60 protein-coding genes and 1 pseudogene (1 of these 61 running past the window's edge) are annotated in these 52,700 nt (G+C 69.4%); 40 read left to right on the plus strand and 21 right to left on the minus strand.

Features of this window, described 5'->3' with window-relative positions; genetic code table 11:
- The first annotated feature begins 254 nt into the window (after window positions 1-254).
- Window positions 255-1,559 carry an NAD(P)/FAD-dependent oxidoreductase gene (locus P1J78_RS09000; RefSeq protein ID WP_275567011.1) on the plus strand — a complete coding sequence of 435 codons (1,305 nt, stop codon included), beginning with the start codon at window positions 255-257 and terminating at the stop codon, window positions 1,557-1,559.
- A gap of 78 nt (window positions 1,560-1,637) precedes the next feature.
- On the opposite strand, the gene P1J78_RS09005 is transcribed toward P1J78_RS09000, so the two are convergent.
- Entirely contained in the window at window positions 1,638-2,006 is a 369-nt protein-coding gene (locus P1J78_RS09005) for a hypothetical protein (protein WP_275567012.1), read from the minus strand.
- Window positions 2,007-2,289: 283 nt separating this feature from the next.
- Window positions 2,290-2,991 (minus strand): RlmE family RNA methyltransferase, encoded by a 702-nt coding sequence (locus tag P1J78_RS09010; RefSeq protein ID WP_275567013.1) that lies wholly within the window; start codon window positions 2,989-2,991, stop codon window positions 2,290-2,292.
- 124 nt (window positions 2,992-3,115) lie between these two features.
- Here P1J78_RS09010 and P1J78_RS09015 point away from each other — a divergent pair, with 124 nt between their 5' ends.
- Together P1J78_RS09015 and P1J78_RS09020 are read left to right on the plus strand one after the other, a co-directional pair.
- Entirely contained in the window at window positions 3,116-3,346 is a 231-nt protein-coding gene (locus P1J78_RS09015) for a type II toxin-antitoxin system Phd/YefM family antitoxin (RefSeq protein ID WP_275567014.1), read from the plus strand.
- Window positions 3,343-3,732 carry a type II toxin-antitoxin system VapC family toxin gene (locus tag P1J78_RS09020; RefSeq protein WP_275567015.1) on the plus strand — a complete coding sequence of 130 codons (390 nt, stop codon included), beginning with the start codon at window positions 3,343-3,345 and terminating at the stop codon, window positions 3,730-3,732. The genes P1J78_RS09015 and P1J78_RS09020 overlap by 4 nt, the downstream gene beginning before the upstream one ends.
- Window positions 3,733-3,752: 20 nt before the next feature.
- Here P1J78_RS09020 and P1J78_RS09025 read toward each other — a convergent pair whose 3' ends face one another.
- Complete coding sequence (locus P1J78_RS09025) at window positions 3,753-4,871, minus strand: Ppx/GppA phosphatase family protein (RefSeq protein ID WP_275567016.1); 1,119 nt, start codon at window positions 4,869-4,871, stop codon at window positions 3,753-3,755.
- Between the two features lie 243 nt (window positions 4,872-5,114).
- On the opposite strand from P1J78_RS09025, the gene P1J78_RS09030 reads away from it, so the two are divergent.
- Genes P1J78_RS09030 through P1J78_RS09050 form a run of 5 tightly spaced genes read left to right on the plus strand, consistent with a single transcriptional unit; the run spans window position 5,115 to window position 8,284 of the window.
- The gene (locus P1J78_RS09030) at window positions 5,115-5,414 is read left to right on the plus strand and encodes a virulence factor (RefSeq protein ID WP_275567017.1); all 300 of its coding nucleotides are present in this window, start codon (window positions 5,115-5,117) and stop codon (window positions 5,412-5,414) included.
- Window positions 5,415-5,440: 26 nt separating this feature from the next.
- Window positions 5,441-6,367: a methylenetetrahydrofolate reductase gene (locus tag P1J78_RS09035; RefSeq protein WP_275567018.1), complete on the plus strand. Its 927-nt coding sequence runs from the start codon at window positions 5,441-5,443 to the stop codon at window positions 6,365-6,367.
- Window positions 6,367-7,029 carry an HAD family hydrolase gene (locus P1J78_RS09040; protein WP_275567019.1) on the plus strand — a complete coding sequence of 221 codons (663 nt, stop codon included), beginning with the start codon at window positions 6,367-6,369 and terminating at the stop codon, window positions 7,027-7,029. Before P1J78_RS09035 ends, P1J78_RS09040 begins: the two co-directional genes overlap by 1 nt.
- Window positions 7,026-8,015 (plus strand): methyltetrahydrofolate cobalamin methyltransferase, encoded by a 990-nt coding sequence (locus P1J78_RS09045; protein ID WP_275567020.1) that lies wholly within the window; start codon window positions 7,026-7,028, stop codon window positions 8,013-8,015. Before P1J78_RS09040 ends, P1J78_RS09045 begins: the two co-directional genes overlap by 4 nt.
- Before the next feature lie 35 nt (window positions 8,016-8,050).
- Window positions 8,051-8,284 carry an N-(5'-phosphoribosyl)anthranilate isomerase gene (locus P1J78_RS09050; protein ID WP_275567021.1) on the plus strand — a complete coding sequence of 78 codons (234 nt, stop codon included), beginning with the start codon at window positions 8,051-8,053 and terminating at the stop codon, window positions 8,282-8,284.
- Between the two features lie 87 nt (window positions 8,285-8,371).
- Here P1J78_RS09050 and P1J78_RS09055 read toward each other — a convergent pair whose 3' ends face one another.
- From P1J78_RS09055 to P1J78_RS09065, 3 genes are read right to left on the minus strand one after another with little or no spacing between them, the layout of a single operon-like run.
- A complete protein-coding gene (locus tag P1J78_RS09055) occupies window positions 8,372-8,833 on the minus strand; it encodes a DNA polymerase III subunit chi (RefSeq protein ID WP_275567022.1) in 462 nt (153 codons plus the stop codon).
- The gene (locus tag P1J78_RS09060) at window positions 8,833-9,228 is read right to left on the minus strand and encodes a VOC family protein (protein WP_275567023.1); all 396 of its coding nucleotides are present in this window, start codon (window positions 9,226-9,228) and stop codon (window positions 8,833-8,835) included. The genes P1J78_RS09055 and P1J78_RS09060 overlap by 1 nt, the downstream gene beginning before the upstream one ends.
- Window positions 9,229-9,231: 3 nt before the next feature.
- Window positions 9,232-10,692: a leucyl aminopeptidase gene (locus P1J78_RS09065; RefSeq protein ID WP_275567024.1), complete on the minus strand. Its 1,461-nt coding sequence runs from the start codon at window positions 10,690-10,692 to the stop codon at window positions 9,232-9,234.
- Window positions 10,693-10,817: 125 nt separating this feature from the next.
- On the opposite strand from P1J78_RS09065, the gene lptF reads away from it, so the two are divergent.
- The 6 genes from lptF (at window position 10,818) to rsmA (ending at window position 18,487) form a co-directional block, all read left to right on the plus strand.
- Complete coding sequence (gene lptF / locus P1J78_RS09070) at window positions 10,818-11,954, plus strand: LPS export ABC transporter permease LptF (RefSeq protein WP_275567025.1); 1,137 nt, start codon at window positions 10,818-10,820, stop codon at window positions 11,952-11,954.
- On the plus strand, window positions 11,951-13,048 hold the full coding sequence (gene lptG / locus P1J78_RS09075) for an LPS export ABC transporter permease LptG (protein ID WP_275567026.1): 1,098 nt from the start codon (window positions 11,951-11,953) through the stop codon (window positions 13,046-13,048). The genes lptF and lptG overlap by 4 nt, the downstream gene beginning before the upstream one ends.
- A gap of 1 nt (window position 13,049) precedes the next feature.
- On the plus strand, window positions 13,050-15,242 hold the full coding sequence (locus P1J78_RS09080; RefSeq protein WP_275567027.1) for an LPS-assembly protein LptD: 2,193 nt from the start codon (window positions 13,050-13,052) through the stop codon (window positions 15,240-15,242).
- Window positions 15,243-15,298: 56 nt separating this feature from the next.
- Window positions 15,299-16,552, plus strand: a complete 1,254-nt coding sequence (locus P1J78_RS09085; protein WP_275567028.1) for a peptidylprolyl isomerase — start codon at window positions 15,299-15,301, stop codon at window positions 16,550-16,552.
- Window positions 16,549-17,529: a 4-hydroxythreonine-4-phosphate dehydrogenase PdxA gene (gene pdxA, locus P1J78_RS09090; RefSeq protein ID WP_275567029.1), complete on the plus strand. Its 981-nt coding sequence runs from the start codon at window positions 16,549-16,551 to the stop codon at window positions 17,527-17,529. The genes P1J78_RS09085 and pdxA overlap by 4 nt, the downstream gene beginning before the upstream one ends.
- Before the next feature lie 118 nt (window positions 17,530-17,647).
- A complete protein-coding gene (gene rsmA, locus P1J78_RS09095; protein ID WP_275567030.1) occupies window positions 17,648-18,487 on the plus strand; it encodes a 16S rRNA (adenine(1518)-N(6)/adenine(1519)-N(6))-dimethyltransferase RsmA in 840 nt (279 codons plus the stop codon).
- On the opposite strand, the gene P1J78_RS09100 is transcribed toward rsmA, so the two are convergent.
- From P1J78_RS09100 to prfA, 3 genes are all read right to left on the minus strand, one after another.
- Window positions 18,488-19,141 carry a DUF4167 domain-containing protein gene (locus P1J78_RS09100; RefSeq protein ID WP_275567031.1) on the minus strand — a complete coding sequence of 218 codons (654 nt, stop codon included), beginning with the start codon at window positions 19,139-19,141 and terminating at the stop codon, window positions 18,488-18,490.
- 238 nt (window positions 19,142-19,379) lie between these two features.
- The gene (prmC, locus tag P1J78_RS09105) at window positions 19,380-20,210 is read right to left on the minus strand and encodes a peptide chain release factor N(5)-glutamine methyltransferase (RefSeq protein ID WP_275567091.1); all 831 of its coding nucleotides are present in this window, start codon (window positions 20,208-20,210) and stop codon (window positions 19,380-19,382) included.
- Between the two features lie 11 nt (window positions 20,211-20,221).
- Window positions 20,222-21,271: a peptide chain release factor 1 gene (gene prfA, locus P1J78_RS09110; protein WP_275567032.1), complete on the minus strand. Its 1,050-nt coding sequence runs from the start codon at window positions 21,269-21,271 to the stop codon at window positions 20,222-20,224.
- Window positions 21,272-21,344: 73 nt separating this feature from the next.
- On the opposite strand from prfA, the gene P1J78_RS09115 reads away from it, so the two are divergent.
- A complete protein-coding gene (locus P1J78_RS09115) occupies window positions 21,345-21,644 on the plus strand; it encodes a hypothetical protein (protein WP_275567033.1) in 300 nt (99 codons plus the stop codon).
- Here P1J78_RS09115 and P1J78_RS09120 read toward each other — a convergent pair.
- The 3 genes from P1J78_RS09120 to P1J78_RS09130 all read right to left on the minus strand — a co-directional run bounded on the left by P1J78_RS09120 (window position 21,603) and on the right by P1J78_RS09130 (window position 24,676).
- On the minus strand, window positions 21,603-22,049 hold the full coding sequence (locus tag P1J78_RS09120; RefSeq protein WP_275567034.1) for a DUF1499 domain-containing protein: 447 nt from the start codon (window positions 22,047-22,049) through the stop codon (window positions 21,603-21,605). The genes P1J78_RS09115 and P1J78_RS09120 overlap by 42 nt on opposite strands.
- A gap of 500 nt (window positions 22,050-22,549) precedes the next feature.
- Window positions 22,550-23,509: an agmatinase gene (speB, locus tag P1J78_RS09125; RefSeq protein ID WP_275567035.1), complete on the minus strand. Its 960-nt coding sequence runs from the start codon at window positions 23,507-23,509 to the stop codon at window positions 22,550-22,552.
- 3 nt (window positions 23,510-23,512) lie between these two features.
- The gene (locus P1J78_RS09130) at window positions 23,513-24,676 is read right to left on the minus strand and encodes a M20 aminoacylase family protein (RefSeq protein ID WP_275567036.1); all 1,164 of its coding nucleotides are present in this window, start codon (window positions 24,674-24,676) and stop codon (window positions 23,513-23,515) included.
- 68 nt (window positions 24,677-24,744) lie between these two features.
- Here P1J78_RS09130 and mazG point away from each other — a divergent pair, with 68 nt between their 5' ends.
- The 4 genes from mazG (at window position 24,745) to P1J78_RS09150 (ending at window position 28,220) form a co-directional block, all read left to right on the plus strand.
- The gene (mazG, locus tag P1J78_RS09135; RefSeq protein WP_275567037.1) at window positions 24,745-25,551 is read left to right on the plus strand and encodes a nucleoside triphosphate pyrophosphohydrolase; all 807 of its coding nucleotides are present in this window, start codon (window positions 24,745-24,747) and stop codon (window positions 25,549-25,551) included.
- Window positions 25,552-25,758: 207 nt separating this feature from the next.
- Entirely contained in the window at window positions 25,759-26,757 is a 999-nt protein-coding gene (locus P1J78_RS09140) for a Fe(3+) ABC transporter substrate-binding protein (RefSeq protein ID WP_275567038.1), read from the plus strand.
- Between the two features lie 63 nt (window positions 26,758-26,820).
- A complete protein-coding gene (locus P1J78_RS09145; RefSeq protein ID WP_275567039.1) occupies window positions 26,821-27,762 on the plus strand; it encodes a nucleoside hydrolase in 942 nt (313 codons plus the stop codon).
- Between the two features lie 8 nt (window positions 27,763-27,770).
- Window positions 27,771-28,220 carry a GNAT family N-acetyltransferase gene (locus P1J78_RS09150; protein ID WP_374213217.1) on the plus strand — a complete coding sequence of 150 codons (450 nt, stop codon included), beginning with the start codon at window positions 27,771-27,773 and terminating at the stop codon, window positions 28,218-28,220.
- 5 nt (window positions 28,221-28,225) lie between these two features.
- On the opposite strand, the gene P1J78_RS09155 is transcribed toward P1J78_RS09150, so the two are convergent.
- On the minus strand, window positions 28,226-28,762 hold the full coding sequence (locus tag P1J78_RS09155) for a CBS domain-containing protein (RefSeq protein ID WP_275567041.1): 537 nt from the start codon (window positions 28,760-28,762) through the stop codon (window positions 28,226-28,228).
- Window positions 28,763-28,878: 116 nt separating this feature from the next.
- Between P1J78_RS09155 and P1J78_RS09160 the strand changes: the two genes are divergently transcribed.
- A complete protein-coding gene (locus P1J78_RS09160; RefSeq protein WP_275567042.1) occupies window positions 28,879-30,312 on the plus strand; it encodes a protein adenylyltransferase SelO in 1,434 nt (477 codons plus the stop codon).
- Window positions 30,257-30,910 (plus strand): annotated as a pseudogene (locus P1J78_RS09165) (endonuclease/exonuclease/phosphatase family protein); the annotation flags it as partial. The gene P1J78_RS09160 and the pseudogene P1J78_RS09165, both read left to right, overlap by 56 nt.
- 56 nt (window positions 30,911-30,966) lie before the next feature.
- Here the strand turns inward: P1J78_RS09165 and P1J78_RS09170 are convergent.
- Window positions 30,967-31,878, minus strand: a complete 912-nt coding sequence (locus P1J78_RS09170) for a DMT family transporter (RefSeq protein ID WP_275567043.1) — start codon at window positions 31,876-31,878, stop codon at window positions 30,967-30,969.
- Window positions 31,879-31,963: 85 nt separating this feature from the next.
- On the opposite strand from P1J78_RS09170, the gene P1J78_RS09175 reads away from it, so the two are divergent.
- Complete coding sequence (locus tag P1J78_RS09175; RefSeq protein ID WP_275567044.1) at window positions 31,964-33,217, plus strand: cation:proton antiporter; 1,254 nt, start codon at window positions 31,964-31,966, stop codon at window positions 33,215-33,217.
- A gap of 169 nt (window positions 33,218-33,386) precedes the next feature.
- On the opposite strand, the gene P1J78_RS09180 is transcribed toward P1J78_RS09175, so the two are convergent.
- Window positions 33,387-33,509 (minus strand): hypothetical protein, encoded by a 123-nt coding sequence (locus P1J78_RS09180; RefSeq protein WP_275567045.1) that lies wholly within the window; start codon window positions 33,507-33,509, stop codon window positions 33,387-33,389.
- Between the two features lie 158 nt (window positions 33,510-33,667).
- On the opposite strand from P1J78_RS09180, the gene P1J78_RS09185 reads away from it, so the two are divergent.
- Together P1J78_RS09185 and P1J78_RS09190 are read left to right on the plus strand one after the other, a co-directional pair.
- Window positions 33,668-34,084 (plus strand): Fur family transcriptional regulator, encoded by a 417-nt coding sequence (locus P1J78_RS09185; protein ID WP_275567046.1) that lies wholly within the window; start codon window positions 33,668-33,670, stop codon window positions 34,082-34,084.
- The gene (locus P1J78_RS09190; RefSeq protein ID WP_275567047.1) at window positions 34,081-35,016 is read left to right on the plus strand and encodes a DMT family transporter; all 936 of its coding nucleotides are present in this window, start codon (window positions 34,081-34,083) and stop codon (window positions 35,014-35,016) included. Before P1J78_RS09185 ends, P1J78_RS09190 begins: the two co-directional genes overlap by 4 nt.
- Here P1J78_RS09190 and P1J78_RS09195 read toward each other — a convergent pair.
- Window positions 34,991-35,239 carry a c-type cytochrome gene (locus tag P1J78_RS09195; protein WP_275567048.1) on the minus strand — a complete coding sequence of 83 codons (249 nt, stop codon included), beginning with the start codon at window positions 35,237-35,239 and terminating at the stop codon, window positions 34,991-34,993. The genes P1J78_RS09190 and P1J78_RS09195 overlap by 26 nt on opposite strands.
- Before the next feature lie 166 nt (window positions 35,240-35,405).
- On the opposite strand from P1J78_RS09195, the gene eno reads away from it, so the two are divergent.
- Both eno and P1J78_RS09205 read left to right on the plus strand, forming a co-directional pair.
- A complete protein-coding gene (gene eno / locus P1J78_RS09200) occupies window positions 35,406-36,683 on the plus strand; it encodes a phosphopyruvate hydratase (RefSeq protein ID WP_275567049.1) in 1,278 nt (425 codons plus the stop codon).
- A gap of 22 nt (window positions 36,684-36,705) precedes the next feature.
- Window positions 36,706-37,038 (plus strand): YrdB family protein, encoded by a 333-nt coding sequence (locus tag P1J78_RS09205; RefSeq protein WP_275567050.1) that lies wholly within the window; start codon window positions 36,706-36,708, stop codon window positions 37,036-37,038.
- A 5-nt stretch (window positions 37,039-37,043) separates the two neighbouring features.
- Here the strand turns inward: P1J78_RS09205 and P1J78_RS09210 are convergent, their stop codons facing one another.
- Entirely contained in the window at window positions 37,044-37,562 is a 519-nt protein-coding gene (locus P1J78_RS09210) for a PRC-barrel domain-containing protein (RefSeq protein ID WP_275567051.1), read from the minus strand.
- A 113-nt stretch (window positions 37,563-37,675) separates the two neighbouring features.
- Between P1J78_RS09210 and P1J78_RS09215 the strand changes: the two genes are divergently transcribed.
- The 4 genes from P1J78_RS09215 to P1J78_RS09230 all read left to right on the plus strand — a co-directional run bounded on the left by P1J78_RS09215 (window position 37,676) and on the right by P1J78_RS09230 (window position 40,368).
- Window positions 37,676-37,972 carry an antibiotic biosynthesis monooxygenase family protein gene (locus P1J78_RS09215; RefSeq protein WP_275567052.1) on the plus strand — a complete coding sequence of 99 codons (297 nt, stop codon included), beginning with the start codon at window positions 37,676-37,678 and terminating at the stop codon, window positions 37,970-37,972.
- A 63-nt stretch (window positions 37,973-38,035) separates the two neighbouring features.
- On the plus strand, window positions 38,036-38,656 hold the full coding sequence (locus tag P1J78_RS09220; protein WP_275567053.1) for a DUF2238 domain-containing protein: 621 nt from the start codon (window positions 38,036-38,038) through the stop codon (window positions 38,654-38,656).
- Complete coding sequence (locus P1J78_RS09225) at window positions 38,653-39,081, plus strand: cupin domain-containing protein (protein WP_275567054.1); 429 nt, start codon at window positions 38,653-38,655, stop codon at window positions 39,079-39,081. Before P1J78_RS09220 ends, P1J78_RS09225 begins: the two co-directional genes overlap by 4 nt.
- A 138-nt stretch (window positions 39,082-39,219) precedes the next feature.
- The gene (locus P1J78_RS09230) at window positions 39,220-40,368 is read left to right on the plus strand and encodes a GGDEF domain-containing protein (protein WP_275567055.1); all 1,149 of its coding nucleotides are present in this window, start codon (window positions 39,220-39,222) and stop codon (window positions 40,366-40,368) included.
- On the opposite strand, the gene P1J78_RS09235 is transcribed toward P1J78_RS09230, so the two are convergent.
- The 3 genes from P1J78_RS09235 to P1J78_RS09245 form a co-directional block, all read right to left on the minus strand.
- Complete coding sequence (locus tag P1J78_RS09235) at window positions 40,365-41,294, minus strand: class I fructose-bisphosphate aldolase (RefSeq protein ID WP_275567056.1); 930 nt, start codon at window positions 41,292-41,294, stop codon at window positions 40,365-40,367. The genes P1J78_RS09230 and P1J78_RS09235 overlap by 4 nt on opposite strands.
- 138 nt (window positions 41,295-41,432) lie before the next feature.
- Window positions 41,433-43,007, minus strand: a complete 1,575-nt coding sequence (locus P1J78_RS09240; protein ID WP_275567057.1) for a hypothetical protein — start codon at window positions 43,005-43,007, stop codon at window positions 41,433-41,435.
- Between the two features lie 58 nt (window positions 43,008-43,065).
- A complete protein-coding gene (locus tag P1J78_RS09245; RefSeq protein WP_275567058.1) occupies window positions 43,066-44,256 on the minus strand; it encodes a phosphoglycerate kinase in 1,191 nt (396 codons plus the stop codon).
- A gap of 134 nt (window positions 44,257-44,390) precedes the next feature.
- Between P1J78_RS09245 and P1J78_RS09250 the strand changes: the two genes are divergently transcribed.
- The 3 genes from P1J78_RS09250 to P1J78_RS09260 all read left to right on the plus strand — a co-directional run bounded on the left by P1J78_RS09250 (window position 44,391) and on the right by P1J78_RS09260 (window position 46,658).
- Window positions 44,391-44,897, plus strand: a complete 507-nt coding sequence (locus tag P1J78_RS09250; protein WP_275567059.1) for a peptidylprolyl isomerase — start codon at window positions 44,391-44,393, stop codon at window positions 44,895-44,897.
- Window positions 44,898-44,925: 28 nt separating this feature from the next.
- On the plus strand, window positions 44,926-45,477 hold the full coding sequence (locus P1J78_RS09255) for a peptidylprolyl isomerase (RefSeq protein ID WP_275567060.1): 552 nt from the start codon (window positions 44,926-44,928) through the stop codon (window positions 45,475-45,477).
- A 209-nt stretch (window positions 45,478-45,686) separates the two neighbouring features.
- The gene (locus tag P1J78_RS09260; RefSeq protein WP_275567061.1) at window positions 45,687-46,658 is read left to right on the plus strand and encodes a DUF3179 domain-containing protein; all 972 of its coding nucleotides are present in this window, start codon (window positions 45,687-45,689) and stop codon (window positions 46,656-46,658) included.
- A 209-nt stretch (window positions 46,659-46,867) separates the two neighbouring features.
- Here the strand turns inward: P1J78_RS09260 and P1J78_RS09265 are convergent, their stop codons facing one another.
- Complete coding sequence (locus tag P1J78_RS09265) at window positions 46,868-48,472, minus strand: acyl-CoA dehydrogenase family protein (RefSeq protein ID WP_275567062.1); 1,605 nt, start codon at window positions 48,470-48,472, stop codon at window positions 46,868-46,870.
- A gap of 115 nt (window positions 48,473-48,587) precedes the next feature.
- On the opposite strand from P1J78_RS09265, the gene P1J78_RS09270 reads away from it, so the two are divergent.
- From P1J78_RS09270 to P1J78_RS09300, 7 genes are all read left to right on the plus strand, one after another.
- Window positions 48,588-48,890, plus strand: a complete 303-nt coding sequence (locus tag P1J78_RS09270) for a septum formation initiator family protein (protein ID WP_275567063.1) — start codon at window positions 48,588-48,590, stop codon at window positions 48,888-48,890.
- A gap of 200 nt (window positions 48,891-49,090) precedes the next feature.
- Entirely contained in the window at window positions 49,091-50,107 is a 1,017-nt protein-coding gene (gene pdhA, locus P1J78_RS09275; protein WP_275567064.1) for a pyruvate dehydrogenase (acetyl-transferring) E1 component subunit alpha, read from the plus strand.
- Window positions 50,107-50,493, plus strand: coding sequence for a VOC family protein (locus tag P1J78_RS09280; protein WP_275567065.1), 387 nt, complete (start codon window positions 50,107-50,109; stop codon window positions 50,491-50,493). Before pdhA ends, P1J78_RS09280 begins: the two co-directional genes overlap by 1 nt.
- Window position 50,494: 1 nt before the next feature.
- Window positions 50,495-51,901, plus strand: coding sequence for a pyruvate dehydrogenase complex E1 component subunit beta (locus tag P1J78_RS09285; protein ID WP_275567066.1), 1,407 nt, complete (start codon window positions 50,495-50,497; stop codon window positions 51,899-51,901).
- Window positions 51,902-51,911: 10 nt separating this feature from the next.
- Window positions 51,912-52,166 (plus strand): hypothetical protein, encoded by a 255-nt coding sequence (locus P1J78_RS09290; RefSeq protein ID WP_275567067.1) that lies wholly within the window; start codon window positions 51,912-51,914, stop codon window positions 52,164-52,166.
- Window positions 52,163-52,423 carry a hypothetical protein gene (locus P1J78_RS09295; RefSeq protein WP_275567068.1) on the plus strand — a complete coding sequence of 87 codons (261 nt, stop codon included), beginning with the start codon at window positions 52,163-52,165 and terminating at the stop codon, window positions 52,421-52,423. The genes P1J78_RS09290 and P1J78_RS09295 overlap by 4 nt, the downstream gene beginning before the upstream one ends.
- Window positions 52,424-52,427: 4 nt before the next feature.
- Window positions 52,428-52,700, plus strand: the 5' portion of a protein-coding gene (locus P1J78_RS09300) for a pyruvate dehydrogenase complex dihydrolipoamide acetyltransferase (RefSeq protein WP_275567069.1). 1,095 nt of this gene lie beyond the right edge of the window; 273 of the gene's 1,368 nt are visible here — the first part of the coding sequence; the start codon lies at window positions 52,428-52,430; the stop codon falls past the right edge of the window.

The raw sequence follows: 52,700 nt of genomic DNA on the forward strand, positions 1-52,700 counted from the left end.
ATCGCTGCGCGATCCGACCCGCCGGGGGCTCCGCCCCGCCGTCCTTGTCGCTCGGATCAATGGCGCGGCAATGACGGCCCCCGGAGTATTTCCGCCAGGATGAAGCCTGGAATCGCCAGAGATCATACCGCGCAGCACCGCCCCGAAGCCCCCCGGACACCCCGAACGGACGCGCGGGCAGTTACCGCTATCATGAACGAAACCAACATCTTGACACCCCGTCCAACCTTGGACACTCCCTCCGGAGGCCCCACATGACCCACCCCGACGCGATCGTCATCGGCACCGGCGTGATCGGCGCCGCCACCGCCTTCGAGCTGGCCAAGGCCGGCTACAAGACCCTCTCGCTCGACCGCAACGCCCAGCCCGGCCACGGCTCCACCGCCGGCTCCTGCGCCATCATCCGGATGCACTATTCCACCCTCGACGGCACCGCCTTCGCCTGGGAGGGCTATCATTACTGGCGCGACTGGGCCGACTATCTCGGGCTTCCCCCGGGCACCGATCTCGCCCCCTTCAAGGAATGCGGCTGCCTGGTCATGAAGACCCCGGCCAACGACCACCTCGCGAAGCACCTGAGATTCGCCCGCGAGCTGTCCATCCCCCACGAGGAATGGACGCCGCAGGACATCACCGCCCGCCTGCCGGTCTATTCCCTCGACAGCTTCGCGCCCCCGAAACGCCCCGACCAGGAGGGCTTCGGCGAGCCCAATGGCGGCCATCTCGCGGGCGGCGTCTACTGGCCCCATGCCGGCTATGTCACCGACCCCGCCCTGTCCGCCAAGAACCTCATCGACGCCGCCAAGCTGCACGGCGCCGAGACCCGCCTCGGCGTCGAGGTCACCGAGATCCTCGCCGAAAACGGCCGCACCAAGGGCGTCCGGCTCGCCACCGGCGAGGAGATTCACGCCCCCGTCGTCATCAACGTCGCCGGCCCCGGCTCGGCCCGGATCAACGAGATGGCCGGCGTGACCGACGACATGACCATCGCCACGCGGCCCCTGCGGCAGGAGGTCGTCCATATCCCCGCCCCGCCGGGCTTCGACTTCGAGAGGAACGGCACCATCGTCTCCGACAGCGACATCGCCTGCTACTGCCGGCCCGAGCACGGCAACCATATCCTGGTGGGCTCGGAGGATCCGGACTGCGACCCGCACGACTGGGCCGCGTCGGACACCGACTATAACCGCGAATTCACCGACCAGTGGACGACCCAGGCGCTGCGCTACGCCCAGCGGGTGCCCAGCCTCGGCATCCCCGGCCGCGCCCGCGGCGTCGTGGACCTCTACGACGCCGCCACCGACTGGATCCCGATCTACGACAAATCCGCCCTGCCCGGCTTCTACATGGCCTGCGGCACCTCCGGGAACCAGTACAAGAACGCGCCCATCGCCGGCAAGCTCATGGCCGCCCTGGTCGACTATTGCGAGGCCGGCGCCGACCACGACGCCGATCCGCTTCAGTTCGAGCTGCCCTATATCGGCCGCACCGTCGATGCGGGCTTCTATTCGCGCAAGCGGCCGATCAACGAAGACTCCTCCTTCTCCGTCCTCGGCTGACCCCGAAACGCAAACCGCCCGGCCATTGGACCGGGCGGCACGCGGCACCCCGGGCCCGGGGCGCGATCGGGAAAGCCGTCATGGCAAGAGCTGTATGCCCTCGACATCGCCCAACCCGCAGCGCGCGCAGCAGTTGGAGCAGTTGTAGCTGTCGTTCGGCCCGACGCCCCAATAGGTCCGCGACGACCCACGCACCCAGGCCCCGTAACAGATCAGCTCGTTGTAATTGCACGACAGGTTGAACTGCGCGTTCCCCTCGTTGGGGTCGATCACGTAGACCTGCCCGTTGCCCGGCCATACATGGCCGCGATCCTGGCTGTAGAATTCCAGGCTGACGGTCCGGTTGTAATCATTGTCGATGGTCCACAGCAGCGTCGCCGCCGACGCCGCGGCCGGCAGGAGTGTCGCAAGCAGCAGTCCGGCCAGCAATGTCTTGAGATTATTCACGTCGTATCTCCTTTACCTCTCTCTCTGCCCCAAGAGCACCGCCGCATTTGCGGCTGCAGCATGACCGGCCCTTCGGGGGCGTCCGGTGCGTGGGCGATCGCCCGGCAGCGCCGCGCGACCGCGCGCCCACCCCTACATTTCCGCAGCGCCCGATTCAGGTCAACAAATAACGACCTATAAACTCTCACAAATCGCCCCGAATCCGCACCGACCCGGCCCGGTCCGCGCCTCCACATTCGCTCTGGTTGTTTCAGGCCGGGGCCCGCGGCCCGGGCGGCAGGGGTCAGCCGCGAAACCCGGTCGCCACCACGAATTTCTCCGAACTGTCCGACCGGCTCGCCGGCGGCTTCACGTTCGCTACCGTGTCGAAGCGCTGCTTCAGAAGCGTCTGCAGGCTGCCCTCGGCGCCGCCCGCCAGCACCTTGGCGACGAAGGTGCCGCCCTCTTCCAGCACGTCGAAGGCCAACTCCGCCGCTGCCTCGCAGAGCGCGACGATCCGCAAATGGTCGGTCTGCTTGTGCCCCGAGGCCGAGGCCGCCATGTCCGACATCACCACGTCGGCCTTGCCGCCCAGCCAGGCCTTGACCCGGTCGTCGGCGCCCTCCTCCATGAAGTCGAGCTGATGGATCTCGGCCCCCGGCACCGGCTCCACCGCCTGCAGGTCGACGCCCAGCACCCGGCCGACGGCCTTGCCGGACTTCTCCCCCAGCGCGTTCACCCGGGTCACGGCGACCTGGCACCAGCCGCCGGGCGCGCAGCCCAGGTCCACGACCCGCGCGCCGGGGACGAGAAAGCGGTACTTGTCGTCCAGCTCTAGGATCTTGAAGGCGGCGCGGCCGCGATAGCCCTCGTCCTTCGCCCGCTTGACATACGGGTCGTTCAGCTGCCGCTCCAGCCAGCGGGTGGAGGACGCCTTGCGCCCCCGCGCCGTCTTCACCTTCACCCGCAAGTCGCGCTGCCCGCGCCCGCTCGTCTTCTTCGCCATGGTCGTGCGTCCCAGATGCTGTCTTCCAATAAGCGCCCCGCGCGCCGCTTTTCAACCGCGGCGGCGGGATTGAAGCTCGCGGCAAAAATGACTAAGCTATGGCTAAGTCAGAAAGGCCGATCCGATGCAGGCATCCGTCCACGAAGCGAAGACCAATCTCTCCAAGCTCATCGAGGCGATGGAGCGCGGCGAGCGCGTCGTCATCACGCGCCACGGGCGGCCCGCGGCGGAACTGGTGCCGGCCCGCGCCCGCCGGGTGCGGCTGGGCAGCCTTCAGGGCAAGGTCGCGCCGCCGCCCGACGACTTTCTCGCGCCGCTGGACGAGGAGGCGCTGCGCGACTGGGGCGCGGCGTGAGCGGCCTCCTGCTCGACACCAACGCCTTCGCGATGGCGCTGACCGGCGATGCGCGGCTGCCGGAGGCGGCGCGCGTGCGGATCGAGACGGCCGACCGCGCCGCGCTCAGCGTCATCACCTTCTACGAGATCGGGCAGAAGGTGCGGCTCGGCAAATGGCCGGCGATGGCGCCGCACGCCCCGGGCCTGATCGACCTGGCGCGCGAGGACGGGTTCGACCTGATCCCGCTGACGCCCGCGGCGGCGCTGGAGGCGTCGCTCATGGACTGGGACCACCGCGACCCGTTCGACCGCATGATCGCGACGGTCGCGCGGCACGAGGGCCTGCCCGTCGTCTCCTCCGATGCCGCCTTCGATGCCCTGGCGGTCGGCCGCATCTGGTACTGAGGTCCGCCCGAACCGGGCGCTCAGTACGGCCCGTCCTCCAACACCCCGTCGCGGCTCATCTGGGCGTAAAGCAGCCCCTCGCGCAGGCCGCGGTCCGCCACCGACAGCCGGTCGGTGGGCCAGACGCGCAAGAGCGCCTGCAGGATCGCCGCGCCGGACATGATCAGCGCGTGGCGGTCGCGGCCGATCCGCGGGTCCGTCCGCCGCCCCACCGGCCCCAGCGCCAGGTATTCGCGGATCACCTTGTCGATCTGGTCCGAGGTCATGCGCAGGCCGTCGACCTTGTTGCGGTCGTAGCGCTTCAGCCCGAGATGCGAGGCCGCAACGGTCGTCACCGTCCCCGACGTGCCGATGATCTGGAAGCCCTTGCGCTCCTGCATCAGCTCGTAGGGCGAGAAATCGGTCAGCTTCTCCTCGAAGAACCACGACATCAGCGCATAGCGCGCCGCATCGTCGTCGACATCGTGGAACTGGTCGCGCAGCGTGGCGACCCCCAGTGGCACCGAGATCCAGTCGACCACCTTGGCATGGGCGAACGGGCTCTCGGTCGGCTTGAAGCCGGTATGCAGCCGCATGATCGCCTTCGGCCGCTCCAACCGCGGCACGCGGGTGAGGTCGAGCCACACCAGCTCGGTCGAGCCGCCGCCGATATCGACGACCAGCAGCTGCTCGGTCTTGGTCGAGACCAGCGGCGCGCAGGACACGACGGCGAGCCGCGCCTCCTCTTCCGGCTCGATGATCTCCAGCACCAGCCCGGTCTCGGCCTTGATGAAGGTCATGAACTCGGCCGCGTTTGTGGCGCGGCGGCAGGCCTCGGTCGCGACCAGCCGCATCCGCTTGACGTCGTGCTTGACGAGCTTGCGCTTGCAGATGCGCAGCGCCTGCACCGTCCGCGCCATCGACGCGCGCGACAGCCGGCCCGACCGCTCCAGCCCGGCGCCCAGCTGCACCGACTTGGAAAAGCTGTCGACCACGTGGAACTGATTGCCCTTTGGCTGGGCAATCAGCATCCGGCAACTGTTTGTTCCCAGATCCAGTGCGGCATACAGCTCCGCCGGATCGGGGCGCGCGGGTGCGGGTGGCTCGACCGGTACGGGCCCCGGGAGCGCGCCCCGACCCGCGGGACGCTTGGGCGCCATGGAACCGCCCTCCAACTCAGGTTGCGGCAAGAGTAGGCCGCGCCGCAGCGGCGCGCAAGGAAAACGGCGCCGGCGGTTTCATGTTCATCATGAGAATTTTTCAGCCCCGCCGCCCTTTTCTCTCTTCCGGCCAGCGGGTAGGCCATTTCGCATCCGTCGCATCGCGCCCATATGATGTCGAAATCCGGCGCAGCGGAACGTCATGTTGCGCGTAGAAGCGGCCAAGGTACACGGGAATCGCATATGGCGCAGGTCACCATCGTCTACTGGCGGGACATCCCCGCCCAGGTCATCGCCGGCAAGGGACGGCGCGGGGGCGCGAAGGCGCCGCTGCCCGAGCGTTTCGAGCAGGCGATCGACCGCGCGGCGATGAAGGTGGGGGCGCGCGACACCGATGCCTATCTGGCCGAGTGGCGGAAGGGCGACCCCTATCAGGTCGATGCTCCCGATGCCGAGGCCGCCGCAGCCGAAGCGCTGCGGATCGACGCCGAATACGACAGCGCCCGTCTCAAGGCGCTGATCGACAACGACGGATGGGCCTGAGCCCGGGAGACATATGGAGGGCCGTGATGGCTTTGCTGAAATTCCGCCGCCCCGCCGAGGCCGCCCGCCCCGGCACCCCCGCCCTGCAGGATTTCGTGCGGGGCTACTCGATCGAGGTGATGCCGCGCACCGCCGAGAAGGTCGAGGATTTCCGCGCGCTGCTGCCCGCCGGCACCCGCGTCTACATCGCCCATATCGAGGGCACGCCGATCGAGGACATGGTCGCCACCGCCCGGCGGCTGGCCGATGACGGCTTTCCGGTCATGCCGCATTTCCCGGCCCGGATCATCCGGGACGAGGCGATGCTGGCCGACTGGATCGCCCGCTACCAGGGCGAGGCCGGCGTGACCCAGGCGCTGCTGCTCGCCGGCGGCGTGACCGAGCCGCACGGGGCGTTCCATTCGTCGATCCAGCTGCTGGAGACGGGGCTGTTCGACAAGGCCGGCTTCACCCGGCTGCACGTGGCCGGCCACCCCGAGGGCAACCGCGACATCGACCCCGACGGCTCCGACGCCAACGTGGCGCAGGCGCTGCGCTGGAAGCAGGCGTTCTCGGAGCGGACCGATGCCGAGATGGCCCTCGCCACGCAATTCGCCTTCGAGGCCGACCCGATTATCGACTGGGCCGAGCGGCTGCAGGCCGAGGGCATCGCGCTGCCGATCCATATCGGCATCGCCGGCCCCGCCAAGCTGCAGACGCTGATCCGCTTCGCGGTGGCCTGCGGCGTCGGCCCGTCGCTGAAGGTGCTGCAGAAGCGCGCGATGGACGTGACCAAGCTGGTGATGCCCTACGAGCCGACCGACGTGCTGTCGGCCCTCGCCGCGCACAAGGCGGCCAATCCGGGCTTCGGCATCGAGCAGGTGCATTTCTTCCCGCTGGGCGGGATCAAGACCTGCGCCGAGTATGCCAACGGGCTGCTGGCGGCCGCCCCGGCCGAGCGGGCGGCGACCTGATGGGCCTGGCCCTCCTCTTCGACCTGGACGGGACGCTGCTCGACAGCGACCCGATCCACGAGGCCGTGTTCGCCGATCTCTGGCGCGACCACGGCCGGCAGCTGGAGGAGGGCTTCTACCAGACCCATGTGCATGGCCGGCTGAACGCGGATATCTTCCGCGCGCATCTGCCCGAGGTCGCCGACCCCGAGGCGCTGAGCGCGGCGAAGGAGGCCGAGTTCCGCCGCCGCCTGCCGCGCCCCTACCCGGCCACGCCGGGCGCGGCGGCGCTGCTCGACCGCGCCGCGGCCCGCGGCTGGAAGGTGGCCGTCGTCACCAACGCCATGCGGCCCAATGCCGAGGCGATGCTGGAGGCGACGGGCCTGCGGCACCATTTCGAGGTTCTGGTGATCGGCGAGGAATGCCCGCGCGGCAAGCCCGATCCCTATCCCTATTCGGAAGCGATGCGCCAGCTGGGCGCCGCGCCCGCCGACTGCATCGCCTTCGAGGACAGCCCTTCGGGCGTGCGCTCCGCCGCCGGCGCGGGCGCGCGCGTGGTGGGTATCCGGTCGTCGCTGACCGACGCCGCGCTGAAGGCGGCCGGGGCGACGCTGACGCTCAAAGACTTCACCGATCCCGCGCTCGAGCCGCTGCTCGATGCCCCAACAGGAGCCCTTGCATGACCCGCACCGTTGTCGAGTCCAAGTCGAAAACCGTTACCATCGGCTTTGACGAGCCGTTCTGCGTCATCGGCGAACGCATCAACCCCACCGGCCGCAAGAAGCTGGCCGCCGAGCTGGAGCTTGGCGACTTCTCCACCGTCGAGCAGGACGCGCTGGAGCAGGTGGCCTGCGGGGCCATGGTGCTGGACGTGAACTCGGGCGCGGTGTTCACCAACAAGATGGCCGAGGATCCGCGCTACGCCGACAACAACTTCGTCGAGCCGGAACTGATGAAGGAGCTGGTGACGCGGATCCAGTCGATCGTCGACGTGCCGCTCTGCATCGACAGCTCGGTGCCCGGCGCGCTGCAGAACGGGCTGGAGATGGCCGAGGGGCGGCCGCTGTTGAACTCGGTCACCGGCGAGGAGGAGCGGCTGGAGCTCGTCCTGCCGCTGGTCAAGAAGTACAACGTGCCGGTGGTGGCGATCTCGAACGACGACACCGGCATTTCCGAAGACCCGGACGTGCGCTTCGCCGTCGCCAAGAAGATCGTCGAGCGGGCGGCCGATTTCGGGATTCCCGCGCACGACATCGTGGTGGACCCGCTGGTGATGCCGATCGGCGCCATGGCCACGGCCGGGCACCAGGTGTTCACCCTGGTGCGCAAGCTGCGCGCCGAGCTGGGCGTGAACACGACCTGCGGCGCCTCGAACATCTCCTTCGGCCTGCCGCACCGGCACGGGATCAACGCGGCCTTCCTGCCGATGGCGATCGCCTCGGGCATGACCTCGGCGATCATGAACCCGATGCGCCCCGTCGAGATGGAGGCGATCCGCGCCGCCAACTTCCTGATGAACAACGACCCCAACGGCGCCGCCTGGATCGGCTTTTCCCGCATCCTCGACGCGGTGGAGTCCGGCACGCCCTATGTCGAAGCCTCCAAGGCCGCGATGTCCTCGGGCGCCGGCCGCGGCGGGCGCCGCGGCGGACGCCGCCGCGCGGGTTAAGCCGCCCTTAACCGACTCTGGGCCACGATGCGTGCATGAGACAGCGCATCGTGGAACGGCCCCTTGGCCAGGACTGGATGGACCAGATATTCCGCAGCCGCGCCGCCATGACCGGCGGCGTGGTACGCCGAAGGCGCGCGGATGTGGAGCGCGAGATCGGGCTCGGCACGCTGGAGCTGGAAGTGCGGCGGCGCGGCTTTCACATGATCGAATGCGGCGATCACCTGGTGATCGCCTGCTGCGCCGCCCCGGTGAAGGTCATCTGCTAAGCCGCTGACAACACGATCTTCTAGAAGATCGTGCGTTGCAGGAATTTCTGGAAATTCCTGCCAAGCGAAATCTTCTGGAAGATTTCGCTACCCGGTTTCGGCCTTCTTCTCCCAGCGCCCGCCTTCCTCCGACCAGTACTGCGCCGCGCAGCCCGCCTGCGTCAGCGCCTTCCACTGGTCGCGCGCCCGCTGCACCGCCGCGCCGTCATTGCCGTCGAACAGCACGCAGACCCGCTCCAGCGCCTGCACCTCCCCGGGCGTCACCTCGGCGCCCTCGACGGTCATGATGCAGTGCGGGTCGTTCGCACTCTCGGGCGAGGTCGTCAGCAGCACCGGCTGATCCGCGTCGAACGCGCCGCCGGCCAGCCCGTGCGGCAGGAACTGCTCCTCCGGCCCCAGCCACAGCTTCTGGTCGAGCCAGGCCATGCGCTCGGCCGAGGTGCCGCGCACCGCCACGCGCCACCCCGCCTGCCGCGCCTTGCCCAGCAGCATCGGCAGCGTCACTTCCAGCGGCGCGCGGGTCAGGTGATAGAAATAGGCCGCGCCCATCACGCCTCGGGATCGTAGTCGCCGAAGGTCCAGACATGGCCCTCGGGATCGGCCAGCGAAAAGCTCACCCCGCCCTGCGGCTGCGGCTCCAGCGGCACGAGGATCCGCGCGCCGGCGGCCTCTGCGCGGCGATGAACCGCCGCCACGTCCGACACCACCGCATAGATCGTCGTGGTCTCGCGCCCGCCGATCTCCTCCGGCATGACCATGGATTGCTGGAAGGCGTTGTCCTGCGGCGGGCCGAACATCATCAGGCCGCGGCCCAGCCGCATCTGTACGTGCAGGATTTTCCCGTCATCCCCGCGATATACGGCGTGTTCCTCAAGTCCCAGCACGTCGCGCAGGAACACCAGCGCCGCCTCCGGGTCGCGGTACCGTGTGGCGGGGATCAGCATTGCCTACACCTCGTACTTGTCCGCGATCAGCCGGTTCAGCGCCAGCACGCCCCAGCCCGTCGCCCCCTTGGGCGCGAAATCGGTGCCGCTTGCAACCTGCGCCACGCCGGCGATGTCCAGGTGAATCCAGGGCACGCCGTCCTTCACGAACCTTGCCAGAAACTGCGCCGCGGTGATCGAGCCCGCGGGCCGGCCGCCCACGTTTTTCATATCCGCCTTGTTCGACTTCAGCATCTTGTCATAGGCCGGCCCCATCGGCAGCCGCCAGGCGCCCTCGCCCTCGACCTCGGCCGCCTTCAGGAACGCCCCCGCCAGCGCATCGTCGTTCGCGAACACGCCCGCCATCTCGTTGCCGAGCGCGATGATCATCGCGCCGGTCAGCGTGGCGAGATCCACCATGCCGGTGGGCTCGAACCGCTCCTGCGCGTACCACAGCACGTCGGCCAGCACGAGCCGCCCCTCGGCGTCGGTGTTGATCACCTCGATCGTGTCGCCCTTCATCGAGCGCACGATGTCGCCCGGCCGCTGCGCGCGCCCGTCGGGCATGTTCTCGACCAGCCCGACAAGCCCCACGACATTCGCCTTCGCCTTGCGCAGCGCCAGCGTCTTCATCACGCCCGAGACGACGCCCGCGCCGCCCATGTCCATCGTCATGTCTTCCATGCCGGCGGCCGGCTTGATCGAGATGCCGCCGGTGTCGAACACCACGCCCTTGCCGATCAGCGCGAAGGGGTTTTCGTCGCCGCCGCCCTTCCACTGCATCACCACGACCTTCGACGGCGTCTCGCTGCCCTCGCCCACGGCCAGCAGCGTGCGCATCCCGAGCTTTTCCAGTTCCGCCTCGTCCAGCACCTCGACCTCGACGCCCAGCTCCTTCAGCCCCTCCAGGCGGGACGCGAACTCGGTCGTGGTCAGCACGTTCGCGGGCTCGTTCACCAGGTCGCGGGTGAAGAACACCCCTTCGACCAGCGCCGTCACCGCCTCGGCCGAGACCTCCTCGGGCTTCGACACCATGACCGTCACGCCGCCCTCGGGATCCGCGTCCTTCGTCAGGTGGTCGGCAAAGGCATAGACGCGCAGCGCGAGGCCCAGGATCAGGTCCTCGACCGCCTTAAGATTGCCTGCCAAGATAAGCAATTCCTTGCTGTTTTTCGCCGCGCCCACCGCGGCGCCGGCCTTGCGCGCGATCTCCGGCGCGGCGCGGCGCGACAGCTTGACCACCTGCACCGCCTCGGCCGCCATGCCCGTCGGAAAGGCCAGATCGGCCGCCTCGCCCTCCTTCAGCTTGCCGAACCGCTCGGAGCCCAGAAACCGCTCCAGCGCGCCCTTGGTCAGCCGGTTCACCCGGCGGGCGGGCTGGCTCATCTTGCCGTCCGGCTCGGCGATCAGCACTACGCGGCCCTGCGCGCCGGCGATGGAGTCGAGGTCGAGGGCAGCGATGTCGAGGGCGATGGGTCGGGTCATGCGTGACTCTCCTGGCACTGTTTGCCCCGTACCTAGCCCCGGTTTCGCCCGTTGGCCAGTTAGGAGTTTGCCCATCGCGCAACATCGGATAACGTCCCACAAAAACATGGGCAGAGCGGCGGTACGTGTCACGTTTCGACAGATATATCCTGTCCCAGCTGATGATGCTGTTCAGCTTCTTCGCGCTGGTTCTCGTGTTGATCTACTGGATCAACCGCGCCGTCGTGCTGTTCGACCAGTTGATCGCCAACGGCCAGTCGGCCGCCGTGTTCTTCGAGTTCACCGCGCTGACGCTGCCCAACGTCATCCGCATCGTCCTGCCGATCGCCGCCTTCGCCGCGGCGGTCTACCTGGGCAACCGCCTGACGACCGAGAGCGAACTGGTCGTGGTGCAGGCCACCGGCTTCTCGCCCTGGCGCATGGTGCGCCCGGTTCTCGTCTTCGGGGTCATCGTCGGGCTGCTGATCGCGATCCTCACCAACCTGCTGGTGCCGCTGTCCTATATCCGGCTGAACGAGCGCACTGCCGAGATATCCGAGAACATCACCGCCCGGCTCCTGACCGAAGGGCAGTTCCTGCACCCGGCCGACGGGGTCACCTTCTACATCCGCGAGATCACGCCGCAGGGCGAGTTGCAGGACATCTTCCTGTCCGACCGCCGCTCCGACAGCGAGCATGTCACCTACACCGCCCGGCAGGCGCTGTTGCTGCGGCGCGAGGACGGGCCGAAGCTGGTGATGTTCGACGGCATGGCGCAGGCGCTGAACCAGGACAGCGGGCGGCTGGCCACCACCACCTTCGCGGATTTCGCCTACGACATCTCGGGCTTCGTCGAGGGGTTCCAGCCGGAGGGCCGCAGCTATCGCGAACTGACCACCGCAGAGATGCTGCGCCCCACGCCCGAGACCGTCGCCGAGACCGGCGAAAGCGCCTCGGAGCTGATGTACGAGGGCCACGACCGCATCGCCCAGGCGCTGTCGGCGGTGCTGACCTCGCTGATCGGCTTCTCGGCCATGCTGATCGGCAATTTCAGCCGGTTCGGCCGCTGGCGCCAGATCGTCGGCGCGCTGGTCAGCCTCGCGGTGCTGCAAAGCCTCGACAACGCCTTCGCCGACATCGCGCGCAGCGACACGGCGCTGTGGCCGCTGACCTACGGGGCGGCGGTGCTGGGGCTTCTGCTGTCGCTCGGCATCCTGTGGGTCAGCGCGCGGCCCGCGCTCTTCGCCCGCCGCCGGCCGCCGCCGATGGGGGTGCCGGCATGATCCTGCATCTCTATTTCGCGCGCCGCTTCCTGATGAGCTTCCTGCTGGTCTTCACGGTGTTCCTGGGCCTCTACGTGCTGATCGACATGGTCGAGCAGATCCGCAAGTTCGACAGCGACACGGTCGGCTTCTGGCAGATCGTCAAGCTGACGCTGCTGAACATGCCGCAGGGGATGTACCAGATCCTGCCGCTGATCATGATCCTGGCCACGCTTTTGCTGTTCCTGACGCTGGCGCGCACCTCGGAACTGGTGGTCACCCGGGCCTCGGGCCGCTCCGCCCTGCGCAGCCTGGTCTCGCCGGTGCTGGTGGCCATGGCCATCGGCGCGGTGTCGGTGGGGCTGTTCAACCCGATCGTGGCGGCGACGTCGAAGCAGTACGAGCTGCTGGCCGGCCGGCTGACCGGCGACGCGGCCTCGGTCCTGTCGATCAGCCGCGAGGGGCTGTGGCTGCGCCAGGGCGGGCCGGAAGGACAGACCGTGATCCACGCCGAAAGCGCCAACCTGGAAGGCACCGCGCTGTTCGGCGTGACCTTCCTGGCCTTCGGCCCCGAGGGCACGCCGCAGCAGCGGATCGAGGCGCAGAGCGCGCGGCTGAGCCCCGGCGCCTGGGAGGTGCAGAACGCCAAGGTCTGGCGCCTGTCCGGCACCGACAACCCCGAGCGCGACGCGCGCAGCCTGGCCGCGATGGAGGTGCCCTCGGACCTGACGCAGGAGCAGATCCAGGACAGCTTCGGCGCCCCGGCCAGCGTGCCGATCTGGGAGCTGCCGGGCTTCATCGCCCAGCTGGAACGCGCCGGCTTTTCCGCGCGCACCCACAAGGTCTGGCTGCAGATGGAGCTGTCGCAGCCGCTCTTGATGGCGGCGATGGTGCTGGTCGCGGCGGGCTTCACCATGCGGCACACACGGTTCGGGCGCACCGGGCTGATGGTGCTGATCTCCATCGGCATGGGTTTCGGCATCTACTTCCTGCGCAACTTCGCGCAGATCCTGGGCGACAACGGCCAGCTGCCCGTGGCGCTCGCGGCCTGGACCGTGCCGGTGGCCGCCCTGATGCTGTCGCTCGGCATCCTCCTGAACCTGGAGGACGGCTGAGATGCGGATCCGGCTGCGCTATATCGCCCGCCTGCTGGTCGCCGGCTGGATCGCGCTGATCCCGGTGGCCACGGTCCACGCGCAATACGCCACGCTGATCGCGGATTCGGTCCAGTTCGACGGGCGGAACACGGTCAGCGCCTCGGGCAATGTGGAGATCTTCTACGAGGGCCAGCGCGTGCTCGCCGACCGGCTGGTCTATGACCAGGCCGCCGACGAGCTGCAGGTGTTCGGGCCGATCACCTTGATCGAAGCGTCAGGCCAGGTGCTGACCGCCACCTTCGCGCAGCTGTCGGGCGACCTGAAGGAAGGCATCATGCGCGGCGCGCGGCTGGTGCTGGAAGAGCAAATGCAGATCGCCGCGACCGAGATCAACCGTGTCGACGGCCGCTACACCCAGCTTTACAAGACCGTCGCGTCGTCCTGCCGGGTCTGCGGCGACAACCCCACGCCGCTGTGGCAGATCCGGGCCGAGCGCATCGTCCACGACCAGCAGGAACGCCAGCTCTATTTCGACAACGCCCGGTTCGAGGTGGCGGGCGTGCCGGTCTTCTGGCTGCCGCACATGCGCCTGCCCGACCCGACGCTGCGCCGCGCCACCGGCTTCCTGGTGCCGTCGCTGAAGCAGACCTCGGCGCTCGGGCTGGGCTTCCGTTTTCCCTATTTCCTGAAGCTGGGCGATCACGCCGACGTCACCGTCACCCCCTTCATCAGCGGCAAGACCCGCACCATCGAGGGCCGCTACCGCCACGCGCTGCGCTGGGGCAACATCGAGTTCAACGGCGCCGTCTCGGTCGACGACATCCTGCCCGACGAGGTGCGCGCCTATCTGTTCGGCCGCGGCGAGTTCAACCTGCCCGGCGACTTCACGCTGAACCTCGATGTCGAGCTGGTGTCGGACCGCGCCTACCTGGAGACCTACGACTATTCCGACAAGGACCGCCTGTCGAACGGCGTCGAGATCACGCGGACACAGCGGCACGAATATATCTCGGCCGGGTTCGAGCAGCTGCGCACGCTGCGCGACAACGAGATCCCGATCGAGGACACGCTGGCCACCAACCTGGTCAGCGGCACCTACGAGCGGCGCTATCCGGGATTCATGGGCGGCGAGGGGCGGTTCCTGTTCGACCTGCAGGGCTTCGAGCGCGAGGCCGAATCCGTGACCCCGGCGCTGCTGAGCGCCTGCGCCTCGGTCGATCCGGTCGTGCCGGCGTCGGAATGCATCGCCCGCGACGTGTTCCGCTCCACGCTGGAGCTGGGATGGGAACGCGACTGGACCTTCGGCAACGGCCTGATCGCCGAGGTCGAGGGCCAGCTTGCGGGCGATTTCTACATTATCGGGCAGGACGTGGCGCTCGACAACAAGCTGACCCGCGTCACCCCCGCCGCCGCGGTCGAGCTCCGCTGGCCCTTCGCGCGCACCGCCCCGAACGGCGCCCGCGACGTGATCGAGCCGGTGGTGCAGCTGGCCTGGTCGGAAAGCTACGGCGACGCGGTGCCGAACGAGGACAGCCGGCTGGTCGAGTTCGACGAGGGCAACCTCTTCGCCCTGTCGCGCTTTCCCGGCAAGGACGGGCGCGAGACCGGGGCGCGCGCCGCCTTCGGCCTGAGCTGGACGCATTACGGCCCCACGGGGCGCGAATACGCGCTGACCATGGGCCGCATCGTCCGCGACGACGATCCGGGCCTCTACGGCGGCGCCTCGGGGCTGGGCGGGGGCAGCTCGGACTGGCTGGTCGCCGGGCGGCTGGAATTCACCGACACGCTCAGCGTCACCAACCGCTCGCTGTTCGATCCCGAGTTCGACTTCACCAAGTCCGAGACCCGCCTGGTGTTCCGGGGCGAGAAGGTGATGGCCGCCACCTCCTTCATCTGGGTCGATGCCGCGCCCGTCGAGGGCCGGTCCGAGGACGTCGCGGAATGGAACATGGACTTTGCCTATGCCTTCGACCGGCACTGGACCGGCAAGGTCGATTATCGCTTCGACGTGAACGCCAACCGCGCCGCCCGGGCCGGGGTGGGGCTGGAATACCGCAATGAGTGCGTGAATATCGACCTTTCCCTCTCGCGTAGCTTCACGTCCTCCACTAATGTGGAGCCGTCGACGGATGTGGGGCTCACCGTGTCGCTGAACGGCTTTGGCCGGGACGGGCGGCCATACGCCCGCAGCTGTCCGATCATCAAGGGCTAGGGCCGCCCGGAACGGCCCGGCCGAGAGACAGAGCAGACGACGGAAAGCAAACGCCCATGCCGATCTCCCGCCTCGTGTCCGCGATCCTCTGCGCGGCGCTCGCCCTCATCGCCCTGCCCGCCGCGTGGCCCGCCCAGGCGCAGGGCAACCTCTTCGCCCCCGTGGTGAAGGTGAACGACCGGGTGGTCACGCAATACGAGGTCAACCAGCGCGCCCGCTTCTACGAGGTGCTGAACGCCCCCGGCGACCCGGTGGAGCAGGCGATGAAGACCCTGGTCAACGAGCGCCTGCAGCTCGACGCCGCCGAGAGGCTGGGCGTCGAGGCGACGGAAGAGGAGATCGAGGCGGGGCTCGATGAGTTCGCCGCCCGCGCCAACCTGTCGGGCGAGGAATTCGTCGCCCGGATCGGCGAGGCCGGGGTCGCCCCCGAGACGATCCGCGACTTCGTGCGCGCCGGGGTGCTGTGGCGCGGCGTGGTGCGGGCCAAGTTCGGCCCCCGCGCCCAGGTCACCGAATCCGAGATCGACCGCGCCATCGCGCTGGCCAGCCAGACCGGCGAAGAGACCGGCCCCAGCGGCGTCCGCGTCCTGTTGTCGGAGATCTTCCTGCCCACCAACTCGCCAGAGAACGAGGCGCGCGCCCAGCAGATCGCGCCCCAGATCGCGCGCATCGACACGATCGAGGAATTCGCCGCCGCCGCGCGCCGCTACTCCGCCGCGCCCTCGCGCGAGCAGGGGGGCCGCCAGGGCTGGATCGACCTGAACAACCTGCCCTCGGAGATCCGCGGCCAGGTGGTGGGCCTCGCGCCCGGCGACGTGGTCGGCCCGATCCAGGTGCCGAACGCGCTGGCCTTCTTCCAGCTGCGCGCGCTGGAGGAAACCGGCGCCCCGGCCGAGAACGCCGTCGCCATCGAATTCGCCCGCTTCTTCATTCCCGGCGGCCGGACCGAGAAGGCCCTGGCCGAAGCCCGCCGCATCGAGGCCGAGGTCGATACCTGCGACGACCTCTACGGCATCGCCAAGGGCCTGCCGGAAGAACGGCTGATGCGCGACACGCTGCCGGTGGACCAGATCGCCGGGGACATCGCCATCGAGCTGGCCAAGCTGGACCAGGGCGAGGTCTCGACGGCGCTGACCACCGCGGACGCGCAGACGCTGGTCTTCCTGATGCTCTGCGGCCGGACCATGGCGCTTGAGGCGGAGATCGACCGCGACCAGATCCGCCAGCAGCTGATCAACCAGCGGCTCGCCTCCTATGCCAGCGGCTACCTCGCCGAGCTGCGCGCCGACGCCTATATCGAATATCCGTGACCGCGCCCGTCGCCCTGACGGCGGGGGAACCGGCCGGCATCGGGCCGGAAATCGCCGTGGCCGCCTGGGACGCGCTGCGCGCCGGCGGCGAGGCGTTTTTCTGGATCGGCGACCCGGCCCACCTGCCGCCCGGCACGGCGCTGCACGAGATCGCCGATCCGGCCGAGGCGGCGGCCGTATTCCCCGACGCCCTGCCGGTGCTAGCGCATCCCTTCGACGGCCCGGCGACGCCGGGCACGGCCAATCCGGCCCACGCGCAGGGCGTGATCGACGTGATCGCCCGCGCCGTGGACCTGGCGCGGTCCGGCGCGGCCTCGGCCGTCTGCACCTGCCCGATCCACAAGAAGGCGCTGATCGACGGCGCCGGCTTCGCCTATCCGGGCCACACCGAATACCTCGCCGCGCTGGCGGGCGTCGACAGGGTGGTGATGATGCTCGCCTCCGACCAGCTGCGCGTGGTGCCCACGACGATCCACATCCCCGTCTCGGCGATCCCCGGCGCGCTGACGGCGGAGCTGCTGGAGGCGACGCTGCGGATCACCCACGCCGCCTTGCAGCGCGACTTCGGCCTGGCGGCGCCGCGCATCGCCGTGGCCGGCCTCAACCCCCATGCCGGCGAGGGCGGCGCCATGGGCCACGAGGACGCCGCGCTCATCGCCCCGATTCTCGGCGCTCTTCGCGACGAGGGTCTCGACCTCACCGGCCCGCACCCGGCCGACACGCTGTTCCACGCCGCCGCCCGCGCCCGCTACGACGCCTGCGTCGCGATGTATCACGACCAGGCGCTGATCCCGATCAAAACACTGGATTTCGACCGCGGGGTGAACGTGACGCTGGGCCTGCCCTTCATCCGCACCTCGCCCGACCACGGCACCGCCTTCGACATCGCCGGCACCGGCGCGGCCAACCCGTCCAGCCTGATCGAGGCGCTGCGCCTGGCCCACCGCATGGCGCGGACCCGGAGCGCGGCGCGATGAAGCTTTCAAGCCTCCGGCGGGCGTATTTTCACCGAGAAGAAGCGGGGGCGCGACCAGGGCTTCTTCTCGTTCCAAATACGCACATCCGGCCGGCCCGCCCGCGCCCCCGTCCGGCACGATGAGCGCGATCGACAGCCTGCCCCCCTTGCGCGAGGTGATCGCGGCGCACGGGTTGCGGGCGAAGAAGTCGCTGGGTCAGAACTTCCTGCTGGACCTGAACCTGACCGCCCGGATCGCGCGGGTGGCCGGCGATCTTTCGCGCTGCGACGTGCTGGAGGTCGGGCCCGGCCCCGGCGGGCTGACGCGCGGGCTTCTGGCCGAGGGAGCGCGCAAGGTGCTGGCGGTGGAGAAGGACGGCCGCTGCCTGCCGGCGCTCGCCGAGATCCAGGCCGCCTATCCCGGGCGGCTGGAGGTGATCGAGGGCGACGCGCTGGCGGTCGATCCGCTGGCGCATCTGATGCCGCCGATCCGGGTGGCGGCAAACCTGCCCTACAATGTGGGCACCGAGTTGCTGGTGCGCTGGCTGACGCCCAAGGACTGGCCGCCCTTCTGGGAAAGCCTGACGCTGATGTTCCAGAGGGAGGTGGCGCAGCGGATCGTGGCGCAGCCCGGCTCCAAGGCCTATGGCCGGCTCGCGGTGCTGGCGCAGTGGCGCTGCGACGCGCGGATCGCGCTGGACCTGCCGCCCGAGGCGTTCACCCCGCCGCCGAAGATCCGCTCGGCCGTGGTGCATCTGACGGCCCTGCCCGCGCCGCGTTTCCCGGCCGATCCGGAGATGTTGCAGAAGGTCACCGCCGCCGCCTTCAACCAAAGGCGCAAGATGCTGCGCGCGGCGCTGAAGGGGCTGGCCCCCGATATCCAGGACAGGTTGCGCGCCGCCGGGATCGCGCCCACGGCCCGGGCCGAGGACGTGCCGCTGGAGGGGTTCTGCGCGCTGGCCCGCGAGCTGGCGGGCTGATCACTCCGCCGCGGTGGCGTCGGTCTGGCTGTCGTCGCCGGAGGAGTCCTTGTCGGAGGTGCTGTCGTCGCCCTCCTCGGCCTTCTTGCGGGGCTTGCGGCTGCGCGGCTTCTTCTGCGGCTTGCTCTCCGGCGTCTCCACCAGGCCGCTATCCTCCTCGCCGCCCAGGTCGATCACGTCGCCGGCCCCGTCGGATTGCCGGGCCTCGGATTGCCGGGCCTCGGATTGCTGGGCCTCCGCCTGCGGCTGGTCGGACTGCGCCTCGGGCTGCTTCTGCGACGGCTGGTCGCCCCCGCCCTTCTGCTCGCCCTTCTGCTGCTGCGGCTGCTGCTGCTGATCGCCGCCGCCCTGGTTATTCTTCTGCTGGCGGTCGCGCTGCTGCTGTTCCTGCTGCTCGCGCTTCTGGTCCTGCTCGCGCTGCGCCTCGGCCAGCATCCGCGTGTAGTGTTCCGCGTGCTGCTGGAAGTTCTCGGTCGCGACGCGGTCGCCGCCGAGCTGCGCGTCGCGGGCCAGCTGGTTGTACTTGTCGATGATCTGCTGCGGCGTGCCGCGCACCTTGCCCTCGGGGCCGGACGAGTCGAAGACCCGGTTGACGATGTTTCCGACGGACCGGTTGCGCTGCTTGTTGCGCGAACGTGACTTGGACGATCTCATGTTAATTCTGGTTTCCAGCCTGCGTTGTGGCTTTGTCTGGCCGCGCCGCGCGGTTCGCGGTGGGTCTATCCCAGGAAGGCCAGACGTCTTGTAAGGCTTGTCGGCGAGGGGGAGCGCAAAGGTTCCCGCCGCCCGCTTGACACCCGAGTAAGCACGGGATTTCCGCCATGACAAGCCAAAATCCGCAAAATCCGGTAAATATTCAACGGATTTTGTGCCTCTGCGGCCGCACGGCCCGTCACCTCCTTCGTCCCGAGACGACGCGCGGCCTGTCTTCAAGATCGGCGTGATGCGCCACGTCGTCAAGCCCCGCGGCGCCGAAAATCTCCCGCACGGCCGCCCCCTGCCCCGCGCCGATCTCCACGAGAAGCCGCCCGCCGGGGGCCAGATGCGCCCCGGCGCCGGCGGCGATGGCGCGATAGGCCGACAGCCCGTCGCCCCCGTCGGTCAGCGCCGCGCGGGGGTCGTGCTCGCGCACCTCAGGCGCCAGCCCCGCCATCTCGGCGGCGGCGATATAGGGCGGGTTGGACAGGATCAGGTCGAAGCGGCCGGCCACGCCGGCATACCAGTCGCTCTCGGTCAGCCACAGCCGGTCCGCCACCCCGTGCGCCGCCGCGTTGCGCGCCGCCACCTCCAGCGCGGCCGGCGAGATGTCGGTCGCCACGCCCGTCGCCCCGGGCCGCTCCGCCAGCAGCGTGACCGCGAGGATGCCGGTGCCGGTGCCCAGGTCCAGCAGTTGCGAAAACGGCTCCGCGAGCGCCAGCGAGACCAGCAACTCGGTCTCCGGCCGGGGGTCCAGCACGTCGGGCGTCACCGTGAACCAGCGGTCCCAGAACTGCCGCCGGCCGAGGATGCGGGCCACCGGCCTCCGCCCGGCGCGCAGCTGGACCATGTGGAAGAAGTCGGCCTCCGCCACGTCGCTCAGCGCCTCGGGCAGGTGCAGCGTCAGCCGGTCGCGCGGCCACCCCGCCGCCTCGGCCAGAAGCGCCCGGGCGTCGCGCTCCGGCGTCTCCACCCCGGCGTCGCGCAGCGTGGCGATCCCCGCCGCCAGCGCCGCCTGCCCGGACATCGGGCCGGCGCTCACGCCTCGATCTCGGCCAGCTTCGCCGCCTGGTCGTCGGAGATCAGCGCGTCGATCACCTCGTCCAGATCGCCCTGCATCACCTGGTCCAGCTTGTAGAGCGTGAGGCCGATCCGGTGGTCGGTCATCCGCCCCTGCGGGAAGTTGTAGGTGCGGATGCGCTCGCTGCGGTCGCCCGAGCCCACCTGGCTCTTGCGGTCCGAGGCGCGTTCGCTGTCGATCCGGCTGCGCTCGATGTCGAAGAGCCGCGCGCGCAGGACACCCAGGGCGATCTCGCGGTTGCGGTGCTGCGACTTCTCGGAGCTCGTCACCACGATCCCCGTCGGCACATGGGTGATCCGCACCGCCGAGTCGGTGGTGTTCACGTGCTGGCCGCCCGCCCCGGACGCCCGCATCGTGTCGATCCGCAGGTCGTTGGGGTCGAGGGTGATATCGACCTCCTGCGCCTCGGGCAGCACCGCCACCGTCGCCGCCGAGGTGTGGATGCGCCCGCCGGATTCCGTCGAGGGCACGCGCTGTACCCGGTGGACGCCGGATTCGTATTTCAGGCGGGCAAACACCCCCTGCCCCTGCACGTTGGCGATCACCTCCTTGATGCCGCCCAGCTCGGTCTGCTGCTCCTCGACGATCTCGAAGCGCCAGCCCTTGTCCTCGGCATAGCGCTGGTACATCCGCAACAGGTCGCCGGCGAACAGCGCCGCCTCCTCGCCGCCGGTGCCGGGGCGGATCTCCACGATCGCCGGGCGGTCGTCGGCCGCGTCCTTCGGCAGGAGCGCCAGGCGCAGCGCGTGCTCCACCTCGGGCAGCCGCGCCTTCAGCACCGGCAGTTCCTCTTCCGCCAGCGCCCGCATCTCGGGGTCGTCCAGCATCGCCTCGGCATCGGCGATGTCGGATTGCAGCTGCCGGTATTCGGCGATCTGCTCGACCACCGGCTTCAGTTCGGCATATTCCCGCCCCAGCGCGGCGATGTCGCCCGAGCCTTCGGACATGCGCGCCTCGATATACTCGAAGCGCTCCCTGATCTGGGCGAGTTTTTCCATCGGAACCATGGCGCGCGGTGTTGCCGAAAGCGCGCGCCCCGTCAAGGCTGACAGCCGCGCCGGGCCGGGCTATCCTTTTGCGATGAAGCGCTGTCTCGCCGCTCTCCTCCTGCTGCCGGGCCCTGCGCTGGCGCAGGCGGCCCCGGACCCGGCCGGCCGCCCCGAGGGTTTCGCCCCGATGGAGGGCGTCGAGTACTACTGCACCGATGCCGACGGCGCCCGGCACGAGATCGGCGCCGTGATCTGCATCACCGCCGGCTGCGATACCTGGCTGGCGCGCTGCGGCATGTCGCTGAACAACCCCACCTGGCGGTGGGTGCAGGACGGCTGCCCCGGCGTATCACTCCACGACCGTCTGAAGCTCCTCCAGCCACCGGTCTAGCCGCTTGCGGTTCACCCCCATGTCGCCGCGCCCGTAGCGCAGCCGCGAATAGACGGCCAGCTGCGCCCCGCCCTCCGCCGGCACGGCCGTGACCGTGATGTAATCGGGAAAGCCCAGCCACTTGGTGCGCGCGATATAGGTGATCCGCCCGGAGCCGACGCTGCCCGCCAGCTGCTCCACCCGCGGCGCCTCCATCGCGACGCGGTCGAAGGCCGAGAGCAGCGACTTCGGCGTCGCCTTGTAGGTCCTGGCCTCCTCTCCCGGCAGAAGCAGCACCCCGCCGCGCCCCGGATCACCGGCTTTCAGCGGGTCGACATGCCAGTCGTCCGGATCGCTTGGCGCGAGACGCACCCACGCCAGCAGCATGAGCGCCGCGAGCGCGAGCAGGAGCAGCAAGAGCTTCATGGGTGCCCATTCTAGGGCGCGCCGATGGTATCACAAGCCGCACCGGCGCTGGCATTACCCAACGGTAATCGCGCCCGGCGTTCCGCTCGACGTCGTGTCGTGGCGCGCGTCCGAGCCCCACACTACACGACACCACTTCCTCGGCCTTGCCCGATAGCGCCCCCGGTCGAACGGAACGCCGTGCAGCGCCGACCCGCCGGGGCGCGGTCGAACGTTGCGCTGTCGGAGACATAAGCATGAATGTCGGGCCCTTGGCACGATCCTCGCCAGATGCGCCGCCCCGGGGGGGCGGGTCTCTCGGGCATTTCGAAACGAAATGCCCTGCCGACAGGCGATTGCAGAGCAATCGCCGACAGGCGGCGCTGCACGGCGTTCCGCCGCGCGGCGCAGGTGGAAATGTCCCACGGATAATCCAGTGTCGTGTAGTGCGTCCAACCCCGAACCGTTACCGCTATCTATAACGATTACAGCCGCTTATACCCCTGTCCAACCTCGGACACCTACCGCCGTGTCCAGGCCCAGAGGCACAGAAGCTCCACCGCCACATGCGCCCCGGCCACCGCCGTGATCCCCGCCGGGTCGTAGGGCGGCGACACCTCCACCACGTCGCCCCCCACCAGGCTCAGCCCGGCCAGCCCCCGCAGCATCGCCGCCGCCTGCGCCGAGCTCAGCCCGCCCCAGACCGGTGTGCCGGTGCCGGGGGCGAAGGCCGGGTCCAGCGCGTCGATATCGAAGCTCAGATAGCACTTCGCCCCGCCCACGATCCCGCGCACCTTCTCCGCCACGGCCTTCGGACCCGTCTCGTGCACCTCCGCCGCGTCGATGATCGCGATGCCCAGCGGGTCCGGGTTGTCGGTCCGGATGCCCACCTGAACCGAGCGCGCCACGTCGATCAGCCCCTCGCGCACCGCCTTGTAGAACCCCGTCCCGTGGTCGAACCGCCCCACATCGTCATCGGCCCAGGTATCGGTATGGGCGTCGACCTGCACCAGCGCCAGCGGCCCATGCACGGCCACATGCGCCCGCAGAAGCGGCAGCGAGATCGAATGGTCGCCCCCCAGCGTCACCATCGCTGCGCCCTGCCCCAGGATGCCGGCCGCATAGGCTTCGATCGCCGCCGGCACCTCGCCCGGAGCGGCGTAGTCGAAGGCCATGTCGCCGTGATCGGCGATGGCGACCTCCTCCATCACGTCGAAGCCCCAGCCATAGGGCGCGTCCGGCGCCTGCAGCGCGCTCGCCTCGCGGATCGCCCGCGGGCCCAGCCGCGCGCCCGGCCGGTTCGTCACCGCCTGGTCGAAGGGAATGCCGGCGACCGCGATATCCACGCCCGCCAGATCCTTCGCATACCGCCGCCGCAGGAACGACGGCACGCCGGCGAAGGTGTTCTCGTAGGAATGCCCGCGGAATCCCTCGGCCGTGACCGCCCGGTCGACCTGTTTCTTCGCGTCTTCCAGCGCCATCGCTCAGCCCGCCGGCTGCGCCCGCTCCACCAGGCGCGCGAAGAACGACGCGCCGACCGGCGCGATCTCGTCGTTGAAGTCGTATTCCGGGTGATGCACCGTCGGCCCGTCGCCCTGGCCCAGGAACAGGTACGCTCCCGGCCGCGCGTTCAGCATGAACGAGAAATCCTCCGCCCCCATCTCGCGCGTCGTCTGCCGGTCCACGTTGTCCGCGCCCACGATCTCCTCGGCCACGCCGGCCGCGAACGCCGCCGGACCTTCCGCGTTCACCGTCGGCGGATAGCCCTCGTCGATCTCCAGCGCCACCTCGACGCCGAAGGCCGCGCGGTGCCCCGCCACGATCTCCTCCAGCCGCCGGAACACCATCGCCCGCACCTCCGGGTCGAAGGTGCGCACGGTGCCGCCGCACCACGCCACCGAGGGGATCACGTTGAACGCCGTGCCCGAATGCAGCTGCGTGACCGAGATCACCAGGTCGTCGAGCGGCCGGTGGTTGCGGCTGACGATGGTCTGCACCGCCTGCACCATCGAGACGACGGCCGGCAGCGGGTCCACCGTCTCGTGCGGCCAGGCCGCGTGCCCGCCCCGGCCCGTCACCCGGATGGTGAACTCGTCCACCGCCGCCATGATCGGCCCGGGCGTGGTGTGGAACGTCCCCACCGGGAATTGCGGCGCGTTGTGGATGCCGTAGACCTGGCCGATCCCGAACCGCTCCATGATGCCTTCCTTGACCATCTCGTCGCCGCCGCCGCCGCCCTCCTCGGCCGGCTGGAAGATCAGCGCCACCTTGCCCGCGAAGTTGCGCGTCTCGCACAGGTACTTCGCCGCGCCCAAGAGCATCGCCGTATGCCCGTCATGCCCGCAGGCATGCATCGCGCCGGGCACCTCGCTTGCATAGTCCAGCCCCGTCTCCTCGGCCATCGGCAGCGCGTCCATGTCGGCGCGCAGCCCGATGACGGGCCCGTCGCCCCGGCCGTCCACGATGGCGACGATCCCGCTCGTCGCGATCCCCTCGTGCAGCGCGTCCACCCCGAACTCCCGCAGCCGCTCGGCCACGAAACCGGCGGTCCGGTGACAGGCGAAGCCCAGCTCGGGATGCCGGTGCAGCCAGCGGCGCCACTCGGCCATCTCCGGCGCGAAATCCCCGATCCGGTTGACGATGGCCATGGTGGACTCTCCCCGAAGGTTTGACGGATAAGCGGGCCAGACGATTGCACGAAGCGGAAAGCCCGACAATGGCGAAAGACGACCTCGTCCACGACCCCCGCGGCGGCCTGCCGCGCCTGCGCGAGATCATGCGCCGGCTGCGCGATCCCGACACGGGCTGCCCCTGGGACATCGAGCAGAGCTTCGCCACCATCGCCCCCTACACGATCGAGGAGGCCTACGAGGTCGCCGACGCCATCGAGCGCGAGGCCTGGGACGAGCTGAAGGGCGAGTTGGGCGATCTGCTGTTCCAGGCCGTCTTCCACGCGCAGATGGCCGAGGAAAAGGGCCTGTTCGACCTCGACCAGGTCGCCGACACGATGTCCGACAAGATGGTCGCCCGGCACCCGCATGTCTTCGGCGACGCCTCCCGCGACAAGTCCGCCGAGGACCAGACCCGCGACTGGGAAACCGTCAAGGCCGCCGAACGCGCCGACCGCGGCGCCCATGGCGTGCTCGACGACGTGGCCATCGGCCTGCCCGCCCTCCTGCGCGCGCTCAAGCTGCAGAAACGCGCCGCCCGGGTCGGCTTCGACTGGCCCGAGATCGGCGAGGTGCTAGACAAGCTGACCGAGGAAGCCCGCGAGCTGGCCGAGGCGGACGACCCCGACCACGCCTTCGAGGAGATGGGCGATTTCCTCTTCGTCGCCGCCAACCTCGCCCGCTGGAAAGGCATCGACCCCGAGGCCGCCCTGCGCGCCGCCAACGCCAAGTTCACCCGCCGCTTCCGCCACATCGAGGCCGAGCTCGAAAACCGCGGCAAACGCCCCGAGGACAGCGACCTCGCCGAGATGGACGCCCTCTGGAACGCCGCGAAGGCCGCCGAAAAGCGCTGACTCCCCCGCTTCTTCTCGTTCCAAATACGCAAAATCCGGCCGCCCCACGCGCGCTGCCGCCCGCCTCGGTGCGCGCCCCGGTGCGATCATGCGCCACAGGCGAAAGGCCCCGCGCCGGGGCGAACTTTCGCCCGACTCTTTCGATCAGCTATTGACCCGACAAAAAGTGTCGGATTTAACCCTGCCGAACGCAACGAGGAGGTTCCGATGATCCGCACGACACTTCTTGCCACCGCTGCAATCGCCGCCACCCCGGCGCTGGCGGAGGTCAACGTCTACACCACGCGCCAGCCCGAGCTGATCGAACCGGTGATGGACGCCTTCACCGAGGAGACCGGCATCGAGGTCAACCTCGCCTATATCGATTCCGGCATCGTCGAGCGCCTGCGCGCCGAGGGCGACCGTTCGCCCGCCGACCTGGTGATGACGGTGGACATCGCCAACCTGAAGCAGATCGTCGATGCCGGCGTCGTCCAGCCGGTCGACAGCGAGGTCCTGCAGGAGAACATCCCCGCCGAGCTGCGCGACACCGAGAACCGCTGGTTCGGCCTGACCACCCGCGCCCGCATCGTCTATGCCTCGAAAGAGCGCGTGGCCGACGGCGAGGTGACCACCTACGAGGATCTCGCCTCCGACACCTGGGAGGGGCGGATCTGCACCCGCTCGGGCACCCACAACTACAACCTCGCGCTGATGTCGGCGATGATCGCCCATCACGGCGAGGAGTACGCCAAGGAATGGGCCGCCGACGTCAAGGACAACCTCGCCCGCAAGCCGCAGGGCAACGACCGCGCGCAGGTCAAGGCGATCTGGGCCGGCGAATGCGACATCTCGCTCGGCAACACCTATTACATGGGCCTGATGGTCAATAACCCCGATCAGCAGGCCTGGGCCGACGCGGTGCGCATCGTCTTCCCCGAATTCGAGGATGGCGGCACCCATGTGAACGTCTCCGGCGTCGCCCTGACCCAGGCTGCGCCGAACGAGGACGAGGCGATCCGGCTGATGGAATACCTCTCCTCGCCCGAGGCGCAGTCGATCTATGCCGAGATCAACAACGAGTACCCGGTGCTGCCCTCGGCCGAGATCTCGGACCTGGTGGCCAGCTGGGGCGAGTTCACGCCGGACGATATCGACCTGACCACCGTGGCCGGCCACCGCGCCGACGCGCTGCGGATCATGGAAGAGGTCAACTTCGACGGCTGATCTCCGCGCGGGCCGTCCGCGGCCCGCTTTACAATCCCCGCGCGGCGGCTCAGGGTCCGCGCCATGAGCCGCCGCAAGATCATCATCGACACCGACCCGGGCCAGGACGACGCCATCGCGATCCTGCTGGCGCTGGCCAGCCCCGACGCGCTGGAGCTGTTGGGCATCACCTGCGTCGCGGGCAACGTCCCCCTGCCCCTTACCGCCGAAAATGCCCGCAAGGTCTGCGAGTTGGCGGGCAAGGTTGATGTGCCCGTCTATGCCGGCTGCGAGGCCCCCATGGCGCGCAAGTTGGTCACGGCAGAGCATGTCCACGGCAAGACCGGCCTCGACGGTGCCGACCTGCCGCCCCCGACGATGCCCCTGCAGGACACCCACGCCGTCGACTTCCTGATCGACACGCTGCGCCGCGCGCCGGCGGGCAGCGTCACGCTCTGCCCGCTGGGGCCGCTGACCAATATCGGCACCGCCTTCGCCCGCGCCCCCGACATCGTGGACCGCGTGCAGCAGATCGTGCTGATGGGCGGCGCCTATTTCGAGGTGGGCAACATCACCCCGGCGGCCGAGTTCAACATCTACGTCGACCCGGAAGCCGCTGACAGGGTTATGACATCCGGCGTCGACATCGTCGTGTCGCCGCTCGACGTCACGCACAAGGCGCTGACCACGCGGCCCCGGATCGAGGCGTTCCGGGCGCTCGGCACCAGGATCGGCGAGGCCGTCGCCGGCTGGACCGACTTCTTCGAGCGCTTCGACATGGAGAAATACGGCCAAGACGGCGCGCCGCTGCACGACCCGACCGTCATCGCCTACCTGCTGCAGCCCGAGCTGTTCACCGGCCGCCGCATCAATGTCGAGATCGAGACGCAGTCCGACCTGACCCGCGGCATGACCGTCGCCGACTGGTGGCGCGTGACCGACCGCCCGGCCAACGCGCTGTTTCTGGGCGATATCGACGCGACCAGCTTCTATTCCCTGCTGACCGAAAGGCTGGCCCGCCTGTGACCGCCCGAATGCACCTCGCGGATGCGGACGATCTCGACCGCCTCCTGCCGCTCGTCGCCGCCAGCCATGCCCACGAGGGCATCGAACAGGACGACGCCACCCGCCGCGCCGCGCTGGCGCCGCTGCTGGAGGGCTCGCCGCACGGCGCGATCTGGCTGATCGGGCCGCGCCGCGCGCCCGTCGGCTTCATCGCCATCTCCTTCGGCTGGTCGATCGAGATGGGCGGCCTGGACGGCTTCGTGGACGAGTTCTTCATCCGCGAAAGCGTGCGCGGCCGCGGCGTCGGGACCGAGGTTCTGATGGGCCTGCTGCCGCAGCTGGCGCAGGCCGGCGTCACGGCGCTGCACCTGGAAGTCGGCCGCGACAACGACCGCGCCCGCAAGCTCTATGAAAAGCGCGGCTTCCGGATGCGCGAGGGCAACAGCCTCATGACCTGGCGCGCGCGACCGATGTCATGAGCGCCTCATAGCGCCATCAGCACGACCATCATCAGGATCAGGTACAGCAGGATCCCGCCGCCGATCAGCACATAGGTGAAGTTGCGGCTGAGCGACGCCCTGGCGATCTGCCGGCCCTGGTGGAGCAGGTCGGGCCATGTATAGCTGACGAAGTCGCCCTGCGTGAACACCGCCTTGATCCGGCCCTCCGCATCCACCACGGGCAGCCGGCGGAAGCGTTCGTTCGACATCATCCGCAGCCAGTTCAGCAGGTCGTCGGTCTCGCGTGCCAGCCGCAGCTCGGTGGTCATCACCTCCGACAGCGGCGTGGTCTGCGGGTCGCGCTTGCCGTCGACGACCTTGCGCATCACGTCGCGCTCGGTCATCAGCCCGACGGGCTTGTTGTCGCCGTCCACCACGATGACCGAGCCGTAGTTATGGGCGTTCATCGCGGTCACGGCCTCGGCGACCGTGGCCTCGGGCGGCCGGGTCAGCGGGTCGGGTTTCGTGTCGTATTCGGCGCGGTCCATCAGCCGCATGCCGGGGCGGGGCGAGTCCTGCATCGGATCCTCCATCATGGTTTGGTGGCTTGTACGGGGCGCCGGGATACATAGATCAGTCATGAGACTGGCCCGGGCCCAAGCGCGCCGGGTCGCATGAAACAACGCCCGCCGGACCGATGAACCTGCACGTCCCCTTCGACAACAGCTACGGCCGCCTGCCGGACCGCTTCTTTACCCGCATCGCGCCCACGCCGGTGACGGACCCGTCGCTGATCGCCCTGAACGATCCGCTCGCCCGCGACCTCGGGCTCGACCCGAAGGCGCTGCGCGCCCCCGACGGGGTCGCCGCGCTGGCCGGCAACGCGGTGCCCGAGGGCGCCGACCCGCTGGCGCAGGCCTATGCCGGCCACCAGTTCGGCGGGTTCTCGCCGCAGCTCGGCGACGGCCGCGCGATCCTGCTGGGAGAAGTGCTGGATTCCAACGGGATACGCCGCGACATTCAACTGAAGGGCTCGGGCCCCACGCCGTATTCCCGGATGGGCGACGGCCGCGCCTGGGTCGGGCCCGTCCTGCGCGAATACATCGTGTCCGAGGCGATGCACGCGCTCGGCATCCCCACCACCCGCGCCCTCGCGGCCGTCGCCACGGGCGAGCCGGTGGTGCGCGAGCGCCCGTTCCCCGGCGCCGTCCTGACCCGCGTCGCCTCCAGCCATATCCGCGTCGGCACCTTCCAGTTCTTCGCCGTGAGGGAAGACGCGGAAGCCATTGAAAAGCTGACGCAATACGTGATCGAGCGGCACTACCCCGACGCCACCGACGCGCTCGACCTGCTGAACCGCGTGATCGCGCGGCAGGCCCGGCTGGTGGCGCAGTGGATGGGCGTGGGCTTCATCCACGGCGTGATGAACACCGACAACACCCATGTCGCCGGCGAGACCATCGACTATGGCCCCTGCGCCTTCATGGATGCCTATCACCCGGGCAAGGTGTTCTCGTCGATCGACCAGTTCGGCCGCTATGCCTATGGCAAGCAACCGGAAATCGCCGTGTGGAACCTCGCCCAGTTCGCCACCGCGATCCTGCCGCTGATCGACGCGGATCGCGACACCGCCATCGAGAAGGCAACCGAGGCGGTCCATCGCTTCCCCGATCTCTATGCCGACGCCTGGGCGGAGATCTTCCGCGCCAAGATCGGCCTGGCCACGGCGGAGCCCGAGGACATCAAGCTGATCGAGCGGCTGCTAACCAGCATGGCCACGCTCGGCGCCGATTTCACCAACACCTTCCGCGCCCTGTCCGGCGACGACCCCGCCGCCGCCTTCGCCGAGCGCGAGGCGTTCGACGCCTGGGCCCCCGACTGGCACGCGCGGCTGGAGCGGGACGGCCAGGGCTGGCCCGCGCAGAAGGCGCTTATGGAGCGGACGAACCCCGCCGTCACCCCGCGCAACCACCGCATCGAACAGGCGATTTCCGCGGCCGTGAAAGGCGATTACAGCCCGTTCTTCAAGCTGAACGAGGTGCTGGCCACGCCCTTCGCGCTGTCCGAGCCCGCCTATGCCGATCCGCCGAAGGCCGACGAGGAGGTCCGCCGGACCTTCTGCGGCACCTGACGGCGCGGGACCGGGACGGGTGCGGCTGGCCAGCTACAACATTCGCAAGTGCATCGGCCTCGACCGACAGCGCGATCCGGGGCGGATTCTGCATGTGATCAACCATTTGCAGGCCGACGTGGTGGTGCTGCAGGAAGCCGACAAGCGCCTGGGCGCGCGCCCCGCCGCGCTGCCGCGCGAGATGGTGGAGGCGGAGACCGACTTCACCGCCGTCGACCTGGCCGGCAACGCCGTCTCGCTCGGCTGGCACGGCAACGCGGTGCTGGTGCGGCGCGGGCTGGAGATCACCGGCACGGCCCGGCTCGACCTGCCCGGCACCGAGCCGCGCGGCGCCGTCGCGGTGGAAATCGCGGGCTGCCTGCGCATCGTCGGCGTGCATCTCGGCCTGATGCGCCGTGACCGGCGGCGACAGCTGTCCCGCATCGCGCGCCGGTTCCACGACGACATGCCCACGGCGATCCTCGGCGACTTCAACGAATGGCGGGCCAAGGCGGGGCTGGAGGCGCTCGACGACCGTTTCCGCGTCCATTCCCCGGGCCGCAGCTTTCACGCCGCGCGCCCCGTCGCGGCGCTCGACCGCGTCGCGCTGTCGCGCGATCTGACGCTGACGGATGCCGGCGTGGCCGAGGATCAGCCCGCCCGCATCGCCTCGGATCACCTGCCGGTCTGGGCCGACATAGCCGATGCCCGCGGCGGCCGGTTGATCAGCACGATCCCCGCGGCCACCAGCGCCAGCGACACCCAGAGCGACCAGGTCACCGCCTCGCCCAGAAGCAGCCAGCCGAAGATCACCCCCACCACCGGCGCCACGAAGCTGAACGACGCCACGCCGGAGGCCGGGTAGAACTTCAATAGCCAGAACCAGGACAGAAAGCCGACCGCGACGACCGCGACCTGAAACGCGATGCCAAGCGTCATCCACGGCTCGAAATCGCGGATGAACGGCCCGAAGAACAACGCCGCGACCATCAGGATCGGCGCCGAGACGGCGACCTGCCACATCAGCTGCATCTCCGGCGCCACGCGCGAGAACGGCGATATCTTGGTCAGCAGCGCGATGCTCGCCCAGCCGAGCGCCGCCGCCAGCGCCAGCATGTCGCCCAGCAGGCTCGCCTCGCCGCCGCCCGGCCGGTCCAGAAGCGCCCAGGCCACGCCCGCCATGGCCAGCGCTAGCCCCGCCGACTTGCGCCGCGTCAGCCGGTCGCCCGGCACCAGCAGATGCGCCGCCAGCGCCAGCCAGACCGGCATCGAGTAGAAGATCACCGAGGTCCGCGCCACCGTCGTCAGGTCCAGCGCGACGAACAGGAACAGGAACTCGACGGCAAAGACCACGCCCATCGCCAGCCCCGAGGGGACCGAGCCGGGCATGACCCGCACCGGCTTGCCGCGCAGCCGCATCCAGACCAGCAGGCACAGCACCACCAGGACCGAGCGCAGCCCGGCGTTGAACACCGGCTGCAGCCCGCCGTTCACCACCTTCACCACGACCTGGTTCAGCCCCAGCGCCGAGGTGAAGCCGATCAGCGACACGGCGCCGAACATGTCGATATGGTCCTTGCGCTCCATGTCGCCTCCCTTGCCGGGCGCGTCGCCGGTTCCGGGCGCCCGCGCGCCGTGCTAAGGGACCGGAAAACGGCAGGCGGGACAAGACATGACGGCCCTTCAGATCGCAGCCCTGCTGATCGTGCTCGCCGCGGCCTTCGGGGCGGTCAATTATTTCGTCCTGAAACTGCCCTCCTCCATCGGCATCCTCGTCGTGGCGCTCTTCGCGTCGGTCGCGGTCATGGGCCTCGACGCCGCGCTGCCGATGATCGACATGACGAGCGCCATCCGGTCGGAAGTGATGGAGATCGAGTTCTCCGAGGCGCTGCTGGAGGGGATGCTGGGCCTTCTGCTCTTCGCCGGCGCGCTGCATGTGAAGCTGTCGGACCTGCGCGACCAATGGCGGGTGGTGCTCTTGATGGCGACCATCGGCGTCGGGCTGTCCACCGTGATCGCCGGGGTCGGCTTCATGTGGATCGCGGGCGCGCCGCTGCTGATCGCGCTGGTCTTCGGCGCGCTGATCTCGCCCACCGACCCGGTCGCGGTGCTGGGCGTGCTGCGCGAGGCGGCGCTGCCGAAGACGCTGGAGACCAAGATCGCCGGCGAATCGCTGTTCAACGACGGGGTCGGCTATGTCGTCTTCCTGGTGCTCGTGGGCATCGCCTTCCCCTCGGGCGGCCACGGCGCGGCCGAGGATCCGCTGGCCGGCGCGGCGCTCCTCTTCGCGCAGGAGGCGGCGGGCGGCGCGGTGCTGGGCTGCGTGCTGGGCTGGCTGACCTTCCGGGTGATGCGGCGCATCGACGACTACTCGCTGGAGGTGCTCCTGACCCTGGCGCTGGCCTTCGGCGGCTACGAGCTGGCCGTCTACCTGCACGTCTCGGCGCCGATCATGGCGGTCTGCGCGGGGCTATTGATCGGCGATATCGGCACACGGCACGGGATGAGCGCCCAGACCCGCGACTATGTCGACGCCTTCTGGAAGCTGATCGACGAGATCCTGAACGCCGTGCTGTTCCTGATGATCGGGGTCGAGGTCTTCGCCGTCGCCTTCTCGCTCGACGCGGTGATCGCGGGGGCGCTGTCGATCGCGCTGGCGCTGGCGGCGCGGCTGGCGGCGGTGGCGGTGCCGGTCCTGCTGCTGAGACCGTTCCGCGGCTTTTCGCGCGGGACGATCCCGATCATGACCTGGGGCGGGCTGAAGGGTGGCATCTCGGTCGCGCTGGCGCTGTCGCTGCCGGACGGCGACTGGAAGCCGCTGATTCTCACCTGCACCTACATGGTCGTGGTGTTCTCGATCATCGTGCAGGGGCTGACCGTCGGCCGCCTCGCCATGCGGCTGGGGCGCGAGCCGGAGATGGTGTGAAACGAGACCGCGCGGCCGGGGGACGACCGGCCGCGCGGTGGGCGCCTGTCGGGCGGGGACGAAACCCGGGCGCCTTGCTGCTCTGCCGATATCGGGGACGAGGGGAGGAGGCAGGCAGCGAAGAAAGGATTAGGTGATGAAATGACTTTGGGAGGAACCTTTCGAACGGTCAGCTTCTGCGGATCGGGCCCGCGGCGCGGCCGGCCTTGCGATCCGGCCGGATCAGCCCGTAGGCGGCGACCAGCGGCAGGCAGCCGCAGCCCAGAAGGACGATGGCGATGGTGGCGGTCATGGCGTGTCTCCCTTTCGGTCTCTCCGGGCCTTCCCGGCCGGTTTCAGGGATAGGACGCGCGGGGCCCCGCCCCGGTTCAAACTTTTTTCGCGGATTTCTTCGCGGGCTTTCCGACCGCCCGCGAGTGTCCTAAACCGAGGCCCGACGCAGGAGGCACGATGTCCGACACCATTCTCGACCGCTGCGAGTCCAAGGGGCTTCGGATGACCGACCAGCGCCGCGTGATCGCGCGGGTGCTGCAGGACTCGCAGGACCACCCCGATGTCGAGGAGCTTTACGCCCGCGCCAGCGCCGCCGACCCGCGCATCTCGCTGGCCACGGTCTATCGCACCGTGAAGCTGTTCGAGGAGGCAGGCATCATCGAGAAGCTGGAATTCGGCGACGGCCGCGCCCGCTATGAGGATGCCGAGCGCGACCACCACGACCACCTGATCGACATGCAGACCGGCGCCGTGATCGAGTTCTGCGACCCCGAGATCGAGGCGCTGCAGGAGAAGATCGCCGACAAGCTGGGCTACGAGCTGCGCGGCCACCGGCTGGAGCTTTACGGCGTGCCGCGGAAGTCGCGCAAGTGAGCGCGCCCGACGCGCCCGCCGTCGAGCGCCCGATGCAGCTGATGCGCGGCATCGGGCTGATGGTGCTGGCGATGGCGCTCCTGGCGCTGTCGGACATGTTCATCAAGGCCGCCACCCGCGGCGGCCAGCCCCCCGGCCAGGTGCTGCTGCTGATGACGGTGGGCGGCACCGTCTTCTTCGTCCTGATCGCGAGGATCCAGGGCGCGCAGCTTCTCAGCCGCGCGATGCTGCACCCGGCGGTGCTCTGGCGCAACCTGTTCGAGGTGGTGGGCAGTATCGGCCTGGTCCTCGGCCTGACCTACGTGCCGCTGTCGCAATTCGCCGCGATCATGCAGATGGCGCCGCTGATCGTCGTCATCGGCGCCGCGACGATCCTGAAGGAACCCGTCGGCGCGCGCCGCTGGATGGCGGTGGCGGCCGGGATCGTCGGCATGCTGCTGGTCGTCCGCCCGGGGATGGAGGGCTTCACCCCCACCGCCTTCTTCGCGCTGATGGGCGTGTCCGGTCTCGCCCTGCGCGACCTGGTCACCCGGCTGTCGCCGCCCGGCATCCCCTCGATCTCGCTGTCGACCTGGGGCTTCGCCGTCACCATACCGTTCGGCGCGGTGCTGATGGCGCTGATGGGCGACGCGCCGCGCTGGTCCGGCCCGGCGATGTGGCATGTGGCCGGGGCCGTCGTGGTCACCGCGCTGGGCTATTATTCGCTCACCGTGGCGATGCGCGTGGCCCCGGTCTCGGTCGTGGCGCCGTTCCGCTATGCCAGGCTGGTCTTCACCATGGGCCTCGGCATACTGGTCTTCGGCGAGCGGCCCGACGCGCTGACCCTGCTCGGTGCCGCGATCATCCTGGTCGCCGGGCTCTACACCTTCCTGCGCGAACGCCAACTGGCCCGCCGCCTGCGCCGAGTCAGCGCGACCGAAGCCAGTCGATGATCGCCTGAAGCTCGGCGTCGGTGCCCTTGAAGGCCGGCGCCTTGCGCGTGCTGTGGCCGGCGCGGAACGCTTCCACGGTCGCGGGCATGCGGAAGCCCACGCCGTCGGCCGTGTGACACTCCGCGCAGGCTTCGGCGAACAGGGCCGCGCCCTCCTCCGGCGCCGGCGCCTCCTGGGCCGCCGCGCCGCCCGCGAGGACGGTCAGACAAACAACCGAAACCATCCGCATGTCCTGCGCCCCTCTCCGCGTCCATCATACCGGCGGCTACCCTTGCACTGCATCCGCCCCCCGGCAAGACGCGCCGATGCCGCAGCGCCGCGGGGGCCGTTACTCCCCCGCCCGTGTTTGCTATAGACGCAAGCGACTCAACCCCGTGCCGGAGAGCTTCATGAGCACCATCATCGACATCCACGCCCGCGAAATCCTCGACAGCCGGGGCAATCCCACCGTCGAGGTCGACGTGATCCTGGAAGACGGCACCATGGGCCGCGCCGCCGTGCCCTCGGGCGCCTCCACCGGCGCGCACGAGGCGGTGGAACGCCGCGACGGCGACAAGGCGCGCTACATGGGCAAGGGGGTGCTGGAGGCCGTGGCCTCGGTCAATGGCGAGATCGCCGAGGCGCTCGTCGGCTTCGACGCGACCGAGCAGGAGGCCATCGACGCCGCGATGATCGAGATCGACGGCACCCACAACAAGGGCCGGCTGGGCGCCAACGCCATCCTCGGGGTCTCGCTCGCCACCGCCAAGGCCGCCGCCGATTACTGCGCGCAGCCCTTGTTCCGCTATGTCGGCGGCACCTCGGCCCGCATCCTGCCGGTGCCGATGATGAACATCATCAACGGCGGCGAGCACGCCGACAACCCGATCGACATCCAGGAATTCATGATCATGCCGGTCGCCGCCACGACGATCCGCGAGGCGGTGCGCATGGGCTCGGAGGTCTTCCACACGCTGAAGAAGGAACTGTCGACCGCCGGCATGTCCACCGGCCTGGGCGACGAGGGCGGCTTTGCGCCGGAGCTGAACGGCACCCGCGACGCGCTCGACTTCATCCTGAAGAGCATCGAGAAGGCCGGCTATACCCCGGGCGACGACATCTGCCTCGCCCTGGACGCCGCCTCGACCGAGTATTTCCAGAACGGCCGCTACGAGATGAAGGGCGAAGGCAAGAGCCTGAGCCCCGACGAGAACGTCGCCTATCTGCAGTCGCTCTGCGCCGACTACCCGATCATCTCGATCGAGGACGGCATGGCCGAGGACGACTGGGACGGCTGGAAGGCGCTGACCGACGCGCTCGGCGACAAGGTGCAGCTGGTGGGCGACGACCTGTTCGTCACCAACCCCACCCGGCTGGCCGACGGCATCACCCGCGGCTGCGCCAACTCTCTTCTGGTAAAAGTCAACCAGATCGGCAGCTTGTCGGAAACTCTTAAAGCTGTCGACATGGCCCACCGCGCCGGCTACACCAACGTGATGAGCCACCGCTCGGGCGAGACCGAGGACGCGACCATCGCCGACCTCGCCGTCGCCACCAACTGCGGCCAGATCAAGACCGGCTCGCTGGCGCGCTCCGACCGGCTGGCGAAGTACAACCAGCTGATCCGCATCGAGGAGATGCTGGGCGAGACGGCGGAATATGCCGGCAAGTCGATCCTGAAAGGGTAATCGCGGGGCCGGGCGCGGGGCCATGCCGTTCCTCGTCCACAGCCTCGCCTTCGGGCTGGAAGCGGTCCTGCTCTACGCCGTCGGCCGCGCGGGCCATGCGCTGGGCCCGGGCGGCGCGGTGTCATGGCTGCTCGCCGCGCTCGCCGTGGGGACGGCCATCGCGCTCTGGGGCGTCTTCGCCGCGCCGAAATCGGCCCGCCGGCTGACCGGCGCGGCGCTGGTGCTGTTCAAGCTGGCGGCCTTCGCCGCGGGCGCCGCCGCGCTGGCCGCGAGCGGGCTGCCGAAGGCGGCGGCGCTCTACGCGCTGCTCGCCGCCTTCTACCTGGCGCTGGCGCTGCGCGAGGACGCGCTGTAGCGGGCTCAGTCGTCGCCCAGCAGCTGATCCTCGACCTCCTCGGCATTCTCGATCTGCTCCCGCGAGAGGCGGGTGACGATCAGGAAGTCCTCGTCGTCCGGCATCTGCACCAGCCGGATGTCGTCGACCGGCAGCAGCACGGTGCTGTCGCCGATCCCGAGGAAGCCGCCCACATCCACCGTGACGCCCACGACCTCGGCCCGGTCGTCCAGCACGATATCCTCGACCGCGCCGATCTCGGCCCAGCCGCTGACCACGGGCTTGAACGGCTGGCCCGAATCCCAGAACGCCTCGTCATAGGTGTCGGCCAGCGTGTAGACCACGGCGTCGGCCACCGCGTCGGCGCGGATCATCGTGCCCTCCGGCGCCATCGGCGGCGCGGTGTCGGCAGCGGCGTCGCCCGTCGTCTCTGTCGTCGTCTCTGTCGTCGGGTCGGTCTCGGCCATGGCCTCGGTGTCGCTCTCCTGCGCGGCGGCGGGCGCGGCGGCAAGGAAGGCGGTGGCGATCAGGGTGGTGCGGTACATTGGAACCTCGTGCAAATGTCGTTCGGGAGCCAACGTCCCGACGCGCCCCCCGGTTCCCGGGCGGTTCGTGCTATGCTTCGAACGGAGCGCGCCGCCATGAAAGGAGCCGTCCCATGATCGTCCGCATCTTCCGCGTCGTCACCGAACCCGGCCAGCGCGCCACCTTCGAGGCGTTCTTCCGCGACACCGCCGTTCCGCTGATGAAAGGCACCGACGGGATCGAGGACATCACCTTCTGCCTGCCGCGCCCCGAGACGCCGGACGAGTTCGCCATCGTCATGACCTGGCGCGACCTCGACGCGCTGAAGGCCTTCGTGGGCGAGGACTGGCAGGTTCCGCATATCCACCCGGGCGAGGCCGGCATCGTGAAGGAGCGCCACCTGCACCATTACGAGCGTCTGCCGACCTGAGCCCAGAACCCGTTTGCGCTCGCCCGCGCCCCGTCGCATCCTGCCGCCGAAAGGAGCGCGCCCGTGAGCTATCTCAGCCGGATCAGGCCGTCGGAATGGATCGTGGCCGCCGTCGTCGCGGTCTATGTGACGGGCTTCACCGCCTGGTTCCTGTCGATCGGCAACACCGAGTTCATCATCTACGTCGTCACCATGCTGGTCCTGACGCTTCTCGTCGGCGCCAGCCTGCGCGTGGCGGAGTATCCGCCCGCCATGCTCTGGGCGCTGGCGCTCTGGGGCCTTCTGCACATGGCCGGCGGCGGGGTGCCGGCGGGCGACGGCGTGCTCTACGGGCTGCAGCTGGTGCCGCTCGTCGCGGATGGCGAGATGACGCTTCTGAAATACGACCAGGTCGTCCACGCCTACGGCTTCGGTGTCGCCGCCTGGGTGCTGTGGCACCTGCTGACCCGGCATTACCCGGACACCCGGCGCAGCTGGACGGCCTATGTCTTCCCCGCCCTTGCCGCCATGGGGCTGGGCGCGACCCACGAGATCATCGAGTTCTCGGCGGTGGTGGCCGTCGAGGACACCGGCGTCGGCGGCTATATCAACACCGCCCTCGACCTCTGCTTCAACGCCCTCGGCGCGGTGCTGGCGATGATCGCCGTTGCCGCCCGCGCGCGCCGAAAGGGAGACCCCGCATGACCGCAGACGAGATCATCACCGAGCTGGGCCTCGCCCCCCACCCCGAGGGCGGCTGGTTCCGCCAGACCTGGATCGCCGAGGCGCCCGAGGGCGCGCGGCCCGCCGGCACCTGCATCTACTTCCTGTTGAAGGCCGGCGAGGCGAGCCACTGGCACCGCGTCGACGCCACCGAGATCTGGCACCACTATGCCGGCGCGCCGCTGATCCTGCGCCTGGCGGCGAGCGCGGCCGGCCCGGCCGAGGCTCGTACGCTCGGCCCCGACCTCGCCGCCGGCCAGAGCCCGCAGGTGATCGTGCCCACCGGCCACTGGCAGGCCGCCGCCACCACGGGCGACTACACGCTGGTCGGCTGCACCGTCTCTCCGGCGTTCCGGTTCGAGGGGTTCGAACTCGCCGCGCCGGGCTTCGACATCCCCGGCGCCTGACGGCGGCTGACGGCGGCTGACGGGGGCCCAGCCGGTCACCGTTTCTTAACGCTATTCCGGCTACGGCCGTTCAATTAAACGCTTTCGCAAGACCACCGGCGCGATGCTGAGCCGCGCCCGCCGATGGAACCGCGACCGATGTCACGCAACGATCCGACAGAGACCCTGGCCGAACAGCTCGGCATCACCGCCGCCGATCTGCGCGAACGCAAGCTGCTCCTCGGTATCCGGGCCGAGGAGGAGGCCGAGCTGTTGCGCCTGCGGCCGAGCGTCGAGCTGATGGTCGACGACATCATCGACGCCTTCTACAGCCGCCAGCTCGACATACCCGCGATCCGCGCGATGATCGGCGACAAGGACACGCTGACCAACCTCAAGCGCGCGATGCGCAGCTACGTGCTGGACCTGTTCGGCGGCGACTACGGCGTGGAATACGCCGAACGCCGGCTGCGCGTCGGCCGCGTGCACGGGCGCATCGGCATCCCGTCGAAATACTACATCTCCGCCGTCTTCCAGCTGCTCTCGGTCCTCGGCCAGTTCCTGGAAAAGGAGACGGGCAGCGCCTATCCCCCGCCCTGCCTGCGCCGCTTGCTGTTTCTGGATATCGAGCTGACCTTCGACACCTATATCCACGGCCTGACCGGCCAGATCCACGCCCTACAGGAAGAGCTCGTCGGCTACTCGCGCGAGCTGGAGGAGGTGGTGCGCGAACGCACCGTCCGGATCGAGACGCTGTCGCGGATCGACGAGCTGACCGGCCTCTACAACCGGCGCGCGCTGAGCGAATCGCTGGAACGCGAATGCGCGGCGGCGGAACGGCGCGGCGGCGCGCTGTGCCTGATGTTCGTCGACCTCGACGACTTCAAGCTGGTCAACGACCGCCAGGGCCACGCCACCGGCGACGCGCTGCTGAAGACCGTGGCCCAGGTGCTGCGCATGACCTGCCGCGTCTCGGACATGGTGTTCCGCTTCGGCGGCGACGAGTTCTGCCTGCTTCTGCCGGAGACCGACGGCGACGGCGCCGCCATCCTCGGCGAGCGGCTGATGGCCGAGACCGGGCGCGCGAGCGAGGGCGCCGTCAGCCTGAGCGTCGGCTGGGCGGTCAGCGGCCCCGACACCTATGCCGGGCCCGAAGACCTGCTGCGGCAGGCGGATGCGGCGATGTATGCCGACAAGAACGACGCCCCGGCCGCCCTGCCGCGGCCGCGGCGCCGCGGGCGGCGGACGGCAAGGCGGCAGGCTGATCCGGGCGGGCCGGCGATCGGGGCGCCGGCCGCGCCGGGCTAGGCCTTGCCCTTGTAGATCTCGATCAGCTTGCCCAGCATCTCCATCGCGTCCTCGCGCGAGCGCTGGAAGCTGTTGCGCCCGATGATCGAGCCGTTGCCGCCGCCGTCGCGGATCGCGCGGGCGTCGTCATAGACCGCGTCGGTGCCCTTCGAGGCGCCGCCCGAGAACACGATGATCCGCCGGCCGTTGAACGACGAGCGCACGCATTCGGCGACCCGCGCCGTCTGGGTCGAGATGTCGATCTTGCCGGCCTCGAACGCCTTCTGCGCCTCGGGCTGCATCACGTGGTCGGTCGACAGCTTGATCTTGATGACATGCGCGCCCAGAAGCGCCGCCATATGCGCCGCGTAGGCGCCCACGTCCACGGCGGTCTCGCCCTCCTTGGTCACCGCCTCGCCGCGCGGGTAGGACCAGATCACGGTGGCCACGCCCTTGGCGGCGGCCTCCTTGCGCATCTCCACGATCTCCTCGAACATGTCGAGCGCCATGTCCGAGCCGGGATAGATCGTAAAGCCGATCGCCGCGCAGCCCAGCCGCAGCGCGTCGTCCACCGAGGCGGTCACCGCCTGGTTCTTGCCCGCCGTGTCCGACATCAGCGAGTTGGCCGAGTTCACCTTCAGGATCGTCGGGATCTGGCCCGCGAAGGTGTCGGCCCCGGCCTCCAGCGGGCCCAGCGGCGCGGCATAGGCGCTGAGGCCGGCGTCGATCGCCAGCTTGTAGTGGTAATGCGGGTCGTAGGCATCGGGGTTGACCGAGAAGGACCGTGCCGGGCCATGCTCGAACCCCTGGTCGACCGGCAGGATGATCATCTTGCCGGTGCCGCCCAGCTTGCCGTGCATCAGCATCTGGCACAGCTTGCCCTTCACGCCGGGCGTCTCGCCCTCGTAGTTTGCAAGGATCTTCTTGACCGTTCCCGTGGCCTTCATCGCGGGGCTCCTCTGCGAAAATACCGTCCCGCCCCCGTCTAAGCGATATGCCGGACGGCGCCAATGACTGGTTGCGCTAACCCGCGGACGGGCGCCGATTTTTCGACGAAAAATCGTTGCCCGCCCCGCGGCGGCGTCTCACTCCGCGTAACGCGCCGGCAGGTTCTGGCCGATCCAGACCTCCATCGCCAGCTTGGCATAGCCCGCCTCGGTCTCGGCCCAGGCATCGCGGCCCGCGGCGCCTTCGAGCCGCACCATCGTGTCGATCTCTTCGAGGATGTCGGCCGCTTCCGGGTCGCCCGCCGCCTTGGCCAGCATCGCCCACATCGCCGCGATGCCATAGCTGCGCGCCGCGCCCTTGCCGGACATGCGCATCGCCGCCTGCTCGCGGATGCCCGCGATGGTGCGCAGCGCCGAGCCGGGATGGCTGTCGCTGCCCGACACCTCGTCCTGCAACTCCAGCACCCGCGCCAGCGGGATGTCGTCCTCCAGCCGGTCGAGCAGCGCCACCGCGCCGGCCTCGCCCGCGCGTCCGGCCCGGAGCGCCCAGAGATAGGCGTCCTCCGGCGCCCGCACCTCCAGCGCCTCGGCCAGGGTCAGCGCCGCCGTGCCGTCGCCGCCCTCGGCCAGCGGCTGCAACAGCGCGAGCCCCGCCTCGACGTTGCGCGGCGCGCCCTCGCCGGTCATCAGCGCCGCGCCGACGGTCCGCTTCTCGTCGTCCGACAGTTCGGCCACGCCCTCGCCGGTGGCCCGGCTCAGCAGATCCACCGGCACCGCCGCGCTCACCCTTGCCGGAGCCAGCGCCGCGACGGGCTTCAGCAGGGTGAAGACCTCGCCGAAATCGTCCTCCATCGCGTAGAAGTCCAGGTAGACGTCCTCGTCCAGCGCGGTTTCCAGCACCAGCGTCTCGGGCTGCGCCACGAAATCCGGCCAGACCGCGGCCGCCGAGGCGATGAAGGCGCGCTGCGCGTCGTTCAGCCCGCCGGCATCGACATCGGCGAACAGACCCTCCAGCATGCCCTGGACGGCCGCCCCGGCATTCTCGCCGGTCAGGTTCGGCGGCAGGACCGGCTGCACCGCCTCCCACAGCCCCTTGTTCTCGACCGAGAGCACGGCGCTTTCCAGGAACCAGACCGGGTAAGGGTCGTCCAGGTCGTCATCGGCCTCGAACCAGAAATACGAGAACGCGCCGGTCGCATCGACCGTCGCCACGCCGTCGACATCGGCATAGACCCGCACCGTCGCGTCCGATTTCGGCATGCCATAGTCGAAATCCACCGTCAGCCGCGGCACGTCCAGCGAGTCCAGTGCCGCCATATCGAACGCCTGGTGGACGTCCTCTGGGAAGCACGCCTTGTCCGCCGACACGCCCGACAGCCGCGCCGTCGCCTTGAAGCGGTCGGTCAGGTCGATCGGCGTGGTCAGCACCGTGATCCGGTCGATGTCGATCTGGCAGTCGCCGCTCTCGTCCCAGTCCAGGAACGGCCAGGCGGTGATGTCGCTCATCGTGATCCGGCTGCGGCGCAGGTCGACCGACAGGTCGCCGTATTGCACGTCCATCTGGGTCCGGATCATCTGGATCCCGGTATGCAGAAAGCTCTGCACGATCCGGTCGGGCGAGAACACGTCCCAAAGCGTCACGCGCTCCTGCGCGGAGAGCGCGGCGGGAAGGGCGGTCAGGGCAAGCGCGGTGGAGGCAAACAGGCGGCGCATGGGAAAATCCTCTCGTCATTGGACTGTGAGCGGATTGGACCCCGGGCGCCGCCCAAAATCAAGCCTCAAGCGCGGCGACGCCCGGCAAGGTCTTGCCTTCCATCCATTCCAGGAACGCCCCGCCGGCGGTGGAGACATAGGAGAATGCCTCGGCCACCCCCGCCTGGTTCAGCGCCGCCACGGTGTCGCCGCCGCCCGCGACCGAGACCAGATTGCCCGCCGCGGTCAGCTCCGCCGCCTTCCGCGCCGCGGCCACGGTGGCCTTGTCGAACGGCTCGATCTCGAAGGCGCCGAGCGGCCCGTTCCAGATCAGCGTCTTGGCTTCCTCGAACACGCCGCCGATCTCCACCACGGTCGCCGCGCCGGCGTCCAGGATCATCGCGTCGGCCGGGCAGGCATCGGCCGCCACCGTCTCGCTCTCGGCGCCGGCCTTGAACTCGCGCGCGACCACCACGTCCGAGGGCAGCAGGATGGTGCAGCCGGTCCCCCGCGCCTTGTCCATGATCTCGGTCGCGGTTCCGGCCATGTCGTGCTCGGCCAGCGACTTGCCCACGTCGATGCCCTGGGCGGCCAGGAACGTGTTCGCCATGCCGCCGCCGATGATCAGCGTGTCGACCCGCTCGATCAGGTTCGACAGAAGCGCGAGCTTGGTCGACACCTTGGCGCCGCCCACCACGGCCACGACGGGGCGCGCGGGGTTGCCCAGCGCGGTCTCCAGCGCCTCCAGCTCCGCCTGCATCAGCCGCCCGGCACAGGAGGGCAAGAGCCGCGCGATCCCCTCGGTCGAGGCATGCGCCCGGTGCGCGGCCGAGAAGGCGTCGTTGCAATAGACCGACCCCAGCGCCGCCAGCGAGGCCGCGAACATGTCGTCGTTCTTTTCCTCGCCCGCGTGATAGCGGGTGTTCTCCAGCAGCACGACCTCGCCGTCGCCCATCTTGGACACCGCCATTTTCGCCGGCCCGCCGATGCAGTCGGCCGCGAAGGTCACCGGCACCCCCAGCGCCGCCTCCAGCGCCGGCACCACCTGGCTCAGCGACATCTCCGGCACCTTCTGCCCCTTGGGCCGGCCGAAATGCGCCATCAGCACCGGCTTGCCGCCCTTGTCCAGGGTGGCCTTCACGGTCGGCACGATCCGGTCGATCCGGGTGGTGTCGGTCACGCGCCCGTCCTCCACCGGCACGTTGATGTCCACGCGGGTCAGCACGACCTTGCCGTCCAGCTCCATGTCGTCGAGGGTCTTCCAGCTCATGCGGGTGGCTCCTGCTTCGGGCTCGTTACCGCAGGTAGTGCACCTCACGGCGAGGTGAAGACAAGGCGCATTCGCGGCTTTTCCTCTGCGTCTTATCCGCCTAGTTTGCCGCCGACCCACCGAAGAGGACCGAGATGGCCGACGACAAGGACCCCGAGAACACCATCCTGATCGAGCTGAAGGGCGGCACCGTGATGATCGCGCTGATGCCCGACATCGCGCCCGACCACTGCGCCCGGATGAAGGAGCTGGCCCGCGAGGGCGCCTATGACAACGTGATCTTCCACCGCGTCATCGACGGCTTCATGGCGCAGACCGGCGATGTGCAACACGGCAACACCGAAAGCGGCTTCGACCTGCGCCGCGCCGGCACCGGCGGCTCGTCGAAGCCGAACCTGAAGGCCGAGTTCTCCCGCATCCCCCACGACCGCGGCACCATCGGCGCGGCACGGGCGCAGAACCCCGACAGCGCCAACTCGCAGTTCTTCATCAACTTCAAGGACAACCACTTCCTGAACGGGCAATACACGGTCTATGGTCGCGTGACCCAGGGCATGGAGCTTGTCGATGCGCTGACCCGCGGCGAGCCGCCCGCCAACCCCGACAAGATGCTGTCGATGAAGGTGGCCGCCGATGCGTAGTGCGATGTCTCGTTCGATTCCCAATCCGATGCGCAAGCTCGCCCTCGCGCTCGCCGTTCTCGCCGCCACCCCCGCCGCGGCCACCGGCCTGCGCATCGCCGTCGACGGCGAGGCCCAGGGCACGATCGAGATCGACCTTCTGGAGGACGTGGCCCCGAACCATGTCGAGCGGATCGCCACGCTGGCCGAACAGGGCTTCTACGACGGCGTGGTGTTCCACCGTGTCATGGAGGGGTTCATGGCCCAGACCGGCGACGGCCAGTACGGGCTGATCGAAGGCGGCGACATGCGCCGCGCCGGCACCGGCGGTTCGGAGCTGCCGGATCTGGAGGCGGAGTTCTCCGATATCCCGTTCGAGCGCGGCGTGGTCGGCATGGCGCGCAAGCCCGACCCGGATTCGGCCAATTCGCAGTTCTTCATCATGTTCGACGCGGCGACGCATCTGAACGGGCAGTACACCGTGGTCGGCCGCGTGACCGACGGCATGGAGGTCGTCGACGCGATCAAGATCGGCCGCGGCCCGAACGGCGCGGTGATCGGCCGGCCGGACGTGATGACCGAGGTCACGGTGACCGAGTAGGCCGCCGGGCCGGGCGCAAGGCGCCGGCTGACGCCTTGCGCAAGCGCCTTGCAAGGCGCTTGCACGCCCTGCCGCCGCGGGCGGCGCATCGGGGTCGGGCCGGCGATGGTGTCGCCGGCGGCCGGGTTTCCCTCCGAAATGTGACCGGCCCGGCGCTTGCCGGGCCGCCCTCCCCCGGGCCATCCTCATGGCGGAGGAGGATCCCGTTCATGCGCCTGTTGTCCCTGATCGCCGCCCTTGTCGCCACCTTTGCCGTCGCCCTGCCCGCCTTCGCCAGCCCCGACGCCTGGCGCGCGGAATGGCCCGATACGGACTTCTCGACCGCCACGGTCGAGGACTGGTCCGAGATCATCTCGGGCGGCCCGCCGAAGGACGGCATCCCCGCCCTGTCCAACCCCGCCTTCGTGCCCGCCTCGGAGACATCGGGCCTGTCGGACCGCGAGCCGGTCATCACGCTGGAGCTCGACGGCGCCCGGCCGCGCGCCTACCCGATCCGCTATCTCACCTGGCACGAGATCGTGAACGACGAGATCGACGGTACCCCCGTCGCCGTCACCTTCTGTCCGCTCTGCAACTCCGCCCTGGTCTTCGACCGCCGCGCCGACGGCCGGGTGCTGAGCTTCGGCGTCTCGGGCAAGCTGCGGCATTCGGACATGATCATGTACGACCGCCAGACCGAGAGCTGGTGGCAGCAGGCCCTGGGCCGCGCCATCGTCGGCGAGCTGACCGGCACCGAGCTGACCCAGCTGCCCTCGTGGATGGAAAGCTGGGCGCAATACCGCGACCGCCACCCCGAGGGGCTGGTCATGGCCGAACCCGACTGGCCGCGCCGCTATGGCCAGAACCCCTATGTCGGCTACGACAGCGCGGCCCGGCCGTTCCTCTACAACGGCGAGATGCCGCCGCACGGCATCCCGCCGCTGGTCCGCGTCGTCCGGGTCGGCGACCGCGCCTGGCCCCTGCCCCGCCTGGCCGAGGCCGGCCGGATCACCGAGGCCGGCGTGACGATCGACTGGGAGGCCGGCCAGGCCTCGGCGCTCGATGCCCGCGAGATCAGCGAGGGCCGCGACGTGGGCACGATCCGCGTGCGCGACGCCGACGGCAACGACCTGCCGCACGACCTGATGTTCGCCTTCGCCTTCCATGCCTTCTTTCCCGACGGGACCTGGATGGTGCCGTGAGCGATGGCGGTTCGTCGTGCCGGCCGGCTTGCGGCTGGGCGATGGCGCGGTTGCGTATTTTGAACGAGAAGAAGCCTGTTGCGGGAGCGCCCTGTCCGGGACGGGCGCGGCATCGTCCCGGGCGGGATTTGTGGCGTGCGGCGTTCGTCGTGCCGGCCGGATCGCGTCTGGTGGGTGCCGCTTGCGTATTTGGGACGAGAAGAAGCCCCTCAGGGGAGCACCCTGTCCAGCACCGGCGCGGCGTCGAAGGCGGCGAAGGCGCCGGCGGTGAGGCCGCGGTCGCCGAGGCGGGTGGCGATATAGGCGCCGGCGACGGCCGGGGCGGCCTCGGTGAGGATCGCGGCGGTCAGGAGCGTCGCCGTCCGTTCGGCGTAGAGCCGCGCCTCCGCCTCTTCCGGCAGGCCGGGCCAGCGCGCGGCATGGGCGGCGAGCGCCGCGTCGAGCGCCGGATCGGCGCCCTTGGCGCGGATCAGCTCGGCCTGCAGCGCGGCGCCGGCGGCCGGGTCGCGGGCGAGCGTGCGCAGGATGTCGAGGCAGATGACATTGCCCGAGCCCTCCCAGATCGAGTTCAGCGGCGCCTCGCGGTAGAGCAGCGGCAGCGGCGTATCCTCGACATAGCCGATGCCGCCCAGCGCCTCCATCGCCTCGTAGATCGTCCCCGGCGCGCGCTTGTTCGACAGGTACTTGGCCAGCGCCACCGCGATCCGGGCGAAGGGCTCGTCGGCCTCGTCGAAGGCGCGGGCGACGCGCAGCCCCAGCGCCAGCGCGCCTTCGGTCTCCAGCGCCAGGTCGGCCAGCACCGCCCGCATCAGCGGCTGGTCGATCAGCTTGCGCTGGAAGGCGGTGCGGTGCCGCGCCCAATGCGCCGCCTCGGCCAGCGCCGCGCGCATCAGCCCCGCCGGCGCCATCGCCGTGTCGAGCCGGGTGTGATGCACCATCCGCAGGATCGTGCGCACCCCCTGCCCCTCGTCGCCCAGCCGATGCGCCAGCGCGCCGCGATACTCGATCTCGGCCGAGGCGTTGGCCTTGTTGCCCAGCTTGTCCTTCAGCCGCATCAGCTGGATCGCGTTGCGCGCGCCCTCCAGCCAGCGCGGCACGAGAAAGCAGGTCAGCCCGCCCGGCGCCTGCGCCAGGGTCAGAAAACCGTCGGACATCGGCGCCGAGCAGAACCACTTGTGCCCGGTCAGCCGGTAGGCCGCACCCTCCGGTTCCGCCCGCGTCGTGTTGGCCCGCACGTCCGAGCCGCCCTGTTTCTCGGTCATCGCCATGCCCAGCGTGGCGGCCGCCTTCTCCGCCAGCGGCACCGGCCGCGGGTCGTAGCCCCGGGCGGTGAGCTTCGGCGTCCAGGCGGCGGCGAGATCGGCGTCCGCGGCCAGCGCCGGCACGGCCGCATAGGTCATCGTCATCGGACAGCAGGTGCCCGGCTCCACCTGGCTGTGCAGATAGACCATCGCCGCATGAGCCACATGCCCGCCCGGCGCCTCCTCCCAGGCGCGGGCCGCATAGCCGTGCGTCGTTCCCGCCGTCATCAGCCGGTGATAGGCGGGGTGGAACGCCACCTCGTCTAGCCGCCGCCCGCCCCGGTCGAACAGGCGCAGCTCCGGCGCGTTGCGGTTGGCGTCGCGCCCCGCCTCGGCCATCTCCGCGCCCGAGAGCGCCGCCGCATAGTCCTGCACCGCCTGCGCATCGCCGCCCTGCGCCGCCACCGCCTCGCGCAAGGGCCGGTCGTCGGCCCAGAGCCGCGGCACACGCGGGACCGGCTGATTCTCGACGTCATGGGTCGGCAGTTCGGCGCGCGGCGGCGAAACAGACATCCCGGCAGGTCCTCCCGCCCGCAGCCTGCCCGCAGATTCGGGATTCCCAAAGCGGAAATCCTGTGCGACAGTGCCCGCGGCCCGCCCGGCAAGAGGCGGCAGCAGAGGCACGGCCATGGGCAGACACCGCAGAACACCGGCATTCGGCGTGATCGCGTTCTTCGCGATCGTGTTCTCGCTGGGCAGCTATTTCACCTTCGCCAGCGTGCAGGGCGATTTCGGCCTGTTCCGCCGCATCCAGATCGAGGCGGAGGCTGAGCTTCTGCGCGAGGAGGCGGAGGAACTGGAGGCCGAGGTTTCCATCCTGCGCAACAAGACCCGGCGGCTGTCCGACGACTATCTCGACCTCGACCTGCTGGACGAGCAGGCGCGCGAGGTCCTGGGCCTGGTGCGCAGCGACGAGGTCATCATCCGCTGATCCCGCCCGAAACGGTCGCGGCCCGGTCGCGGCCCGGTCGCGCCCCGGCGGTGGACAACCTCCACCGGCGCTACAGATATTCCCAAGGCGCATAGCAGATCGGCGGGACGCAACGGAAATTTGCGGTCGCAAATCCGGCACAGCTGCGCTATGGGATTGTTTAACGCTAAACTATTGCCGCGAAGGGAGGAGACGCCGCCATGGCCACCCGTGCTCGTGCGAAGAAACCCAAGGCCTCGAAAGAGGACCTGCTGAGCTACTACCGCGAAATGCTGCAGATCCGCCGGTTCGAGGAAAAGGCCGGCCAGCTCTACGGCATGGGCCTGATCGGCGGCTTCTGCCACCTCTATATCGGCCAGGAGGCGGTCGTCGTCGGGCTGCAGGCCGCGGCCAAGGAGGGCGACAACGTCATCACCACCTACCGCGACCACGGCCACATGCTGGCCTGCGGCATGGACCCCAAGGGGGTGATGGCCGAGCTGACCGGGCGCATCGACGGCTACTCCAAGGGCAAGGGCGGCTCGATGCACATGTTCTCGAAGGAGAAGAACTTCTACGGCGGCCACGGCATCGTCGGCGCCAACGTGCCGATCGGCACCGGCCTGGCCTTTGCCGAGAAGTACAAAGGCACCGACCACGTCACCTTCACCTATTTCGGCGACGGCGCGGCGAACCAGGGCCAGGTGGCCGAAAGCTACAACATGGCCGAGCTGTGGGAGCTGCCGGTCATCTACGTCATCGAGAACAACCAGTACGCCATGGGCACCAGCGTCAAGCGCGCCACCAAGAGCCCGGGCTTCTGGGAGCGCGGCAAGGCCTACGGGATCGAGGGCGAAGAGGTCGACGGCATGGACGTGCTGGCCGTGAGGGCCGCCGGCGAGAAGGCGGTAAAGCACTGCCGCGACGGCAAGGGGCCGTATATCCTTGAGGTCATGACCTACCGCTACCGCGGCCACTCGATGTCGGACCCGGCCAAGTACCGCACCCGCGAGGAAGTGCAGAAGATGCGCGAGGAGCGCGACCCGATCGAGGGCTGCCGCAAGGTGATCCTGGACGAGGGCCACGCCACCGAGGACGAGCTCAAGGCCATCGACAAGGAAATCAAGGACATCATCAACGAGGCCGCCGAGTTCGCCAAGGACAGCCCCGAGCCGCCCGAGGAAGAGCTGTGGACCGATGTCTACGCCGAGGAGATGCCGCAGGAGGCGGCGGTCTGATGGCGCATTTCGAGATTCACGCGGCCGATGTCCCCGCCGCGCGGGATTTCTATGCCGGGCTGTTCGGCTGGCGCTTTCACGCCATGCCGGGCGGCGAGGAGATGGACTATCACCTGATCGAGGGCGACGGTCTGGGCATGGACGGCGCGCTGACCGCCGGGCTGATGCGGCGGATGGGGCCGGCGCCCGCGCCCGGCACGCCGATCCGCGGCGGGACCATGACCTTCGAGGTGAACGACTGCGACGACCGCTATGCCTGGGCGCTGGCGCATGGCGGGGCCGAGGCGCTGCCGCCGCAGGACTATCCGGGCATCGGCCGCTGCGCCTATGTCGAAGACGGCCAGGGCAACGTGGTCGGAATGATCAAGCCGGAGGAGAAGGCGTAAGATGGCAACCGAAATCCTGATGCCGGCGCTCAGCCCCACGATGGAAGAGGGCACGCTGGCGAAATGGCTGGTGAAGGAGGGCGACGAGGTGTCCTCCGGCGACATCCTGGCCGAGATCGAGACCGACAAGGCCACGATGGAGTTCGAGGCCGTCGAGGAAGGCGTGATCGGCAAGATCCTCGTCGCGGAAGGCACCGAGGGCGTCAAGGTCAACACCCCCATCGCGCTGATCGGCGAAGAGGGCGAGGACATGTCGGCGGCCGAGGCGTCGTCCGGCGGCGGCGAAGCGGCCGAGGAGGGCTCGGACGAGACCGACGAGGCCCCGGCCGACAGCGGCGGTCGGGCTTTGGCCGCCGCCTCGTCGACCATGCAGTCGCCGGTCAAGGTGAAGATCCCCGAGGAGACCGAGATCCCCTCGGGCACCGAGATGAAGTCGACCACCGTGCGCGAGGCGCTGCGCGACGCGATGGCCGAGGAGATGCGCCGCGACGAGAACGTCTTCGTCATGGGCGAGGAGGTCGCCGAGTACGAGGGCGCCTACAAGATCACCCAGGGCCTGCTCGACGAGTTCACCGCCAAGCGCGTCATCGACACCCCGATCACCGAGCACGGCTTCGCCGGCCTCGGCGTCGGCGCCGCCTTCGGCGGGCTGCGGCCCGTGGTCGAGTTCATGACCTGGAACTTCGCGATGCAGGCGATCGACCAGATCATCAACTCCGCCGCCAAGACGCTCTACATGGCCGGCGGCCAGATGGGCTGTCCGATGGTGTTCCGCGGCCCCAACGGCGCCGCCGCCCGCGTCGCCGCCCAGCACAGCCAGGACTACGCCGCCTGGTACGCGCAGATCCCCGGCCTCAAGGTGATCCAGCCCTACTCGGCCGCCGACGCCAAGGGCCTGCTGAAATCCGCGATCCGCGACCCCAACCCGGTGCTCTGCCTGGAAAACGAGATCCTCTACGGCAAGTCCTTCGACGTGCCGGTGATGGACGACTGGACCGTGCCGCTGGGCCGCGCCCGGATCTGGCGCGAGGGCGGTGACGTCACCATCGTCAGCTTCGGCATCGGGATGACCTACGCGCTGGAGGCGGCGGATGCGCTGGCCGAAGAGGGCATCGCGGCCGAGGTGGTCGACCTGCGCACCATCCGTCCGATGGACACCGACACGGTGATCAAGTCGGTGATGAAGACCAACCGCTGCGTCACGGTCGAGGAAGGCTGGCCGGTCTGCTCCATCGGCAACCACCTCTCGGCGGTACTGATGCAGGAGGCGTTCGACTATCTCGACGCGCCGGTCATCAACTGCACCGGCAAGGACGTGCCCATGCCCTATGCCGCGAACCTGGAGAAGCTGGCGCTGACCTCTACCAAGGAAGTCATCGACGCCGTCAAGGCCGTCACCTATCGCTGAAGGCATCATCATGGACGAAGACATCCGGTACGATTCGAGCCGCAGGGCCTGGATCATCTCGGGCGCCGACATCGATGAGGGCTACCGCCTCATCGTTCCCCGGGAACTGGCCGAGGACGAGCTGGGCGGGACGCCGGACGACGCCGAGTGCGCGGCCTGGCTGAAGGCCCACCTGCCTCAGATCCTGCAAGCCTATACCGCGCGCACCGAGGGTGGCTGGATGAAGGCGCCCTGGGACCGCGTGCTCGTGGACGTTGTCGAATGATGGAGATCCATGGAATAGATCTTCTGGCCGACGCCTACCGCGTCAGCCTCCCGGACGGGGACCGCACCATTCGCGGCCTCGTCCCGGAAAGCCTGGTGCAGGAATGGTCGGCCGAGGCCGGCCGGCCCGTGCACGAGGACGTCTACAAGTGGATCGCCCGGCACCGCCCCCAGATCGAGAAAGCCCTGAAGGCCCTGTCCCGGGGCGACACCAAGATACGCGCGCCGTACGACCGGCTGTCGCTCGTGGAGGAGTAAGACAATGCCCACTGAAATCCTGATGCCCGCGCTCTCTCCGACGATGGAGGAAGGCACGCTGGCGAAATGGCTGGTCAAGGAAGGCGACGAGGTGTCCTCGGGCGACCTCCTGGCCGAGATCGAGACCGACAAGGCGACGATGGAATTCGAGGCGGTGGACGAAGGCACCGTCGGCAAGATCCTGGTCTCCGAAGGCACCGAAGGCGTGAAGGTCAACACCCCCATCGCGGTGCTGCTGGACGAGGGCGAGTCCGCCGACGACATCGGCGAGGCCTCC

Origin of the sequence: Psychromarinibacter sediminicola (assembly GCF_029168335.1) — a bacterium.
GTDB classification, from domain to species: domain Bacteria; phylum Pseudomonadota; class Alphaproteobacteria; order Rhodobacterales; family Rhodobacteraceae; genus Psychromarinibacter; species Psychromarinibacter sediminicola.

What these genes read in the sequence shown, in the direction of transcription:
- P1J78_RS09035 (WP_275567018.1), top strand. Translation starts at nt 5,441, where the DNA reads ATGGCTTTGCTGAAATTCCGCCGCCCCGCCGAGGCCGCCCGCCCCGGC.
- P1J78_RS09115 (WP_275567033.1), top strand. Translation starts at nt 21,345, where the DNA reads ATGAAGCGCTGTCTCGCCGCTCTCCTCCTGCTGCCGGGCCCTGCGCTG.
- prfA (WP_275567032.1), bottom strand. Translation starts at nt 21,271, where the DNA reads ATGGTTCCGATGGAAAAACTCGCCCAGATCAGGGAGCGCTTCGAGTAT.
- P1J78_RS09215 (WP_275567052.1), top strand. Translation starts at nt 37,676, where the DNA reads ATGATCGTCCGCATCTTCCGCGTCGTCACCGAACCCGGCCAGCGCGCC.
- P1J78_RS09000 (WP_275567011.1), top strand. Translation starts at nt 255, where the DNA reads ATGACCCACCCCGACGCGATCGTCATCGGCACCGGCGTGATCGGCGCC.
- lptG (WP_275567026.1), top strand. Translation starts at nt 11,951, where the DNA reads ATGATCCTGCATCTCTATTTCGCGCGCCGCTTCCTGATGAGCTTCCTG.
- P1J78_RS09280 (WP_275567065.1), top strand. Translation starts at nt 50,107, where the DNA reads ATGGCGCATTTCGAGATTCACGCGGCCGATGTCCCCGCCGCGCGGGAT.
- P1J78_RS09270 (WP_275567063.1), top strand. Translation starts at nt 48,588, where the DNA reads ATGGGCAGACACCGCAGAACACCGGCATTCGGCGTGATCGCGTTCTTC.
- P1J78_RS09245 (WP_275567058.1), bottom strand. Translation starts at nt 44,256, where the DNA reads ATGAGCTGGAAGACCCTCGACGACATGGAGCTGGACGGCAAGGTCGTG.
- P1J78_RS09255 (WP_275567060.1), top strand. Translation starts at nt 44,926, where the DNA reads ATGCGCAAGCTCGCCCTCGCGCTCGCCGTTCTCGCCGCCACCCCCGCC.
- mazG (WP_275567037.1), top strand. Translation starts at nt 24,745, where the DNA reads ATGGCGAAAGACGACCTCGTCCACGACCCCCGCGGCGGCCTGCCGCGC.
- P1J78_RS09145 (WP_275567039.1), top strand. Translation starts at nt 26,821, where the DNA reads ATGAGCCGCCGCAAGATCATCATCGACACCGACCCGGGCCAGGACGAC.
- P1J78_RS09295 (WP_275567068.1), top strand. Translation starts at nt 52,163, where the DNA reads ATGATGGAGATCCATGGAATAGATCTTCTGGCCGACGCCTACCGCGTC.
- P1J78_RS09065 (WP_275567024.1), bottom strand. Translation starts at nt 10,692, where the DNA reads ATGACCCGACCCATCGCCCTCGACATCGCTGCCCTCGACCTCGACTCC.
- P1J78_RS09140 (WP_275567038.1), top strand. Translation starts at nt 25,759, where the DNA reads ATGATCCGCACGACACTTCTTGCCACCGCTGCAATCGCCGCCACCCCG.
- P1J78_RS09260 (WP_275567061.1), top strand. Translation starts at nt 45,687, where the DNA reads ATGCGCCTGTTGTCCCTGATCGCCGCCCTTGTCGCCACCTTTGCCGTC.
- P1J78_RS09015 (WP_275567014.1), top strand. Translation starts at nt 3,116, where the DNA reads ATGCAGGCATCCGTCCACGAAGCGAAGACCAATCTCTCCAAGCTCATC.
- P1J78_RS09045 (WP_275567020.1), top strand. Translation starts at nt 7,026, where the DNA reads ATGACCCGCACCGTTGTCGAGTCCAAGTCGAAAACCGTTACCATCGGC.
- P1J78_RS09030 (WP_275567017.1), top strand. Translation starts at nt 5,115, where the DNA reads ATGGCGCAGGTCACCATCGTCTACTGGCGGGACATCCCCGCCCAGGTC.
- P1J78_RS09080 (WP_275567027.1), top strand. Translation starts at nt 13,050, where the DNA reads ATGCGGATCCGGCTGCGCTATATCGCCCGCCTGCTGGTCGCCGGCTGG.
- P1J78_RS09130 (WP_275567036.1), bottom strand. Translation starts at nt 24,676, where the DNA reads ATGGCCATCGTCAACCGGATCGGGGATTTCGCGCCGGAGATGGCCGAG.
- P1J78_RS09150 (WP_374213217.1), top strand. Translation starts at nt 27,771, where the DNA reads ATGCACCTCGCGGATGCGGACGATCTCGACCGCCTCCTGCCGCTCGTC.
- P1J78_RS09180 (WP_275567045.1), bottom strand. Translation starts at nt 33,509, where the DNA reads ATGACCGCCACCATCGCCATCGTCCTTCTGGGCTGCGGCTGCCTGCCG.
- speB (WP_275567035.1), bottom strand. Translation starts at nt 23,509, where the DNA reads ATGGCGCTGGAAGACGCGAAGAAACAGGTCGACCGGGCGGTCACGGCC.
- P1J78_RS09230 (WP_275567055.1), top strand. Translation starts at nt 39,220, where the DNA reads ATGTCACGCAACGATCCGACAGAGACCCTGGCCGAACAGCTCGGCATC.
- pdhA (WP_275567064.1), top strand. Translation starts at nt 49,091, where the DNA reads ATGGCCACCCGTGCTCGTGCGAAGAAACCCAAGGCCTCGAAAGAGGAC.
- P1J78_RS09195 (WP_275567048.1), bottom strand. Translation starts at nt 35,239, where the DNA reads ATGGTTTCGGTTGTTTGTCTGACCGTCCTCGCGGGCGGCGCGGCGGCC.
- P1J78_RS09040 (WP_275567019.1), top strand. Translation starts at nt 6,367, where the DNA reads ATGGGCCTGGCCCTCCTCTTCGACCTGGACGGGACGCTGCTCGACAGC.
- P1J78_RS09120 (WP_275567034.1), bottom strand. Translation starts at nt 22,049, where the DNA reads ATGAAGCTCTTGCTGCTCCTGCTCGCGCTCGCGGCGCTCATGCTGCTG.
- eno (WP_275567049.1), top strand. Translation starts at nt 35,406, where the DNA reads ATGAGCACCATCATCGACATCCACGCCCGCGAAATCCTCGACAGCCGG.
- P1J78_RS09235 (WP_275567056.1), bottom strand. Translation starts at nt 41,294, where the DNA reads ATGAAGGCCACGGGAACGGTCAAGAAGATCCTTGCAAACTACGAGGGC.
- P1J78_RS09160 (WP_275567042.1), top strand. Translation starts at nt 28,879, where the DNA reads ATGAACCTGCACGTCCCCTTCGACAACAGCTACGGCCGCCTGCCGGAC.
- P1J78_RS09290 (WP_275567067.1), top strand. Translation starts at nt 51,912, where the DNA reads ATGGACGAAGACATCCGGTACGATTCGAGCCGCAGGGCCTGGATCATC.
- P1J78_RS09205 (WP_275567050.1), top strand. Translation starts at nt 36,706, where the DNA reads ATGCCGTTCCTCGTCCACAGCCTCGCCTTCGGGCTGGAAGCGGTCCTG.
- P1J78_RS09060 (WP_275567023.1), bottom strand. Translation starts at nt 9,228, where the DNA reads ATGCTGATCCCCGCCACACGGTACCGCGACCCGGAGGCGGCGCTGGTG.
- P1J78_RS09155 (WP_275567041.1), bottom strand. Translation starts at nt 28,762, where the DNA reads ATGCAGGACTCGCCCCGCCCCGGCATGCGGCTGATGGACCGCGCCGAA.
- P1J78_RS09175 (WP_275567044.1), top strand. Translation starts at nt 31,964, where the DNA reads ATGACGGCCCTTCAGATCGCAGCCCTGCTGATCGTGCTCGCCGCGGCC.
- P1J78_RS09250 (WP_275567059.1), top strand. Translation starts at nt 44,391, where the DNA reads ATGGCCGACGACAAGGACCCCGAGAACACCATCCTGATCGAGCTGAAG.
- P1J78_RS09085 (WP_275567028.1), top strand. Translation starts at nt 15,299, where the DNA reads ATGCCGATCTCCCGCCTCGTGTCCGCGATCCTCTGCGCGGCGCTCGCC.
- P1J78_RS09185 (WP_275567046.1), top strand. Translation starts at nt 33,668, where the DNA reads ATGTCCGACACCATTCTCGACCGCTGCGAGTCCAAGGGGCTTCGGATG.
- P1J78_RS09170 (WP_275567043.1), bottom strand. Translation starts at nt 31,878, where the DNA reads ATGGAGCGCAAGGACCATATCGACATGTTCGGCGCCGTGTCGCTGATC.
- P1J78_RS09055 (WP_275567022.1), bottom strand. Translation starts at nt 8,833, where the DNA reads ATGGGCGCGGCCTATTTCTATCACCTGACCCGCGCGCCGCTGGAAGTG.
- P1J78_RS09265 (WP_275567062.1), bottom strand. Translation starts at nt 48,472, where the DNA reads ATGTCTGTTTCGCCGCCGCGCGCCGAACTGCCGACCCATGACGTCGAG.
- P1J78_RS09100 (WP_275567031.1), bottom strand. Translation starts at nt 19,141, where the DNA reads ATGAGATCGTCCAAGTCACGTTCGCGCAACAAGCAGCGCAACCGGTCC.
- P1J78_RS09010 (WP_275567013.1), bottom strand. Translation starts at nt 2,991, where the DNA reads ATGGCGAAGAAGACGAGCGGGCGCGGGCAGCGCGACTTGCGGGTGAAG.
- P1J78_RS09050 (WP_275567021.1), top strand. Translation starts at nt 8,051, where the DNA reads ATGAGACAGCGCATCGTGGAACGGCCCCTTGGCCAGGACTGGATGGAC.
- rsmA (WP_275567030.1), top strand. Translation starts at nt 17,648, where the DNA reads ATGAGCGCGATCGACAGCCTGCCCCCCTTGCGCGAGGTGATCGCGGCG.
- prmC (WP_275567091.1), bottom strand. Translation starts at nt 20,210, where the DNA reads ATGTCCGGGCAGGCGGCGCTGGCGGCGGGGATCGCCACGCTGCGCGAC.
- P1J78_RS09240 (WP_275567057.1), bottom strand. Translation starts at nt 43,007, where the DNA reads ATGCGCCGCCTGTTTGCCTCCACCGCGCTTGCCCTGACCGCCCTTCCC.
- P1J78_RS09210 (WP_275567051.1), bottom strand. Translation starts at nt 37,562, where the DNA reads ATGTACCGCACCACCCTGATCGCCACCGCCTTCCTTGCCGCCGCGCCC.
- P1J78_RS09225 (WP_275567054.1), top strand. Translation starts at nt 38,653, where the DNA reads ATGACCGCAGACGAGATCATCACCGAGCTGGGCCTCGCCCCCCACCCC.
- P1J78_RS09025 (WP_275567016.1), bottom strand. Translation starts at nt 4,871, where the DNA reads ATGGCGCCCAAGCGTCCCGCGGGTCGGGGCGCGCTCCCGGGGCCCGTA.
- P1J78_RS09285 (WP_275567066.1), top strand. Translation starts at nt 50,495, where the DNA reads ATGGCAACCGAAATCCTGATGCCGGCGCTCAGCCCCACGATGGAAGAG.